This is a genomic window from Streptomyces sp. NPDC049837 (assembly GCF_040674455.1).
Lineage (GTDB): Bacteria > Actinomycetota > Actinomycetes > Streptomycetales > Streptomycetaceae > Streptomyces.
The window spans coordinates 1-57,671 of sequence record NZ_JBFAMP010000019.1 but is presented as its reverse complement, the minus strand read 5'-3'; the positions used below and the strand labels follow the sequence as shown (position 1 = coordinate 57,671).

General features: G+C 70.9%; 38 protein-coding genes and 8 pseudogenes (1 of these 46 running past the window's edge). 34 read left to right on the top strand and 12 right to left on the bottom strand.

Features of this window, described 5'->3' with window-relative positions; translation table 11 throughout:
• The 3 genes in view from AB0J57_RS33600 to AB0J57_RS33590 are tightly spaced (each overlapping or abutting the next) and all read left to right on the top strand, a layout consistent with a single transcriptional unit that may run on beyond the window.
• Positions 1-736 carry the 3' portion of a beta-ketoacyl synthase N-terminal-like domain-containing protein gene (locus tag AB0J57_RS33600; protein ID WP_366132185.1) on the top strand. 1,607 nt of this gene lie to the left of the window's left edge, so the window shows 736 of its 2,343 coding nt (coding positions 1,608-2,343); its start codon lies beyond the left edge, outside the window; the stop codon is at positions 734-736.
• Entirely contained in the window at positions 729-7,763 is a 7,035-nt protein-coding gene (locus AB0J57_RS33595) for an SDR family NAD(P)-dependent oxidoreductase (protein ID WP_366132184.1), read from the top strand. The genes AB0J57_RS33600 and AB0J57_RS33595 overlap by 8 nt, the downstream gene beginning before the upstream one ends.
• Positions 7,747-9,708: an amino acid adenylation domain-containing protein gene (locus tag AB0J57_RS33590; protein ID WP_366132183.1), complete on the top strand. Its 1,962-nt coding sequence runs from the start codon at positions 7,747-7,749 to the stop codon at positions 9,706-9,708. The genes AB0J57_RS33595 and AB0J57_RS33590 overlap by 17 nt, the downstream gene beginning before the upstream one ends.
• A gap of 222 nt (positions 9,709-9,930) precedes the next feature.
• Here AB0J57_RS33590 and AB0J57_RS33585 read toward each other — a convergent pair.
• Positions 9,931-10,192, bottom strand: a pseudogene (locus tag AB0J57_RS33585) (VOC family protein); the annotation flags it as partial.
• Between the two features lie 795 nt (positions 10,193-10,987).
• On the opposite strand from AB0J57_RS33585, the gene AB0J57_RS33580 reads away from it, so the two are divergent.
• A complete protein-coding gene (locus AB0J57_RS33580; RefSeq protein WP_366132182.1) occupies positions 10,988-12,559 on the top strand; it encodes an AMP-binding protein in 1,572 nt (523 codons plus the stop codon).
• Positions 12,560-12,667: 108 nt separating this feature from the next.
• Here the strand turns inward: AB0J57_RS33580 and AB0J57_RS33575 are convergent, their stop codons facing one another.
• From AB0J57_RS33575 to AB0J57_RS33560, 4 genes are read right to left on the bottom strand one after another with little or no spacing between them, the layout of a single operon-like run.
• Positions 12,668-13,732, bottom strand: a complete 1,065-nt coding sequence (locus tag AB0J57_RS33575; protein WP_366132181.1) for a polyprenyl synthetase family protein — start codon at positions 13,730-13,732, stop codon at positions 12,668-12,670.
• Positions 13,729-14,733 carry a terpene cyclase gene (locus tag AB0J57_RS33570; RefSeq protein WP_366132180.1) on the bottom strand — a complete coding sequence of 335 codons (1,005 nt, stop codon included), beginning with the start codon at positions 14,731-14,733 and terminating at the stop codon, positions 13,729-13,731. The genes AB0J57_RS33575 and AB0J57_RS33570 overlap by 4 nt, the downstream gene beginning before the upstream one ends.
• A gap of 21 nt (positions 14,734-14,754) precedes the next feature.
• Entirely contained in the window at positions 14,755-16,152 is a 1,398-nt protein-coding gene (locus AB0J57_RS33565) for a cytochrome P450 (protein WP_366132179.1), read from the bottom strand.
• A 3-nt stretch (positions 16,153-16,155) separates the two neighbouring features.
• Entirely contained in the window at positions 16,156-17,532 is a 1,377-nt protein-coding gene (locus AB0J57_RS33560; RefSeq protein WP_366132178.1) for a cytochrome P450, read from the bottom strand.
• A gap of 413 nt (positions 17,533-17,945) precedes the next feature.
• On the opposite strand from AB0J57_RS33560, the gene AB0J57_RS33555 reads away from it, so the two are divergent.
• The 20 genes from AB0J57_RS33555 (at position 17,946) to AB0J57_RS33460 (ending at position 43,653) form a co-directional block, all read left to right on the top strand.
• Positions 17,946-19,595 (top strand): phage tail sheath C-terminal domain-containing protein, encoded by a 1,650-nt coding sequence (locus AB0J57_RS33555; protein WP_366132177.1) that lies wholly within the window; start codon positions 17,946-17,948, stop codon positions 19,593-19,595.
• A gap of 14 nt (positions 19,596-19,609) precedes the next feature.
• Positions 19,610-20,134: a phage tail protein gene (locus AB0J57_RS33550; RefSeq protein ID WP_366132176.1), complete on the top strand. Its 525-nt coding sequence runs from the start codon at positions 19,610-19,612 to the stop codon at positions 20,132-20,134.
• 4 nt (positions 20,135-20,138) lie between these two features.
• Entirely contained in the window at positions 20,139-20,870 is a 732-nt protein-coding gene (locus AB0J57_RS33545; protein WP_366132175.1) for a hypothetical protein, read from the top strand.
• A 473-nt stretch (positions 20,871-21,343) separates the two neighbouring features.
• The gene (locus AB0J57_RS33540) at positions 21,344-21,649 is read left to right on the top strand and encodes a hypothetical protein (protein WP_366132174.1); all 306 of its coding nucleotides are present in this window, start codon (positions 21,344-21,346) and stop codon (positions 21,647-21,649) included.
• Positions 21,646-22,842, top strand: a complete 1,197-nt coding sequence (locus tag AB0J57_RS33535) for a DUF4255 domain-containing protein (protein ID WP_366132173.1) — start codon at positions 21,646-21,648, stop codon at positions 22,840-22,842. The genes AB0J57_RS33540 and AB0J57_RS33535 overlap by 4 nt, the downstream gene beginning before the upstream one ends.
• Complete coding sequence (locus tag AB0J57_RS33530) at positions 22,839-24,911, top strand: ATP-binding protein (protein ID WP_366132172.1); 2,073 nt, start codon at positions 22,839-22,841, stop codon at positions 24,909-24,911. Before AB0J57_RS33535 ends, AB0J57_RS33530 begins: the two co-directional genes overlap by 4 nt.
• Positions 24,908-25,165, top strand: coding sequence for a hypothetical protein (locus AB0J57_RS33525; RefSeq protein ID WP_366132171.1), 258 nt, complete (start codon positions 24,908-24,910; stop codon positions 25,163-25,165). Before AB0J57_RS33530 ends, AB0J57_RS33525 begins: the two co-directional genes overlap by 4 nt.
• On the top strand, positions 25,162-27,021 hold the full coding sequence (locus AB0J57_RS33520) for a DUF4157 domain-containing protein (RefSeq protein ID WP_366132170.1): 1,860 nt from the start codon (positions 25,162-25,164) through the stop codon (positions 27,019-27,021). Before AB0J57_RS33525 ends, AB0J57_RS33520 begins: the two co-directional genes overlap by 4 nt.
• A 30-nt stretch (positions 27,022-27,051) precedes the next feature.
• Complete coding sequence (locus AB0J57_RS33515) at positions 27,052-27,702, top strand: hypothetical protein (protein WP_366132169.1); 651 nt, start codon at positions 27,052-27,054, stop codon at positions 27,700-27,702.
• A 31-nt stretch (positions 27,703-27,733) separates the two neighbouring features.
• Complete coding sequence (locus AB0J57_RS33510) at positions 27,734-28,060, top strand: LysM domain-containing protein (RefSeq protein ID WP_366132168.1); 327 nt, start codon at positions 27,734-27,736, stop codon at positions 28,058-28,060.
• Positions 28,057-29,178: a hypothetical protein gene (locus AB0J57_RS33505; protein ID WP_366132167.1), complete on the top strand. Its 1,122-nt coding sequence runs from the start codon at positions 28,057-28,059 to the stop codon at positions 29,176-29,178. Before AB0J57_RS33510 ends, AB0J57_RS33505 begins: the two co-directional genes overlap by 4 nt.
• Positions 29,175-29,711: a phage baseplate assembly protein V gene (locus AB0J57_RS33500; protein WP_366132166.1), complete on the top strand. Its 537-nt coding sequence runs from the start codon at positions 29,175-29,177 to the stop codon at positions 29,709-29,711. Before AB0J57_RS33505 ends, AB0J57_RS33500 begins: the two co-directional genes overlap by 4 nt.
• A 10-nt stretch (positions 29,712-29,721) precedes the next feature.
• Positions 29,722-30,066, top strand: a complete 345-nt coding sequence (locus AB0J57_RS33495; RefSeq protein WP_366132165.1) for a hypothetical protein — start codon at positions 29,722-29,724, stop codon at positions 30,064-30,066.
• 5 nt (positions 30,067-30,071) lie between these two features.
• Positions 30,072-30,443, top strand: a complete 372-nt coding sequence (locus tag AB0J57_RS33490; RefSeq protein ID WP_366132192.1) for a GPW/gp25 family protein — start codon at positions 30,072-30,074, stop codon at positions 30,441-30,443.
• Positions 30,440-33,307, top strand: coding sequence for a putative baseplate assembly protein (locus AB0J57_RS33485; RefSeq protein ID WP_366132164.1), 2,868 nt, complete (start codon positions 30,440-30,442; stop codon positions 33,305-33,307). Before AB0J57_RS33490 ends, AB0J57_RS33485 begins: the two co-directional genes overlap by 4 nt.
• Positions 33,304-36,555, top strand: a complete 3,252-nt coding sequence (locus AB0J57_RS33480; RefSeq protein ID WP_366132163.1) for a putative baseplate assembly protein — start codon at positions 33,304-33,306, stop codon at positions 36,553-36,555. Before AB0J57_RS33485 ends, AB0J57_RS33480 begins: the two co-directional genes overlap by 4 nt.
• Positions 36,552-38,687 (top strand): hypothetical protein, encoded by a 2,136-nt coding sequence (locus tag AB0J57_RS33475; protein WP_366132162.1) that lies wholly within the window; start codon positions 36,552-36,554, stop codon positions 38,685-38,687. Before AB0J57_RS33480 ends, AB0J57_RS33475 begins: the two co-directional genes overlap by 4 nt.
• A 79-nt stretch (positions 38,688-38,766) precedes the next feature.
• Positions 38,767-40,221, top strand: coding sequence for a DUF6519 domain-containing protein (locus tag AB0J57_RS33470; RefSeq protein WP_366132161.1), 1,455 nt, complete (start codon positions 38,767-38,769; stop codon positions 40,219-40,221).
• Between the two features lie 1,248 nt (positions 40,222-41,469).
• Positions 41,470-43,287: a DUF4157 domain-containing protein gene (locus AB0J57_RS33465; RefSeq protein ID WP_366132160.1), complete on the top strand. Its 1,818-nt coding sequence runs from the start codon at positions 41,470-41,472 to the stop codon at positions 43,285-43,287.
• A gap of 24 nt (positions 43,288-43,311) precedes the next feature.
• Positions 43,312-43,653: a transposase gene (locus tag AB0J57_RS33460; RefSeq protein WP_366132191.1), complete on the top strand. Its 342-nt coding sequence runs from the start codon at positions 43,312-43,314 to the stop codon at positions 43,651-43,653.
• Here AB0J57_RS33460 and AB0J57_RS33455 read toward each other — a convergent pair.
• Positions 43,650-43,787, bottom strand: a pseudogene (locus AB0J57_RS33455) (GIY-YIG nuclease family protein); the annotation flags it as partial. The gene AB0J57_RS33460 and the pseudogene AB0J57_RS33455 overlap by 4 nt on opposite strands.
• A gap of 961 nt (positions 43,788-44,748) precedes the next feature.
• Between AB0J57_RS33455 and AB0J57_RS33450 the strand changes: the two are divergent.
• The 5 genes and pseudogenes from AB0J57_RS33450 to AB0J57_RS33430 all read left to right on the top strand — a co-directional run bounded on the left by AB0J57_RS33450 (position 44,749) and on the right by AB0J57_RS33430 (position 47,090).
• On the top strand, positions 44,749-45,174 hold the full coding sequence (locus AB0J57_RS33450; RefSeq protein WP_366132159.1) for a DUF6234 family protein: 426 nt from the start codon (positions 44,749-44,751) through the stop codon (positions 45,172-45,174).
• Positions 45,175-45,368: 194 nt separating this feature from the next.
• Complete coding sequence (locus AB0J57_RS33445; protein WP_366132158.1) at positions 45,369-45,617, top strand: hypothetical protein; 249 nt, start codon at positions 45,369-45,371, stop codon at positions 45,615-45,617.
• A 49-nt stretch (positions 45,618-45,666) separates the two neighbouring features.
• Positions 45,667-46,065: pseudogene (locus tag AB0J57_RS33440) on the top strand (transposase); the annotation flags it as partial.
• Positions 46,066-46,346: 281 nt separating this feature from the next.
• Positions 46,347-46,543, top strand: a pseudogene (locus tag AB0J57_RS33435) (hypothetical protein).
• A 199-nt stretch (positions 46,544-46,742) separates the two neighbouring features.
• Positions 46,743-47,090 (top strand): DUF1036 domain-containing protein, encoded by a 348-nt coding sequence (locus AB0J57_RS33430; RefSeq protein ID WP_366132157.1) that lies wholly within the window; start codon positions 46,743-46,745, stop codon positions 47,088-47,090.
• 382 nt (positions 47,091-47,472) lie between these two features.
• Here AB0J57_RS33430 and AB0J57_RS33425 read toward each other — a convergent pair whose 3' ends face one another.
• Both AB0J57_RS33425 and AB0J57_RS33420 read right to left on the bottom strand, forming a co-directional pair.
• Positions 47,473-48,474: a hypothetical protein gene (locus AB0J57_RS33425; protein ID WP_366132156.1), complete on the bottom strand. Its 1,002-nt coding sequence runs from the start codon at positions 48,472-48,474 to the stop codon at positions 47,473-47,475.
• Positions 48,471-48,857 (bottom strand): hypothetical protein, encoded by a 387-nt coding sequence (locus AB0J57_RS33420; RefSeq protein WP_366132155.1) that lies wholly within the window; start codon positions 48,855-48,857, stop codon positions 48,471-48,473. The genes AB0J57_RS33425 and AB0J57_RS33420 overlap by 4 nt, the downstream gene beginning before the upstream one ends.
• Before the next feature lie 24 nt (positions 48,858-48,881).
• Between AB0J57_RS33420 and AB0J57_RS33415 the strand changes: the two genes are divergently transcribed.
• The 3 genes and pseudogenes from AB0J57_RS33415 to AB0J57_RS33405 form a co-directional block, all read left to right on the top strand.
• Positions 48,882-52,637 carry a CHAT domain-containing protein gene (locus AB0J57_RS33415; protein ID WP_366132154.1) on the top strand — a complete coding sequence of 1,252 codons (3,756 nt, stop codon included), beginning with the start codon at positions 48,882-48,884 and terminating at the stop codon, positions 52,635-52,637.
• A gap of 393 nt (positions 52,638-53,030) precedes the next feature.
• Positions 53,031-53,594 carry an Imm21 family immunity protein gene (locus AB0J57_RS33410; RefSeq protein WP_366132153.1) on the top strand — a complete coding sequence of 188 codons (564 nt, stop codon included), beginning with the start codon at positions 53,031-53,033 and terminating at the stop codon, positions 53,592-53,594.
• A 200-nt stretch (positions 53,595-53,794) separates the two neighbouring features.
• Positions 53,795-53,974: pseudogene (locus AB0J57_RS33405) on the top strand (peptidoglycan-binding domain-containing protein); the annotation flags it as partial.
• Positions 53,975-53,989: 15 nt separating this feature from the next.
• On the opposite strand, the gene AB0J57_RS33400 reads toward AB0J57_RS33405, so the two are convergent.
• Entirely contained in the window at positions 53,990-54,286 is a 297-nt protein-coding gene (locus AB0J57_RS33400; RefSeq protein WP_366132152.1) for a hypothetical protein, read from the bottom strand.
• A 163-nt stretch (positions 54,287-54,449) separates the two neighbouring features.
• On the opposite strand from AB0J57_RS33400, the gene AB0J57_RS33395 reads away from it, so the two are divergent.
• The gene (locus tag AB0J57_RS33395) at positions 54,450-55,202 is read left to right on the top strand and encodes a hypothetical protein (protein ID WP_366132151.1); all 753 of its coding nucleotides are present in this window, start codon (positions 54,450-54,452) and stop codon (positions 55,200-55,202) included.
• 260 nt (positions 55,203-55,462) lie between these two features.
• Here the strand turns inward: AB0J57_RS33395 and AB0J57_RS33390 are convergent.
• From AB0J57_RS33390 to AB0J57_RS33380, 3 genes and pseudogenes are all read right to left on the bottom strand, one after another.
• A pseudogene (locus tag AB0J57_RS33390) lies at positions 55,463-55,775 on the bottom strand (serine/threonine protein kinase); the annotation flags it as partial.
• A gap of 282 nt (positions 55,776-56,057) precedes the next feature.
• Positions 56,058-56,795 (bottom strand): VOC family protein, encoded by a 738-nt coding sequence (locus AB0J57_RS33385; protein ID WP_366132150.1) that lies wholly within the window; start codon positions 56,793-56,795, stop codon positions 56,058-56,060.
• A 391-nt stretch (positions 56,796-57,186) separates the two neighbouring features.
• Positions 57,187-57,533: pseudogene (locus tag AB0J57_RS33380) on the bottom strand (DUF1772 domain-containing protein).
• A 52-nt stretch (positions 57,534-57,585) separates the two neighbouring features.
• On the opposite strand from AB0J57_RS33380, the pseudogene AB0J57_RS33375 reads away from it, so the two are divergent.
• Positions 57,586-57,671 (top strand): annotated as a pseudogene (locus AB0J57_RS33375) (TetR family transcriptional regulator); the annotation flags it as partial.

Sequence of the window (57,671 nt, the reverse complement as noted above, 5' to 3'; positions counted from 1 at the left end):
CGCGGGCGGAGCCGACGGCGTGCGGTGTGTGGAGGCCGCGAGCGCCTACGTCCACGGCGGTGACAGCGCCTCGGTCCGCGCCCTGGTGGGCGACGGGCCGCGCAGGGCACTTGGACTGCCGACCTACCGCTTCAGCAGAGAAACGTTTCCTCTTCCGGGCGGGACCGCCCCGGCCGCACCGGAGCCGGACGCACCACCCGCGCCCGTACGGGAGGCACCACCCGCGCCCGTCCGCGACGCATCGAGCGGATCCGAGCCTCCGCCCCCTTCCGACCCTCCGTCCCGTTCCCAGCCCGGGACCGCACCGGCCGGCGAGCCCGGCCCGGAAACCATGGCCGGGCGGAAGACCGCACCCGGACCGGCGACCGAGGCTGAAGCCGGACCGCAGGCTGAAGCCGGACCGCAGGCTGAAGCCGCACCGGAGACCGAAGCCGCACCGGCGGCCCCGTTCCGCGCGACGTGGCTGCGGACCGCGCCCGGTGCCGACCGCGAGTGGCTCGTGCGCTCCGTACTGGAGCGCGAACTCGCCGTCGTGCTCGGCGGATCGGTTCCCCGGCTCGACCCGGACCTGTCCTTCACGGACCAGGGCATCGACTCGATGTCCCTCATCGAGTTCCTCGACCGCATCGTCGACGCGACGGCCCTGGACCTGTCCGAAACGGTCCTCTTCGACCACCCCACCCTCAGTGAACTGGCGCAGCGCGTCGACAAAGAGATGGAGTCCGAGCATGGCTGAGATGGCCGAGTACGACGCGACACGCGACGCCATCGCCGTGATCGGGATGGCTTGCCGCTATCCCGGCGGGGTCACCAGCCCCGAATCCCTCTGGGAACTCGTCCGGGACGGCCACGACGCCGTGGGCGACTTCCCCGCCAACCGCGACTGGCACACCGAGGACCTGTACGACCCCGCCTACGTCCGGCAGGGCGGCTTCCTGCACGACGCGGACACCTTCGACGCCGCGTTCTTCGGCATCCGCCCCGCCGAGGCCAAGGCCATGGACCCGCAGCAGCGCACCCTGCTCCAGGTCACCTGGGAGGCCATCGAACGCGCGGGCATCGTGCCGTCCTCCCTCAAGGGCTCCCGCACAGGGGTCTTCGTCGGCCTGATGCCCAACGAGTACGGCATGCCGCTGTGGAAGTGGCAGGAGGAGACCGCCGGTTTCATGGGCACCGGCACCTCGCCCAGCGTCGCCTCCGGGCGCATCGCCTATCTGCTGGGTCTGGAAGGCCCCGCGCTCACCATCGACACGGCGTGCTCGTCCTCCGGCGTGGCCATCCACACGGCCGTACGCTCGCTGCGCAGCGGGGAGACCGACCTCGCCTTCGCGGGCGGCTGCACCGTGCTGGCCGGGCCCGGGATGTTCGTCGACTACGCCCGCAAGCAGGCGCTGTCGCCGGACGCGCGCTGCCGCACGTTCTCCGACGCGGCCAACGGCACGGTGTGGGCCGAAGGCGCGGGCGTCCTGGTCCTGGAGCCGCTGGCGAAGGCCAAGCGGCTCGGCCGGACCATCCTCGGCGTGATCCGGGGCACCGCGGTGAACCAGGATGGCGCCAGCAACGGTCTGACCGCCCCGAGCGGCCGTGCCCAGGTGAAGGTGATCAACCAGGCGCTGGCCGACGCCGGGCTCGGGCCGGAGGACGTCCAGCTCGTCGAGGCGCACGGCACCGCCACCAAGCTGGGCGACCCCATCGAAGTCAACGCCATCCACGCCACGTACGGGCAGGGCCGGCGCGACGAGCCGGTGTGGCTCGGTTCGTTCAAGTCGAACATCGGCCATTCCATGGCCGCCGCCGGTGTCGGCGGTGTGATCAAGTGCCTCACCGCGATGCGTGCCGGGGAAATGCCCCGCACCATGCACGTCGACGGCCCGCTCAACTCCCACGTCGACTGGTCGGGGACCGTGGAGGTGCTGCGGCACAACCGCGACTGGCCGCTGCGCGCCGGGGTCCGCCGGTGCGCCGTATCCTCCTTCGGCGTCAGCGGCACCAACTCGCACGTCATCCTGGAGAGCTGGGAGGAGGACCGGGACGACGCCGCACCCGAGGACGACGGCGCGGACCGTCCCGCTCTGCTGAAGCTCTCCGCCAAGACACCCACCGCGCTGCGCGCCTACGCCCGGGCCGTGGCGGACCGGATCGCCACGGGCACCGCCTCACTGTCCGCCCTCTCCCACGTACTGCGCACCGAACGCGAGGACCACGACTGCCGTGCCGTCCTCCTCGGCACGGGCCGCCCGCAGTTGGCCACCGCGCTGCGGGAGTTCGCGGACGACGTCGACGGCGACGGCCCCCAGGGCGTCGACCGTACCGGGGGCCTGGAGACCGCCACAGCGGCTGCCGTACACGGCGAGGCACGCCGTATCCGCCGGCCCGTCTTCGTCTTCCCCGGCCAGGGCTCCCAGTGGCCCGGCATGGCCGCACGGCTCCTGGTCGAGTCCCCCATCTTCCGGCAGCGCGTCGAGGAGTGCGCCGCCGCCTTCAAACCGCACCTGGACTACGACCTCATGGCCGTGCTCCACGGCGAGGACACCGGCGTCGACCTGGAGCGCACCGACGTCATCCAGCCGCTCCTCTTCTCCATGATGCTCGGCCTCGCGGCCCTGTGGCAGCATGCCGGGATCGAACCCGCGGCCGTGGTCGGTCACTCGCAGGGCGAGGTGGCCGCGGCCTGCCTGGCCGGCGCCCTTGACCTGGAGCAGGCGGCCGAGGTCGTCGCCTGCCGCAGCCGGGTCCTGGAGCACCACGGCAGGGGCGGGATGGCGGCCGTCGCCGCCTCCGCCGACGAGACCACCGCCCTCCTCGCCGAGGCCGGTGCCGATCTGGTGATCGCCGCCACCAACGGGCCGTCCTTCGTGATCCTCTCCGGAGACGACGAGCCCGGCCTGGCGCGGCTGTTGGACCTGTGCGACAGCCGTGGCGTCTACGCCCGCCGCGTCCCGGCCAAGTGCGCCTCCCACTCCCCGGTTGTGGAGGAACTCGAAGACCTCGTCACTGAGGGGCTCGTTGGGATCACGGCCCGCGCCTCCACCGTCCCCGTGTTCTCCACCGTGGAGGGCCGCCGCATGCGCGGCGATGAACTCGACGGTGCGTACTGGTACCGCAACCTGCGCGGGCGCGTGCGGTTCGCCGAGACCATCGAGGAGATGGCCTCGCACGGCTACGACGCCTTCATCGAGATCAGCCCCCACCCCGTGCTGACCGGCTCCCTGGAGGCCATCCTGGGCGGTACGGCCGGCCGTGCGCCGGTGTGCGGCACGCTCAAGCGCGACCAGGGCACCTGGGAACGCTTCCTGATGTCCGCCGCGACGGCGTACGTGCAAGGTCACCCGGTGGACTGGAAGCGGCTGCTGCCCGTCCCCGACTCCGTCACGGCCACGAGCCTGGCCACGGCGCGTGCCGAGCTTCCCACCTACCCCTTCGAGGGCAGGCGGTTCTGGCTGCCCTCCGAGCCCGTCCCGGTCTCCGCGCGAGCCGCGCGGCCGGCCTCGGCGCAGGCCACCGCCGAACCCGCCGCGCCACAAGCGAGGGGAACGGTCCGCGACGGCGCCCACCCCTTCCTCTCCTCCGTCGTCGACACCCCCGACGGCACGGTGGTGATGAGCGGCCGCCTGTCGATCCGCAGCCACCCCTGGCTCATGGACCACCGCGTGGAGGACACGGCCCTCCTGCCCGGCACCGCCTTCATGGAGCTGCTGCTGACCGCGGGGCGTGAACTGGGCTGCGGGGGCATCGACGAAATGCTGCTCAGCGACCCCCTGATCCTGCCGATGGACGGCTCGCCCGTCGACGTCCAGGTGACCGTGGAGCCCGCCGACGCGCGGGGCGCCAGAGCGGTGACCGTGCACTCCCGCAAGGCCGGCAGCGACTCCTGGCAGCGCCACGCCGACGGGGTCCTGGCAGTACCCGGGCAGCAGCCCGCTCCCGCAGCCGCCGACCCGGCCCTTCCGCACGGCGCCGCCATCGTGGACAAGGACGCCATGTACGCGCGGCTCCGCGAGCGCGGGTACGGCTACGGCGAGGCGTTCCGGGGTGTCCGCTCCGGCGCGCACCGGGGCGACGACGTCCATGCGGCCGTGGCCCTGCCCGCCGCCGCGCTCGTCAACCACAGCGGCTTCGCCGCGCATCCGGCACTGACCGATGCCGCACTGCACGCCGCCGTCGCCTGCGGGATGCTGGGCGAGCCCGCCGCGGGCCGCATCGCCGTGCCCTTCGTCTTCCACGGCGTACGCCTCGGCCCCGCGACGCCTGGTGAGACCTGCCAGGCGTTCGCCCGCCGGGTCGGCGACGACGCGATCTCCCTCACCCTGACCGCCGACGACGGTACGGTCGTGCTGGCGGTCGAGCGGATGGTCGTACGCGACCTGGACCTCGCCCGCGCCACCCATCCGAGCCCGGACCGGGACCTTGCGGCGGACCTCGACCTGGACCGTGCGGGGCTGTACACCGTCGCCTGGGAAGAGGCGACCCGTGCCGGTGCCGGGTCCTCCGATGCCGGCACGCCGCGCCTGTGCGTGGTCGGCGGGGGAGAGGGCCGGCTGCCGGGCCTGCTCCGTGACGCCAACCGCGGTGGCATCTCGGTCGCCACACTCGACGAGGCGATCATGATCGTTTCCAGTATCCCGGGCGACTGGCAGGTCGTCGTCCCGTCACCGGAGGGCGAGGACGACCCGGCGACCCAGCTCCACGCCTCCGCGCAGCGCACGCTCGACACCCTCCAGACCTGGCTGCGCGCCGAGGACCTGGAAGGCCGCGCGGTGCTGACCTTCGTGACGCGCGACTCGGTCGCCGTACCGGGCGACGAGACGTTCGCCCTGGGCGACAGCGCGGTCTGGGGCATGGTGCGCTCCGCGCAGACCGAGTGCCCCGGCCAGTTCCGGATCGTCGACGTCGACGACAGCGCCCTAAAGTCGGCAGACCCGCTCGTACGGGCGCTGTCCCGGACCGAACCGCAGCTCGCCGTACGGGCCGACCGTGTGCTGGTGCCGCAGCTCACCCCGCACACCGCACCCGCCGCCGGCGGTACGGCCGGCGCGCCCGACTTGAGCGGTGGCACCGTCGTCATCACCGGCGGCACCGGCACCCTCGGCCGCGCCATCGCCCGTCACCTGGTGTCCCGGTGGGGCACCACCTCGCTCGCCCTGATCAGCCGCAGCGGCGAACGGGCCCCCGGCATCGGTGAGTTCTGCGCCGAGATGGCCGGCCTCGGTGCGACCGTACGGGTCCTGGCGGCCGACGTCGCGGACGCGAACGACGTACGGCGAGCCCTCGACGAGGTCCGCGCGAACGGGCCGGTCACCGGCGTCGTCCACGCGGCGGGTGTGCTCGACGACTCCACCGTGGCCAACATGACGCCGGACCAGCTCCATGCTGTCCTCCGCAGCAAGGCCGACTCCGCCCTCCACCTCGATGCGGCGACCCGGGACGACCGGTTGAGCTGCTTCGTCCTCTTCTCCTCCCTCTACGGCGTCCTCGGCGGGCCGGGCCAGGCCAATTACGCGGGAGCCAACACCTTCCTGGACCAGTTCGCAGCCCTCCGCCGTGCCGAGGGGCACCCGGTGCACGCCGTCGCGTGGGGGCTGTGGGCCGAGGCGACCGGTATGACCGGCCACCTCGACGAGGGGGACCTGCTGCGGCTGCGTCGCAACGGCGTCGCGCCGTTCGCCACCCAGGACGGACTCGCGCTCTTCGACAGCGCACTCACCAGCGGCACCGCGGCACTGGTGGGGGCCCGGCTGGCCTTCCCCGACGAGGACACGCCAGGCCCGGTCGACGGACCCTTCCTGCTGTCCGCCCTCACGCAGCGGCGCCTTGGTGGGCCGGCCCGGGGCGGCCGGAGCCGGACCGCACCCCAGCAGGCCCACCGTTCACCGGTCGCCACGGCAGCCGCGCCATCCGCCGTCCCCGCTTCCGCCCGGGTCGTGGACGGCGCTGACCAGGCCCCGGCCCCTGCCCCGGCGGCCGGCTCGAAGGGCGCCGGTTCCGGTACCGAGGCGGTTCGCGCCCTGCTGGAGTCCCCCGACACGTCGGCGGACCAGCGGATCGCGGCCCTCCTCGGCGTCATCAAGGACCATGTCGCCGCCCTGCTCGGCACCAAGCCCGACCGCGTGGACGCCCAGCGGTCGTTCTACGAGATGGGCTTCGACTCGCTGACGTCGATGGAGCTGCGCAACCGGATCGGCCGCGGCCTGGGCGTACGGCTCGGCGCCACCGCCGTCTTCGACCACCCGAGCCCCGAGGAGCTGGCCCAGCACGTGGCCGAGCTCTTCGCACCCCAGCCCTCCGCCCCCGCCCCGGAACGGGCTGAAGCGGCCTCCGCCTCCGACTCCGCCACGGACGCCGTAGCGGATCGGGCGTCCCAACCGGCCGCCGAAGCCGCGCCCGAGCGGGCCGTGGCGCCCGAGCGGGCCACCGCGCCCGAGCGGGCCGGGAGGCCGTCGCGCCCCGACTCGCCCCCGTTTCCCCTGACCAAGCTCCAGGAGGCCTACCTGGCGGGCAGGGCCGGTGACTTCGAGCTGGGCAACGTCCCCACGGTGTTGTGCATCGAGGTCGACCTGACCGGCTTCGACGTCCGGGCGGCGGAGGACGCCTTCCGGCGCCTGGTGGAGCGGCATGAGATGCTGCGCGCCGTGTTCGACCCGGCCGGGCACCAGCGGGTGCTGGGCGAGGTGCCAGGGTGGTCCATCCCCGTCGAGGACATCCGGCGGCTGACCGCCCAGGAGCGTACGGCCCGGCTGGCGCAGATCCATGATGAGGTGACATCCCACACCTTCGACACCACCCGCTGGCCGCTGTTCCTGATCAGGGCCACGCGCGTGGACGACACGGTCACGCGGCTGCACGTCGCCATCGACGTACTGATTTCGGACGGGGCGAGCAGCACCCTGCTGTTCAACGAGTGGGCCCGGCTCTACCGTGACCCGGACGCCGAACTCCCCGCCCCGGTCGGCTCGTTCCGCGACCACGTGGAGGCGCTGCGGGAGTACCAGGCCTCGGACACCATCGAACCGAGCCGGACCTACTGGCGTGAGCGTGCCGCGTCGTTGCCGCCCGCCCCGGAACTCCCGCTGGCCGTAAAGCTGGCAGAGATCACCCGGCCCGTCTTCGGCAACCGCTTCATCCGGGTAGAACCGGACGACTGGGACCGTTTCAAGAAGAACGCGGCCGCCGCCGGAGTGACCCCTTCCAGTGCCGTCCTCGCCGCCTACTGCCAGGTGCTGGCCACCTGGTCGAGGACGCCGGACTTCACGCTCACCGTGCTCGTCTCGCACCGGGGCGCGGTTGGTGCCACGGCCATGTCCGACGTGGTGGGGAACTTCTCCTCCACGAACCTGCTGGAGGTACGGGTCGACCAGGCCGCGCCGTTCCGGGAGACGGCGGTTGCCGTGCAGCGGCAGCTCATGCTCGACATGGAACACACCGCATACACCGGTCTCGACGTCCTGCGCGACCTGAGCCGGCTGGACGGCGAGGCGGGACGGGCCCGTATGCCGGTCGTCTTCAACAGCACGCTGGGGGGCCAGACGCACTCCGCCACGGGGCCCGAGGCGGGCCCGGTGGGTGCTCTGTGCCTGATGGGCGACTCGGGGACGCCGGTATGGAGCGGGGTGCGGACGCCGCAGGTCATTCTGGACCACCAGGCGTTCGAGGAAGCCGGTGCACTGATTCTCAACTGGGACGTCGTCGAGGAGGCCTTCCCCGAGGGCGTCGTGGACGGCATGCTCGCCGCGTACGAAGGGCTGATCCGTGAACTCTGTCGTTAAGTCCGCCTGGGCGGAGCCCGTCCGCCTTCCCTGCACGGGGCACGGCGCGCTCACCGCGGCCGGCACCCCGGACAGCCCCGAGCCGGCCGCCGGCGAACCGCTCGTACCGTTCCCGGCGGACGCGCTACTGCACCACGCCGTCGTGGCCCGGGCCACGGAGACCCCGGACGCGGTCGGGGTCATCGCCCCCGGGCGCACCCTCACCTACCGGGAACTGGCCACCGAATCGGCCCTGCTGGCGCACCGGCTCGCCGACGCGGGCACAGCCCCCGGGTCGCTGGTCGCCGTGGTGATGGAGAAGGGCTGGGAGCAGGTCGTGGGCTGCCTCGGCGTCCTGCGCGCCGGTGCCGCGTATGTGCCCGTCGACCCGCACTGGCCGGCCGCGAGGATCGCCGCTGTGCTCGCCGCGGCAGGGATCGGCCAGGTCCTCACCCAGCCCGGTGTGCGTTCCACCGTGGCCTGGCCCGAGGGGACCGAGGTCTTCGAGGTCACCGCGGTGACAGGGCCCGACGTGCCCGCCGACCTCCCCGACGGCCCCGATGTCACGGTGTCGCCGGACGACCTGGCGTACGTCATCTACACCTCCGGATCCACCGGCGTGCCCAAGGGCGTGATGATCGAGCACGGCCCGGCCGTCAACACCGTCCGCGACGTGAACGACGAACTGTCCCTCACCGCCGAGGACCGGGTACTGGCGCTGTCCGCGCTCCACTTCGACCTGTCCGTGTACGACATCTTCGGCCCCCTGTCGGCCGGCGGCGCCGTTGTCATCCCGGCGCCGGGCGACGAGCGGGAACCGGGCAACTGGCTGCGCCTGATGACCGACAGCGCGGTGACGGTATGGAACAGCGTCCCGGCCCTCATGGCCATGCTGTGCGCCCATGTCAACGGTGAGCAGCGGCCTCCGTCGAGCCTGCCGCCGCTGCGTGCCGTCCTGATGAGCGGCGACTGGATCCCCGTCTCACTGCCCGACGAGGTGCGGGCGTTGTTCCCGAGCGCTGTCCAGTGGAGCCTCGGCGGCGCCACCGAGGCGTCGATCTGGTCGATCTGGCACCGCATCACCCCCGAGGACCGCCACCTCACCTCCATCCCCTACGGCACATCGATGCGCGACCAGCGCGTCTTCGTCGCCGACCCGCTGCTGCGTCCCCGCCCGTACTGGGTCACCGGCGAGATCTGCATCGCGGGCGCCGGTGTCGCCCGCGGCTACCTCGGCGACGAGGAACGGACCCGGCGCAGCTTCGTCACCGATCCCGCCGGCGGTGGCCGCCTGTACCGCACCGGCGACTGGGGGCGGCTCCTGCCGAACGGGGAGATCGAGTTCCTGGGACGCCGTGACGACCAGGTCAAGATAGGCGGCCACCGGATCGAACTGGGCGACGTGGAGGCGGCCCTGCTGAGCTGCCCAGGGGTCCGTGCCGCCGTCGCCACCGTCCACGGCGAGCGCGGCCGAACCCGCCTGACCGCCCACGTCCTCCTCCAGCCCGGCGTCACCCGCTCCGGAGCCGCCCTCCGCGGTGACCTGGAGCAGCGCCTGCCCACCTACATGCTCCCGTCGGCGGTGTCGGTCCGCGACACCTTCCCACTCACCCCCAACGGCAAGGTGGACCGCGCCGCGCTGGCCCAACTGCCCGACGAGGCGGCCACGGACGCCCTCGACACCGCCGTCCCCGAAGGCCCGGCGGATGCCGAGGAGCAACTGCTCCTCGACATCTGGAGCGACTTCTTCGACGTACCGGACCTCTCGGTAACCGACAACTTCTTCCAACTCGGCGGCGACTCCCTGCGCGCGGTACGCCTCGTCTCGGCCATCCGCCGCGAAACCGCAACGCCCATGCCCGTCGCCACCCTCTTCGCCCGCCCGACAATCCGCGCCCTGGCCCAGTGGCTCCGCGGCGCCCACGAGCCGGAGGCCACAACCCGGAAGGACGCAACACCCGCCTGACCCTCTCCGAGCGGCGGTTCGTGCCGGCCGGGCCCACGGCCTTGGCCGGCACAAACCGCCCGTCCGTATCCGCCGATGCCGCGCAAGAAAGCAAAACCCACCCCGGAGACCGCCTCTCGCTTCAGCAAACCGGTATCGACCCGGCGTCGCCCACACGGTGCACCCGCGTCCTTGGCGAGTTCGTTGGCGTGGGTGTGGTGGAGCAGGCGGGGAGGTTCCGTGTCAGGCCGGGCCGAGGACGCAGAACTCGTTGCCTTCCGGGTCGGCCAGAACCTTCCACGGGAAATCGCCCAGGCCTGCGTCGGCGGGGCTCGCGCCGAGCGCCTTGAGCGTGATCGTCGGTCACCTCGCGCGGGGTCCAGTCGATCGCCTCGGCCCAGAACCGGGCCATGGCCCGCGGGTCCGAGCAGTCGACGACCACCGCGGCGATCGGCCCGGTGTCCCGGTGGGTCTCCCGGGGCTGTAGGACGCAGAACACGTGCCCCACGACGCGCGCTCCAGCGGAGACCGGGGCTGTTTCCCGCGTCGGAGCCGAGGCAGTGGCGTTCTTCAGGGCATGGGTTCGAAGTCAAGGAAGCCGCCGTCACGATCAAGACGCTCTCGTTGAACGCCAAGACGCCCCAGTCCGGTTCGCCTCAGTCGTCGTCCTGGACGAAGGCGGCTACGGAAGCATCCCGCGCGTAGGCACACGATGTCTTACCTGCACCGCCGGCACACGACTCCAAGCGCGACCCCGGGCCTCAGCGCCCTTGTTCCGCAGGTCGCTCCTCCACTCGGACAGCGCGCTCCTGCCGCATCCGCGCCACACCGAACAGGAGAGCCGCACACGCTGCGCCCCATTGGTCATCAGCGTGTTCACCGGCGCCAAAGGGTCACCGGCCGTCGTCTTGGCCAGCAGCACGGCGGCGGTCAGCGGCAGCAATACTGCCGCGAGGGCCGCGCCGGTGCCGGCGACGGACTGCATGGTCACACGTCGAGGGGCTTCAGAGGTCATGCTCCGCATTTCAGCAGGCGGCGGCACGGGGCCACATCGGGCAACGTACTCAGCACTCGGGCTCGGGTACTCACGTCTGCCGGAACACAGTCGACCACCTGTAGCCCGCCCGTGCCCTGCTGCCCGCGTACGGGGTCTGGCCTGCCATGCCCGGGTTCTCCGGCTCGGCCTTGCCGGCTTGGCCGTTGTGTTCGTAGGCGGCTTGATCCTGCCCTGTGTCGTGGTGGCGGTGGGTCGTGGTGAATAGCCTCGCGGTGGACGAGGGATCAAGACCGGACACAGGAGATGAGCGTGGTGAGCGTGCCCGTAACCGGCCACGGTTTTCGTACGTACGTGGAGGACATCCTTGACGCCCTGGACAAGGAGCCGGATCGCGAGGCCCTGGTGCGGGGGCAGCGGAGCCTGAGCGGTGGGGAGGTCAGAGATCTCGTACACCGCTTGGCATGGGCCCTGCATGATGCGGGTCTGCGGCGTGGTCAGGGTGTGACGCTGTTGTGCGGCAACCTGCCCGAGGCACTGTGCGCGCGTTACGCTGCCCATCTGCTGGGGTGCCGGGTCAGCCATCTTTACAACGGGCTGTCGGCGGAGGCGCAAGCGGCCATCGTGCGTGATGTGGACAGCGCCGCTCTGGTGGTCGATCCCGGGTCGGCCTTACGCGCCGGTGAGATCACGGAACTGACCTCCGTCCCCCGCGTGCTGAGCCTGGGGCCCGCACCGCTTGGGGATGATCTCCTGGCCATGGCCGAGGGAGGACCGGCCACCCGGTTTCTGAGCCGGGCGGAGCCGGATGACATCTGCATCATCCGCCACACCGGCGGCACCACGGGGCACCCCAAGGGCATCTGCGTTCCGTTCAGCGGGATGCCGGCCATCACGAGGCCTGGCGCATCTGGCGCCGGGGCCCGGATGCTGGCGGACCCTGCTCCTCGGTTGTTGGTCGCCACCACCCTCGCCCATGGCGCGGGGGCACTGGCTGACGTGGCGCTGCGCCATCAAGGCAGTGTGGTCCTTCTCGACGGCTTCGATCCGGCTGCCGTGTGGAGGGCGATCGAGGCCGAGCGCATCACCGATCTGTTCTTGCTGCCGCCGTTGTTGTACCAGTTGTTGGACCATCCGGACGCGGCCACGGCCGACGCGTCCAGCCTGCGGTGCGTCGTCTACGGCGGATGTACGGCCTCCCCGAACCGGATCGGGGACGCGCTGAAGCGTTTCGGCCCCATCTTGATGCAGTTCTACGGGCAGAGCGAGTCGGGCAGCATCAGTGTCCTGGCGCCGGAGGACCACGATCCGGCACGGCCGGAGCGGCTGCGGTCGACAGGCCGTGTGGTGCCGGGCGTACAGGTCGCGATCCGGGACCCGTCCGGGAATGACCTGCCGTCCGGCCGTACCGGAGAGATCTGTGTGCGGTCCGCGTCGCTGATGCAGGGGTACTGGAAGCAGCCGGACCTGACCGGCCAGGTACTGCGCGACGGCTGGCTGCACACCGGTGACGTGGGGTTCCTCGACGGGGACGGCTATCTCACCGTCGTCGACCGGCTCAAGGACATGGTCGTCGTGGTCGGTGGCCACGTATACACCGCTGAGCTGGAGGATCTGCTCAATGCCCATCCGCAGGTGCGGCAGAGTGCTGTTTTCGGTGTACGGGACGCGGACGGCGTGGAACGGGTGCATGCCGTCGTCGTGCCGTCCCCCGGCAGCCCGGTGACGGCGGATGAGCTGCGGGGGCTGATACGGGCACGGCGCGGCCCCATGTACGAGCCCACCCGCATCGACTTCACCCCAGCCCTTCCGCTCACCGACGCCGGCAAACCGGACAAGGGACAACTCCGCCTGCGAGCCGCCGGACCCGGCAACTAGGCCGCTGTGTGGCCGGCCCGGCCGACGGTGTCATGGGGGCCGCGTATCCCGTGCTGGACTGTGGCCGGCCCGGTGGACCGGGCGGGGCCGGGTGGTGTGGCCGACAGGTCAGTGCGTGCGGTGGACGATGAGTTCGGCCAGCGACGCCAGGGCCCGGGCACCCTCCGGTTCCGGGCGGGCCGCGGCCAGCGCGTCGTGAGCCTTCGTACGGCGGCGCTCCGCCTCCTCCTCGGCCCAGGTGCGCCCGCCCGCCTCCTCGACGAGCCGGGTGGCCTCACGTACCTGGGAATCGTCCAGCGGGCCGGTGCCCCCGTGGTACAGCTCGGCCAGGCGGCGGGCGGCGGGATGGGACGCGCCGAGCGCCGCCACCAGGGGCAGCGACTTCTTGCGCAGCCGTATGTCGGCGCCGACGGCCTTGCCGGAGACCTCGCTGTCGCCCCAGATGCCGAGGACGTCGTCGACCAACTGGAAGGCGACGCCGAGGTGGTGACCGAACCGGCGCAGCGCGCTCACCCGTTCCGGCGCGACACCGGCCGTGTGCGCCCCGAGCGCGCACGCCCCGGCGAGCAGTGCGGCGGTCTTGCCGGCGGCCATCTCCAGGGACTCGTACAGTGTCACGTCGTCCCGCGTCTCGAAGGCGAGGTCCGCCGCCTGGCCGCCGACGAGGGCGAGCAGCGCGTCGCACAGCTCCTGGACCGCGCGAGGGCTGCCGGAGAGCACCTCCATCGCGACGACCAGCAACGCGTCACCCGTCAGCACGGCCTGCGCGTCACCGTAGAGCGCCCACACGGTGGGGCGGCCGCGCCGGATCCTGTCCCGGTCCATCAGGTCGTCGTGCACGAGGGAGAAGTTGTGGACCAGCTCCACACCGGCCGCCGCGCCCACGGCGTGCCCGGCCGGCGCTCCCATGGCCTGGGCGCTCGCCAGCACCAGGGCGCCGCGCACCCCCTTGCCCGGGTCGCCCTTGGCGGGGTTCCCCGCCGCGTCGAGCCACCCGAAGTGGTAGCCGGCCATCGAGCGCACCGGCTCGGGCAGCCGGGCCACCGCCTTGCGCAGCACGGGATCGGTCAGCTCCCGGGCCCGCCCGAGCACCTCCCGTACCGGGGCGGTCGCCAGGTCCCCGGTGTCCCACGCCCGGGTGGGCGAGCCGTGGCCCGTGGCACCTGCCGTCACTGGCCCGTTCCCATCAGCGTCGACTCCAGGTAGGTCTCCGGTCTCTCGGCCGAGGCATCGGGGCCGTACCGCTCGGTCCTTCGCGACCAGTCCAGGTTGCCGCGCATCCAGGTCCGCATGCCCGCCAGGCAGGGCAGGAGCACCTCGGCCTGCCGGGGGTGTTCGCGCACCACCCGGGCCTCGGCGGCCAGGTACCGGTCGGTCTCGCGGCCGATGGCGGCGCACACTTCCCGCAGCGCCTGCTCGTCGTCGAGTCCGCGGTGGTGCCGCACCAGGTGGACCAGGTTGTGGATTTCGCCGAGCGAGCGCTCCTTGGCGAGCGAGTAGACGTCGTTGACCCAGCAGACGACGTTGCAGGCGGCGTCCAGGGCGGCCCGGAAGGACTGGCTGTCGTAGAGCGCGGGCGGTACGTCGATGTCCTCCACGATCTCGATCAGGTCCATGCAGACGTAGATCGCACCGGTGTGCCGGCGGTTGGTGATGTACGAGTCCTCCGACGGCACCCGCCCATGGACGCGGTTGTCCGCCTCCCAGGTGGCCGCGGTGGTCAGGCACTGGTCGAGGTGGACGGCGAACCGGTGCCGCCACTGCGGCGACGCGCCGGCCGCCGTGCGCCGCCACAGGTCGGCCAGCGACGCGACGGCCGGCGGGAGGTGGTGGAGCTCCCGGCGCCCCACCGGACCCGGACCGGCCAGGACGGCGCGCATCAGGCCGACCGCCTCTGCCACCCGCTCCGGGGAGCGGCCGAAGGCCCCGTCGTCGAGCTGGTCGTCGACGAGGAAGAGCCAGGCGAACCAGTCCGCCATCAGGTCGAGCCGCTGCGGGCTCGCGGTGGGGTACACCAGCCCGGCGAACCAGCCGAAGTCGGCGCGCTCGAAGCGTTCGCGGGCGGCGGGGCGGCTGATCAGCTCGGTGCTGCGGGTCCAGTCGGCCAGATGCGCACGGGCCCGCTCGACATGGGGGTTGACGGAGAACGGGAACGGACAGGGTATGTCGGGCACGTGACGGTCTCCTTCCGCCGGTCAGCGGCGTTCGAGGCGCAGGTGGATGCCGCCCTTCGGGTGCAGCGTGATCAGGGCTTCCGGCCGCACCTCGGGGGCGCCTTCGGGCATCACCAGGCGGTGTCCCCGGGCCACCGCGGCGAGGACGAGGGTGAGTTCGGTCAGCGCGAAGTGCTTGCCGATGCAGATGCGGTGACCGCTGCCGAAGGGGATGTAGGCGTGCTTGGGGCGCTGGGCGATCCGCTCTGGGGTGAAGTTCTCCGGGTCGAACCGCTCGGGGTCCTTCCAGAACTCCGGGTGCCGGTGCAGGAAGTAGCTGTTGATCAGCATGTTGCTGCCGGCCGGAATGCGGTAACCGGCGATCTCGTCGTCCTGCCGCGCGCGCCGCATGAACTGGTAGGCGGGCGAGTAGATGCGCAGTGCCTCGTCGATGACCATGCGGGTGTACGTCAGCCTGGGCAGGTCCGTGAACTCGGGTACGCGTCCGGCGAGTACCCGGTCGACCTCCTCGTGCAGCCGCTCCTCGGCCTCGGGGTGGCGGGCGAGCAGGTAGAAGGCCCACGAGAGCGTATTGGTGGTCGTCTCGTACGCCCCGATGCAGATGTTGAGGACCTCGTGGTGGAGCTGCTCCAGGTCCATCCCCTTGCCGTCCTCCTCGTCCACGGTGTGGAGCAGGAGGGTCAGCAGGTCCGTCTCCTCGCCCGTGGGGACGTCCTCGGCGACCCTCTTCCTGATGAAGGCGGAGACGAAGTCGTCCATGTCGGCGATGGCCCGGTGCAGCCGGCGGTGGCTGGGCGTCGGCACGCCCAGCGGTGGGAAGGGGAAGCGGAAGAAGGCACCGAGGACGCTGTTGGCGACGCCGAAGGCGCGCTCGAAGGCCTGGGCCGACGCTCCCACGTCGGCGCTGAACAGCGAGCGGTTGACGATCCTCAGCGCCAGTTGGCCGATCTCGTCGGTGACGTCGAGCAGCTCGCCCCCGGTCGGGCGCTCGCCCCCCGTCGCGTGCCCGCGCCGCTCCCAGCGCTCGAGCATGGCCACGGCCTCGTCGGTCATGTTGCGTGCGAAGGCGGCGACGGTGCGGGGGGTGAAGTGGGGGGCCATCATCCGCCGCTGGCGGCGCCACAGGTCCATGTCGGCGTTGGCGATGAGGCCCTTGCGCAGTACGGGCCTGACGACCTTGAAGATCGCCGCGTCCTTGTCGTACTGCTCGCCCTTGTCGACCAGGATGTGCCGGATGTGGTCGGGGTGGTTGACCATCACCATGGGGATGCCGAACGGGCGGAACCGGAACAGGTCGCCATGCCGTTCGATGCCACCGGCGAGGAAGCCGAGCTGGTCCCGTTTGAAGGCGAACGCTCCTCCGATCCCGTCCCGGGCGGTGATCCTGGGGAGATCTTTCGCGGGTGTGGAGGCGGGCATGGGTCAGCGGCTCCGTAAATGTAGGTGGACGCCACCCTTGGGCTGGAGGGTGAGCAGTGCGGCGAAGCCCGCGTGAGGAGCACCGGCCGGCTGTTCGAGGTGGAAGGACTGGCTGATCATCGCGGTGATCAGCAGGAGCTCGGTGAGGGCGAGCTGCTTGCCGATGCAGTGGCGGGGACCGCTGCCGAAGGGCTGGTAGGCCCCGCGGTGCCGTTCCGCGTTGCGCTCGGCCGTGAACCGCCCCGGGTCGAAGCGGTCGGGATCGGGCCAGAACGCCGGGTGGCGGTGCAGGGTGAAGAAGTTGATGTAGACGGAGTCCCCGGCGCGGATGCGGTGGCCGCCGATCTTGTCCTCCTCGGCGGCACGGCGCATGGTGTGCCAGGCCGGGGTGAACAGGCGCAGCGTCTCGTCGATCACCATGCGGGTGTACGTCAGCTCCGCCAGGTCGTCGAAGCCGGGCACCCGGCCGCCCAGGACCTGGTCCACCTCCTCCTGTACGCGCCGCTGAACGTCGGGGTGGCGGGCGAGCTGGTGGCAGATCCAGGAGATGGAGTTGCTGGAGGTCTCGTAGCCGGCGATGACCATTCCGAGCACCTCGTTGGCCAGTTCACCGCGCGTCAGACCGGAGCCGCTCTCCTCGTCGAGGGCGTGCAGGAGGAGAGTGAAGAAATCCTGCCGCCCAAGAGCCTCGCTGGCCGCCCCCTCCTCATCGTTCAGCCGCTGCTGGATCAGCTCGTCGACGAAACCGTTCATGGAACGGACCAGGGCACGCAACCGGTTGTTGAACGGCGTCGGCCAGGTCAGCGGCGGGAACGGGAAACGGAAGAAGTCACCGGTCATGCCGTTGACCTCGTGGAAGTCACGCTCGAAACGCACGATGCGGTCGCCGGTGTCGGTGCCGAAGAGCGTGCGGACGACGATCTTCAGCGCGAGATCGGTGACATCGGAGGTGATGTCGACCGGCTCGTCGGAGTGGCGCCGCTCCCAGCGCGTGAGCATCTGCCCGGTCAGCTCCGCCATGCTCCCCGTGAACGTGGCGACGCTCGACCGGTGGAAGGAGGGCTGCAACAGCTTGCGGCGCAGCTTCCACGGCTCACGGCCGGGGTGACTGAGCAGCGCGTCACCGAGGATCGCCCGGATCGCCGTATAGAGGAACGTTTCCTTGGTGTAGTTGGCGTGGTTGTCGACCAGTACCCGCTGGACGTAATCCGGGTGATTGAGCACCGTCATCGGAAACCCGCCCAACCGGAGGCGGAAAATGTCCCCATGCTCCCGGACGGCACTTCGCAGGAAGCCCACCTGATCCCGGCGCATGGCCACCAGCCCGGCGAGGTTCTGCCGCACGGTAAGCCGGGGTGGTACGGAGGTGACGGTCGTCATGCGCGTTCCCCTTCCGTCCCCGCAGTGACGCGCACGATGCTGGCGGACGCGGCTGACGACGGCCTGACAGACCACTGACGGCCGCGCCGGGCACAGCCGCCGCGGTCGGCCCGCGCTTACGGCGCCCGCATTCGGCGCCGGGTCGACCCCGGAGGGGCCGGCCGGAAGGAGATGCCAGTGTGGCGTAGGTGGTACGGCCGGGGAGCGTGCTGCCCCCTGAGCTGATCGGCGCTAACCCGTTTCACCTGATCGAAGGAGACACTCCGGCTCCGGAGAGCCGTCGACGACACCACGTGCCTAAGGTGCTGGCAAGATCACCGAGTCGCCGTGTTGGCCACGCCCGACGCTGCGACGGCCGGCTCGGTCCATCCGGTCCTCGGGGCCCGCGTCGCCAGGTGGAGAAAGGGCAGCCCATGCCAGTGCGCGCCACGTATCCCGGTGTCTACATCAACGAAGTGAAGAGCCGGGTGCGCACCATCACGGGTGTACCGACCTCGATCGCCGCGTTCGTGGGGGCGGCCCCACGCGGCCCGGCCGACCGCCCTGTGCACATCACCAGCTGGGGCGATTACGAGACGCAGTTCGGCGGGCTGAATGTGGACAGCCCGATGAGCTACGCCGTCCACCAGTTCTACCTGAATGGTGGGGCCGAGGCCGAGATCGTGAGGCTGGTCCCGCAGCAAGCCAAGACGGTGGAGTTCCGGGTCGGCAAGAAGTCCCAAGGCGACGACAAGCGGCCGCTCCTCAGGGCCGCGAGTGCCGGCAAGTGGGCGCTCAGCCTCCGTGCGCGTGTCGACCACGACAACATCCCCGACGGGGAAGACCAGTTGTACAACCTCACCCTCCGCGACTGCGGCACCGGGGCGGAGGAGAGCTACCGCAACATCAGCGCCGACTCGACGAGCCCGCGAAGCCTGAAGAAGGTGCTGAGCGGGTCCCGGCTGGTCGTCGTCGCGGACGAGGGCCAAGGACGCCCCCAGGCCCACGACGCCCCGAAGCGGTCTTCCGACGATCCGCTGGCATGCCCGCCGGAAGGGGGAGAGCCGGGAGCCGCTCAAGCCGAGGGAAGCAACGGGGACGGGGAAGGGGAAGGCGAGGCGCAACTCGACCTCTTCAGCGCGCCGGACGTACCCACGGGGGAGCAGCCGGACGAGAGCACCCTCGTGGCGGGGGACTACCTCGGCAGCGCCGCGGCGAAGACCGGCATCCACCAACTACTCAAGACGGATATTTTCAACCTTCTGTGCCTGCCCGAGTGTCCGCCAGAGGCCCTGACCGACGCGCTGGAGCTGTGCATCGAACGGCGTGCCATCCTGCTCGTGGATCCTCCCACGGCCTGGTCCGACGGAAGTCTGGACCTCAACGGCATCGCGCGGAATGCCCTCAACAACATGCCCGTCAGGGGCGACTCCGCCAAGAACGCCGCCCTCTACTTCCCCCGGGTGATGGTCCCCGACCGTCGACGTGACGGCGAGATCAGGGCCTTCCCGCCCTGTGGCGTCATGGCAGGCGTACTGGCGCGCACCGACGCCCAGCGCGGGGTGTGGAAGGCCCCGGCAGGGACCGACGCCTCGCTCAACGGAGTCATCGGTCTCGAGATGCCGCTGACCGACCGCGAGAACGGCATGCTCAACCCGCTCGGTGTCAATTGCCTCCGCCAGCTCCCGGTCCTGGGGCCCGTGGCATGGGGCGCGCGGACCGCCCGCGGGGCCGACCGCCTCGCCGACGAGTGGAAATACCTCCCCGTACGCCGCCTCGCGCTCTTCGTGGAGGAGAGTCTCTTCCGCGGCACCCAATGGGTGGTGTTCGAGCCCAACGACGAACCCCTCTGGTCGTCGATCCGGCTGAACGTCGGTGCCTTCATGAACTCCCTCTTCCGCGAAGGCGCCTTCCAGGGACGCACGCCCGACGAGGCGTACCTCGTCAAGTGCGACCGGGAGAACAATCCGCAGAACGACGTCGACCGCGGAATCGTCAACATCCAGGTCGGCTTCGCGCCCCTGAAGCCCGCTGAGTTCGTGATCATCCACATCGAACAGCTCGCCGGCCAGATCCAGACCTAGCAGGAGGACGTCCGATGCCGGACATCACGCGCAGGGACCCCTTCAAGAATTTCCGGTTCCGGGTGAAGTTCAGCGGGTCCACCGAATACATCGCCGGGGTCAGTAAAGTTAGCGGCCTCAAGCGGACCACAGAGGTGATCAAACACCGCGACGGCGGCAGTCCCGGCACCAGCCGAAGGCTTCCGGGCCGGACCGAGTACGAACCCGTCACCCTGGAACGCGGCTGTACGACCGACACCGTCTTCGAGGAATGGGCGAACCGGGTCTGGAGCTTCCGCAACGCCACCGGCTCGCTCGAGACCTCGCTCAAGGACTTCCGCCGGGACCTCATCATCGACGTCTTCGACGAGGGCGGCCAGAAGGTGCTGTCGTACGCCGTCCACGACTGCTGGGTCTCCGAGTACCAGGCGCTCCCGGACCTCGACGCCAATGCCAACGCGGTCGCTTTCGAGCACATCAAACTCGAACACCACGGCTGGGTGCGCGAGCGCACCGAGCCACCGCAACTGACGCAGTTCAGTGACACCGCGTCAGGGTGACCGAGTGACGACCGAGCTGACCGAGGCGAGGCTCCTGGAGGTCTGGGAGACCGGCAGCGGGCAGGAGCCGCCGGCCCGGGCCCTGCTGCTCGGCGCGCTGGCGGACGGACCGGAGCCGGCGGTCCCCGTGGCGGACCGCACCTTGGGCGACCTCAACGCGCTGCTGCTCGATCTGCGGGAAAGCTGCTTCGGAACGGCGCTGCTATGCGCCACCGACTGCCCGCGGTGCGAGGAGCGGCTCGACGTCACCGTCACGACCCACGAACTGCGTGCGCTCCGGCCCACCGACACGGCCCGCGACCGGCAGCCCACGGGCACCTTGCACGCCGACGGACGCCAGGTGGCGTACCGCGCCCTGACCGGAGGAGACCTCCTGGCCGTCGACCCCGCCGCTCCCGACGCCCGGCGCACGCTGCTGGCCCGGTGCGTGGTCGACACGGAGCCGGCCGCCGCCGATGGGCCCGGCGACGAGGTTCTCGAAGCCGTGGCGGAACGACTGGCCGCCCTCGACCCGGGTGCCGACACGGCCGTACCCCTGACCTGCCCCTACTGCCACCACACCTGGTCCGCCGCGTTCGACCTGGCCGGATACCTCTGGACCGAAGTCGAGGCGTACGCACGCCGTCTGCTCCACGAAGTGCACCTGCTCGCCCGGGTCTACGGGTGGACGGAGGCCGACGTCCTCGGGGTGAGCCCCGCCCGGCGGCAGTACTACTTGGAGGTGGCGGTCGGATGAGCGACTTCCTGGGCCGGCTGCTCGGTGAACCGGGACCGAGGCTGCGCCCGCAGCTCCCGACGATGTTCGACCCGGGGGCGCCGCAGTTGCGTGCGTACGCCGACGACGATGTCCCCGCGCCGGAGGACCGACGCCCCGCCTCCCCGCACGCCGGCCCGAACCGGATCGATCGGCCGACGACTCCGACGACGGGTCCGGTGGCCGTGGGCCACCCCGCGCCCCGCCCCGGTGGGTACGCCCCTGAGGCGACGCCGCGCGCCCACCGCCACCCCGTGCCCGGCCCTGACCCCCTGCCTGGCCCGGACGCCGTACCCGCCCACCCTGCGCTGCCTGCCCCGCAGCCCTCGGCCGTGGAATCCCCCGGAGGCCCGACCGCCGCCCGCCACGAAGACCCGGCGGCCCCGCCAATCCCGTCGCCCCCGACCGTGCCTCCCGCACCTGCCCTCACCGCGCGACACCTGCAGTCGCGCCTGGTGGCGCCGTCCCCGTCCGCCCCACTGGCCGCCGCCGCGCAGCACCCGCCCGAGCCGGGTCAGGCCGCCGCCGCACAGTCTGCGGCCCGTACCCCGGCACACCCCGTGCGCCCGGTGCGCGCCTCCCTCGGGGGCGCTCCGAGCAGCCCGGCGGATCGTACGTACGAGGCGGGTGAGCCGGTCGTCCACATCACCATCGACCGGCTCGAAGTCCGCGCCGCCGCCCCGCAGGCCGAGGCCCCGGCGCGCACCACGCGCCGCCGCCCGCAGCTCGGGCTCGACGAGTACCTCCGGGGGCGCTCATGAGCGACGCCTTCGCCGTTGCAGCCGTCACGGACACGCTGCGCTCGGTCCTTCAGGGCGCACTGGGCCGCCGGGTGCCCGGCGCCGTGGTCATGGCACGCCCGCCGGACGAGGCCGCTGCCGAACGGCCCACCGCCGCCCTCAACATCTACCTGTGCCGGACCGCCGTCGACGGATCCTGGCGCAACCTCGACCCCGTCGGGACTCGCCCCGGCGAGACGGCGCCTCCCGCGCTTCCGCTCGTCCTGCACTACCTCCTCACCCCGTACGTCAGCGGCGACGCCCAGGACTCCACCGCCCACCGGATCCTCGGGACAGCCATGGCCGCACTCCACCAGCACGCCGAACTGCGGCCGGAGGAGATCAGACGGGCCGCTCCCTTCAGCGATCTGCACCAGCAGGCGGAAGCCGTGCGGATCACTCCGGCGGCCTTCTCCACCGACGACATCTCCAAGCTCTGGACCGCCTTCCAGAGCCCGTACCGCACGTCGGTGGCGTACGAGGCCCGCATCGTGCTCATCGACAGCTCGGTGCCCGGCCGTGCACCCCTTCCCGTCCTGGGGCGTGGCGCCCAGGACCGTGGACCCGAGGCGTCGGCGAGCACCTCCGGCCCGCTGCCGACGCTGGCAGCCATCACACCGCCGGTGGCGCTGCCGGGCACGACACTGGTCCTCAACGGAACCCGGTTCGACGGCGGTGTCCCCACCCTCCGCCTGACCCACCCTGTGTTCGATGGTCCGGAGGACATCCCCGCGCAGCAGATCAGCGCCACAGAGGTACGGGCCCCACTCCCCGACGATCTCGCTGCCGGCAACTGGGCGGCCGCGGTGGTGCTCACCTCCGCCGACGGCACCCAACGGACGACCCCGGCGCGGCCGTTCGGCATCGCCCCGCGGATCACCGGCACGCTGCCGGTGCAGGCCGCCCGCGACGCCAACGGAACGGTGCTGCTGGAAGTGGAGTGCGAGCCGCCGGTGCGCCCGGGACAGCGTGTGCGGCTGATCGTGGGGGACCTGCCGCTGCCGGTCGCCGACGCGTTCGCGAACACGACGAACACCCTGCGGTTCCGCTGGCCGGACGCCCGTCCCGGGCGGCACGCCCTGCGCCTGCGAGTGGACGACGTCGAGAGCCCGCTGGTCGGCACCGCGCCAGGCCGGCCGCAGTTCGAGACGGACATGGCGGTGGTGGTGACATGACGGTCGCACCGGAACCACAGACCGAGGACGAGCCGCGGGCTCCCGGAACGGAGGCCGCGCCGGGGCCGGACGACTGGGAGGCACACAACAACGAATACCTGGCATCCGCCCTCGCCCGACTGCGGCTGCTGCTACGCCGGCACAACAACGCGGCCGGTCCCGGCCACGAGCCCCCAGCCGGCCAGGCCGAGCCGCCGACCACAACCGACCCCGTGGATCGGTCCGCAGGCGAAAACGGCGATCGGCCGCCCGCTCTCCTCGGCCTCAGCCGGCTCCTCGGACTCACCCCGTTCGAACGCGACACCCTTCTCCTTTGCGCCGCGCCCGAGTTCGACCCCCGTATGGCCGAGTTGTACGCCGACGTCCAGGGCAGTCCCGGCGCGGGGCACCCCACGTTCGCGCTCGCGCTCTCCCTGTTCCCCGATCCCTCCTGGGACGCACTCTCCCCGTACGGGGCGCTGCGCTACTGGCGGCTCGTCGAGGTGGACCGGTCGGCTGGTCAACCACTGGTGACCAGCCCCCTGCGGGCCGACGAGCGGATCGTCAACCACATCAAGGGTCTGGACCATCTCGACGAGCGCCTCCACGCGCGGCTGACACCGCTTCAGCCGGTGGCCTCGCCGGCGGGGCCGGTCCCGTCCACCCGGCACTCGGCCGTGGAGGAGATCCTCGGGCACTGGCTCGACCCCCGGCCCGCCGACGACGGCCGCCCACCGGTGATTCATCTGGTCGGCACGGACGGGGAAGGCAAACGCTCGGTCGCCGGACAGGCCGCGACGGCCTCCGGGCTGCTGCTGTACGAAATGCCGGCCGGTCTGCTCCCCGCCTCCGCCGAGGAACTGGACGCCGTCGCACGCCTGTGGCGGCGCGAGGCACAGTTGTCGCCCCTCGCGCTCTACCTCGACGCGGACGGCGAGTGGGGAACGGGTGAGGCCGAGGAGCGGGCAGGACGGGTTGCCCGGTTCGTCGAACGGAGCGGTGGACCCTGCTTCGTGGCCACGCACGAGATGTCTGCCGACATCCCCGTCCCGACGGCGGTGGTGGAGGTGGCACCTCCCCCTGCCGCCGAACGGGCCGCGGCGTGGGCCGAGTTCTTCCCGCCCGCGGAGGCGGACCGGCTGGCCGGACAGTTCACGCTGGACCTCTCCGCGATCCACGAAGTGGCCGTCGCGGCCGGCACCGATCCGCGCCTGGCGTGGCACGGCTGCCTGGTCCGCACCCGGCCGTCCCTCGGCGCCCTGGCGCAGCGGCTCGATTCCCGTGTCGGCTGGGACGACATCGTCCTCCCCGAGGGCGAGATGGCACTCCTGAGGCAGATCGCCGACCAGGTCGCGCAGCGGGCCACCGTCCATGACCGCTGGGGATTCGCGGAGCGGGTCAGCCGGGGCCTGGGCATCACCGCTCTCTTCACCGGCCCGAGCGGCACCGGGAAGACGATGGCCGCCGAAGTGCTCGCGGGCCACCTGGAGCTGGACCTGTACCGTGTCGACCTGTCGGCCGCCGTCAGCAAGTACATCGGCGAGACGGAGAAGAACCTGCGACGGCTGTTCGATGCCGTCGAACCGGGTGGGGCGGTCCTGTTCTTCGACGAGGCGGACGCGCTGTTCGGCAAGCGCAGCGAGGTCAAGGACTCCCACGACCGGTACGCCAACATCGAAGTGAGCTATCTGCTCCAGCGGATGGAGGCCTACCGGGGGCTGGCCGTCCTGGCCACCAACCTGCGCCGGGCGCTGGACACGGCGTTCCTGCGGCGGCTGCGGTTCATCGTCCCGTTCCCCTTCCCCGGCGCCGCGGAGCGCCGCGAGATGTGGGCTCGGGCCTTCCCGGCGAGCGCGCCCCTGGCCGCCCTGGACCTGGACCGGCTCGCGGCCCTGCCCCTGAGCGGCGGAATGATCCGCAACATCACGCTCAACGCCGCCTTCACGGCCGCCGCCGCGGGCACCTCCATCGACATGCCGACCGTCCTGGAGGCCGCGAGGGCGGAACTGCGCAAGACGGAGACTCCGGTACCCGAGCACGACCTCACCTGGCCCGCCCCGACCACGGTGGCGAAGGGAGCGGCGGGATGAGGATCGAGCTGCGCATCGGCAGGATCGTGCTGGAGGGAATCGAGCCACGCGACGCGAAGACCGTCCGCACTGCCCTGACCACGGAACTCGCCGCCCTCCTGACCCGCTCCCCGATCACCCCACCCGCCTCCCACCACATCCGCCGCACCACGGCCCCTCCATTCCCCGCAGCGCCCGATGCCACCGCCCTGGGTCGCGGGATTGCACGGGCCGTGCACGGGAGCCTCGGCATGCCGATGGGAGGCGACAGGTGAGCGCGAAGGCTTCCCGTACCGCCTCCGCGACTCCGGCCGCCCCGGAGTCCGCCCCGGTGGGCACGGCCCGGCGGCGGGAGCCGCACGAGGTGCACCAACCGCACGCCGCCACCGCGTGGCCCCGGGACTTCGCCCGACTGCGCAACCGCCACGCCGATCAGCCCGTGCCCGAGCACGGACTGCCGCAGACCGCTCGGGACGTCGTCCGCCGACCGGGGACGCCACTGCCCGCGTCGGTGCGCGCGAACGCGGAGCAGCGCTTCGGCCACGACTTCAGCCACGTCCGGGTCCATACCGACCCTCAGGCGGCCCGCGCGGCCGCCGCGATGAGGGCTCGCGCCTTCACCGTCGGCCATCACATCGCCTTCGCCGCGGCCCGCTTCGCACCCACCACGCCTGCTGGCGACCGGCTCCTCACGCACGAACTGGCGCACGTGGTCCAGCAGGACTACGGCCGCACCCAAGCCGCCGGTACCGCCTCCGCGGAGGCCGAGGCCGCCGCTCTCGCCAGTGACGGCTCCGGGGCGAAGAAGGTGCGGGTCGGCACGGGTATCGGCGTCCACCGCTCCGGTGATCACCAGGTCCTCGAAGCTGACACCCACGCCTTTTACTACCCACCCGCCTATAGGCCGCAGAAGTTTCAGCCGGGGGTCGACCTCGTCCTTGGGGGCAGCCAGCCGGAGTACGCCCAGACCACGGATCGGAAGACGGGAAGAGTCGAGGTCACCGAAAGGGTGAGAGGCGGCACATGGATCCAGATCAAGAGGCTCACCGAGAGGGGGCTGAGCGTCGACAAGATCAAGGAGCGGGTGATCAAGAACGTGAATGAAGGGATCAGCGGATTCCGCAACGCGCTCGCCCACCCGGAAAAGGCCGTTCACCAGGCCATGGACGACGCTCAATGGGAGAACAAGAAGCCGAAGAGCGGGACCTGGAACAGGACGATCCTCACCAACCCGAAGAGGCTCCTCGTCCACGTGGAGGTGCCTGGGTTCGCCAACTTGTCGGCCGCCCAGCAGTTGGAGATCCAGAAGACGGCGAACCTGGCCGCCAAGGGAACCCGCTTCGGCCGGATCTCCTTCGACGTTGTCGTGGTCGACACGCCACCGCCCTCGCGAGGCCTGTCGCTCGGCCGGGTGAGGTTCACCGGGTCGATGGCCGGACGGCTCGCCGGCGTCCTCACCGTGCTCACGACGTTCACGAAACTGGTCAAAGCGCTCGACTACATGACCGGGCCGTACCAGGTCTACCGAGCGTCCGTGGACGCGCTCTGGGTGGCTGAACAGGCGGGGAAGCAGCGGCCGTTCATTCTCGTCGACGAAACGCAGAACGTGAAGGACGCGGCCTCCCTCCTCCATGAAGCCAGGGCCGAACAAGAGGCGTACGGCGCCACACTCCGCGACCTGCCTGCCATGATCCCGGCCGTCGTGGCATCGGGAGATCTCGACAACGTCGGGAGGGCAGCTCTGTCGCTGCTCTCCGCGGCCACGATCTTGGACTCGCGGCTTCAGCAGACGAAGCGTGAGATCACCAGGATGGAGGCCTACCGGTCACGGGCGGAGCAGCGACGGGACGTCGCGGATCTGCTTCTCAAGATCTCGCTGGCCAGCAGGGTCATCCATCCGAGCACGGCAGCCGAGGTCGACGTGTGGAAGACACGCGAGGACCTCCAGCATCTGATCAACCACACGGACAACGGCCTCCAGGACGCGCGAGTGCTGAGGGACCGGCTGACCGTCGACCACGAGGTCGTCATGGCACAGGTCCTGCTGCTCAAGGAGTGGTACGCCCAGTTGGAAGCCCAACAGACGCCCGACCAGGCCCAGCCCGCCACGTCCACGCCGCCGCCGCAGTAGCCCCCTCCAACACGAGCGGAGCCCGCCCCCATGCCCCCCACCACCCCCGCCCTCCGCGGCGGAATCGTGTTCCTCGACCCCGAGCAGGGGCGGGTGCTGCGTGTCGTGCCGTTTCAGTACAACCCCGACACGCTCACCCGGACGCTGACTCCCCGGGGCGTCGGGGAGGAGGCGGGCGACCGGCTGGAGGCGTTGCGGCTCAAAGGGCCGCCGCGGGAGACGTTCAAGTTCGATGCCGAGTTCGACGCGACCGATCAGCTCGATCCCTCGGGAGGCCGTTCCGCCGAGCCGGGCAGGACCGGGCTCTTCGGGGCGCTGTCGGCGCTGGAGAGCGCGGTCTATCCGGACAGCGGGCAGTTGCTGCGCGAGGAGAGCATGGCCTCGGCCGGAATGATCGAGATCGCACCCGTGGAGGCTCCACTGACCGTCCTGGTGCTGGGCACCCGCCGGGTGGTCCCGGTGCGGATCACCGAGTTCACCGTCACCGAGGAGGCGTACGACGGGGAACTCAACCCGGTCCGGGCCAAGGTGGGGCTGGCCGTACGGACGCTCACCGTCGACGACGTCGGTTTCGGGCACAAGGCGGGGGCGCTGTACCTGCGTTATCACCAGGGCAAGGAGCGGTTCGCGGCGCTCGTCGGCGGCCAGGTCCTGGGCGCCGTAGGACTTCATGCGATCTGAGAGCCGACACAGGACCTGAGGAAGGCGGACGATGTTCGAGCCCACCAGCCGGTACCACGGCATCGCGACCGGCACCTGGACGGCGCCGGACGGGCGGACCGTCCCGTACGTCCAGCGGCGCTTCCTGCCGCAGCCCGAGGAACTCGCACCGCTGGGCGAGCACGTCGTGGTGGCCGGCGAGCGGCTCGACCTGATCGCCGCCCGGCACTACGGCGACCCGGAGCAGTCCTGGCGGATCGCCGACGCCCACCGGGTGCTGCGGCCGGACGACCTGACCACCACCCCGGGCCGGCGCCTGCGCATCACTCTGCCCGCGGGAGTGCCCGGAGTACCGCCCACCGGGGCCGCCCCGTCATGACGCGAAGTCTGCAACTGATGCTGCTCATCGGGAACGTCCTGCCCATCCCGGCGCCCGCCGTGCTGGTGGACGCCCTGGAGTCGGTACAGGTCACCAGTTCCAGCGGCGCGGCGAGCGGCTTCCAGATGACCTTCGCCGTCGGGAAGCGGTCGCCGGTGGCCCGGGTGATGCTGCCCCTGGGGGAACTCGACCCGAAGCGCAGAGTGGTCATCGTCGCAGTCGTCGCGGGTATGCCGCACGTGCTCATGGACGGTGTCATCACCCGGCAGGAACTGACCCCCGGAACATCACCCGGGACCTCGCAGCTCACGGTGACGGGCGAGGACCTGTCGCTCCTGATGGACCTGCGCCACGCACGGCGCTGCTACCCCGGCCTGCCACACCATCTGCGGGCGATGATGGTGTGTGCCCGCTACGCCGAGTACGGCATCGTCCCGGCGGCGGTGCCACCGGTCATCAGTGATCTGCCGAACCCCGCGGTCGAGGTCCCGGTCCAGTCCTCGACCGACCTGGCCTACCTCAAGTCGATGGCAGCCGAAGTCGGCTACGTCTTCTTCATCGAACCGGGCCCCGCCCCTGGGGTCAGCATCGCGTACTGGGGCCCCGAGGTCCGGGCCGGGATCCTCCAGCCCGCACTCACGGTCGACTCGGGTGCCGCCACCAACGTGGAGTCCCTGACCTTCGGCTACGACGGACTGCGCCGGACCCAGTACACGATCCCGCTCACCGAACCGAACACCAAGGTCACCTTCCAGGTGCCGGTACCGGACATCAGCCTGCTGCGCCCCCCTCTCGCGGCCCGCCCGGCCCCCGCCCTGCGCGAGGAGCCGGTGCCCGACCTGACCGACCGATCCGTCCCCGAGGCGCTGCTGCTCGGACTCAGCCGAACCTCCGTGTCCACCGACGCCGTGACCGGCAGCGGCAAGCTCGACGTCCTGCGCTACGGCCATGTGCTCAGCGCCCGCCACCTCGTCGGCGTCCGCGGTGCCGGACTCGCCTACGACGGCGTGTACTACGTCCGCAGCGTCACGCACGACATCCGGCGCGGCGAGTACAAGCAGAGCTTCACGCTCAGCCGGGACGGACTCGTCTCCAACACACCGGTGGTGATCCCATGACAGCGCCCGCGCCCGCCACGAAGAAGTGGGAGGGCCTCTACCAGGGGGTCGTGGTGTCCAACGTGGACACGACCCAGATGGGCAGGCTGCTGGTACGGGTTCCCGAAGTGCTCGGCGACGACCCGTGCATCTGGGCCTCCCCGCTCTCCCCCGTCGCGGGTACCGCCAGCGGCATGTACGTGGTGCCGCTGGTCAACTCCGGCGTGTGGGTGCAGTTCCTGGGCGGCGATCCCAACCGCGCCGTATGGGTCGGCTTCTGGCGCGGTGGCGCCGGGGAGGTGCCGCCGGCCGCGAAGTCCACCGCCCCCGGCGTCCCGCAGATCGTCCTCGCGACCCCCGGCCAGAACGCGCTGGTCATCAGCGACCAGAGCGCGCCGCTGGGCGGTATCACCCTGCAACTGCGGGGCCCGGCGGGACCGTTCATCAAGATCGACGAGAAGGGCATCGAGCTGTCCTGCGGACCGGGACTGGCCAGCATCAAGCTGATGGGCACGCAGGTCATCGTCAATGGCGGCGCCCTGATGGTGCAGTGAGGAGTACGAGATGACAGGGCTGCTGCTCCACTTCGGCGCCACCATGACCTGCGCGCATCCGCCCGGCCTGGCGAACCTTCCCGCGCCGAGTCAGCAGCGGGTTCTGGTGAGCGCCCAACCGGTCGCCACCACTGCGGACACCTTCCTCGTCACCGGCTGCGCCCTGTCCGGTACGGGGACCCCGCCGTGCGCGAGCATCCGATGGACGAAGGCCGCTGCCCGGGTGTTCGTCCACGGCGTGCCGGTTCTGCTGCAGCCGACGCCACCGCCGTCCCCCGGGGCCGGGCTCGGCATGCCGTCCCCACCCGCGCCCCCCATCGTGCAAGCCGCCCAGATCCGGGTGTGGGGGATGTGACCGCGATGGAGGCGATGAACATCGACTTCCCGTACGGCATCGACGGGCGCGGCCGTACCGCCACGGCCGACCACGCCGAGCACGTACGGAACATGGTCGAGCAGGTGCTGTTCACCACCCCCGGCGAGCGGGTGAACCGCCCGGACTTCGGCTGCGGGCTGCTGGACCTGGTCTTCGAGCCGGCCGGGCCGGAGATGGTCGCCACCGTCGAGATGACCGCCCAGGCGGCCCTGCAACGCTGGCTCGGCGACCTGCTGACCGTCGAAGGCCTCGAAGTCACGGTCGAGGAGTGCACGCTCAGCGTGTCCCTCGCCTACCGGCTCACCGCTACCGGCGAACAGCACAGCGTCCGCATCGACGGAGGGACCGCTCAATGACCGCGGCAGAGTCCGGACCCGGCTGGGCACCACGGGTGCCGATCTGTGACAGCGAGCGGCGGCGGGCCGCGGTGCGCGAGCACGGGCTGGCGGGCATCGAGGCCGTCACCGTCGGCGCCGACCGGCGCACGCTGACCGTGGCGTACTTCGGCACGCTCCCGCCGGGGCTCGACCGGCACGCCTTCCGCGTCGAGGGAGGCCGCCGTATCACCGACATCCAGGTCACCGCCGTAACCCTCCACGGGGCCGAGGAGGACGGGGACGAGCAGCCCTGTCTCCGGCTGACGCTCGACCGGTGCGGGGACGCGTCCGTCTACCGACTGGAGGCGCTGGCCGACGGCTTCGATCCCCGGTACGCCTCCAGGGAGTTCACCTTCCGTCCCGCCCCCGAGGGGCTGGACTGTGTCACCACAGCCTGCGACTGCCCGCCCCGGCCGGTCGGCGCGGGCCCTGCCATCGACTACCTGGCCAGGGACTACACGAGCTTCCGCCGGCTGCTGCTCGACCGTTTCTCCCTGACGATGCCGGAGTGGACCGAGCGGCACGCGCCCGATCTCGGCCTCACCTTGGTGGAGCTTCTCGCGCACGTCGGGGACCGGCTGAGCTACCAGCAGGACGCCGTGGCCACCGAGGCGTACCTGGACACCGCCCGGCTGCGTACCTCGGTCCGCCGCCACGCCCGGCTGGTCGACTACCCGATGCACGACGGCTGCGCGGCCCGCGCCTTCGTCTGCCTGGAGACGGACCAGGACACCCTCAGGCTGCCGGGCGCGGACCTGGCCTTCACCGTGTTGCCGCCGGGCCGACGCCCGCAGCCAGTGGGGCCGGTCGTCGCCGCCGGGGAGCTACGGGCGGGCGGACGGCCCGTCTTCCAGCCGGTGCGGCGCCAGGAGGTCGTCCTGTACGGCGCCCACAACCGGATCACCTTGTGGACATGGGAGGACCGCGAGTGCTGCCTGCCCACCGGGACGACCACGGCCACGCTGCTCGACAAGTGGACCGACGAGGGCCCGCCGCACCGGATGTTGCGGCTCGCCCCCGGTGACGTCATCGTCTTCGAGGAAGTGCTCGGCGCGCGGACCTGCTCCGCCGCGGACGCCGATCCCTCGCACCGGCAGGCCGTCCGGCTGACCGAGGTCACCCCGGACGTCGACGTGCTGTCGGGCAATCCGGTCGTCGACATCGCCTGGGCCATTGAGGACGCCCTGACCTTCCCCTTCTGCATCACCACCCGTGATCCGGCGGGCAGGGACCGGGAGGTCGGCATCGCCCGTGGCAACACGCTTCTCGTGGAACACGGCCTGGTCAACACCTGGGACGGAGGGCCCCCGGAGTCCCTGACCCCGCCCGCCGGCAGCCCCCGGCGCCGGGCGCCCGCCCTTCTGGGCACCCCCGTCACCCGGTCCGCGCCCTACCCCCGGCCCGCCGACATCGCAGCGGCCCAGGCCCGGCGGCTGACCCGACTGCCGCAGACCGCACGCGACCGGCTCCGGGAACTCAGGAGCACCGGCAGACCCCTTGCGGAATCCGACCGCGCCTTCCTGCGCACACTGTTCGGGCCCCGCGTCCTGGCCCGGTTCCGGCTCGATCAGTACCCCGAGCAGGCGCTGACCACCCTGCTGTCCCGGTTCGACGAACTCCTCGCAGGGAAGATCCGGCGCATCGAGGCCCTGGCGCGCCAGGCCCGCTCGGGGTATGTGCTCCAACAGGAGGACACCGGCTGGGAATTGGACCAGACGTGGGGTGAAGACGCCTGGCCGCAGATCGCACCCGACAACCGCGCCCTGCACGGCCCGGCACGTGACGCCGTGCGCCCCGATCCACGTGAGGCCCTGCCCGCCGTCCGCGTCTGGGCCGGGCAGCCGGAGAACCCCAAGGACCGGCGCCAGAGCCGCCCACGTCCGGCGGGCGAGGCCTGGACCCCCCGCCGGGACCTGCTCTCCAGCGGTCCGCGCGACCGCCACCTCGTCGGAGAGAGCGACGACGACGGCGTCCTCACGCTCCGGTTCGGCTCCGGCGGTGAAGGCGCCGAACCGCCCCCCGGCAGTCGCCTCCTGGCCGAATACCGGACCGGGAACGGCCGGGCGGGCAACGTCGGGCACGAGGCGATCTGCCTCGTCTCCTCCGGCTCGGCCGAGCTGTCGGCCGTAACCCGCGTCCGCAATCCGCTGCCCGCCGCCGGCGGTACCGACCCCGAACCGGTCGCCGACGTACGGATCGCGGCACCGAGGGAGCCGTTCCGCCGACTGCGGCGCGCGGTCACCGCCGAGGACTACGCCGCGCTCGCCGCCCTCCTCCCACGGGTTCAGCGCGCCGCCGCGACCCTGCGCTGGACGGGAAGCTGGTACGAGGCGGACATCGCGCTCGACGCCCTGGGCACGTCCGACGTTCCCCGTGCGCTGCTGGAGGAGGTACGGCAGGAACTGCACCGCTTCCGGCGCATCGGGCACGACGTGGTCACCGGACCCGCCGTCCATGTCCCTCTCGACCTCGAACTGGATGTCACGGTCGAACCGGGCCATGTCGCCGGGCATGTACGCCGCGATGTGCTGCGCGAGTTGCGCCCGGGCCGTCTTCCCGGCGGCCGGCTGGGCTTCTTCGACCCCGACGCACTCACCTTCGGCACTCCCGTGCGGGTGAGCCGGCTGATCGCCGCCGTCGCGGCGGTGCCCGGTGTGCGGCACGTCGAGGTCACGCGGCTGCGCCGGCTCCACGCCATGTCGGGGACCGGGCCGACGACCGCCGAGCGGGTCCCCGCCTCCGGCGTCCTGCGCCTGCGGCCCCTGGAGATCGCACGGCTCGACGACGACCCGGCCCGGCCCGACAACGGCCGGCTGACCCTGAACCTGCGAGGAGGGCGATGAGCGGCTCCGCCCGCCGCTGCGGCTGCTGCACCGGGATCGGGGCCCCTGCCCCGGACGGGGTCTGGAACCGCCCCGGCCTGCCCGCGCTGAAGCACCGTATCGGCACACACCGAGAGTTCCTGGACGCGATGCTGGCCCGGCTGTCGGCGGCCGACCACGCCGCGCTGGCCCCGCTGACCACCCGCGAGCCGGACGACCCGACGATCGCCCTGCTCGACGGATGGGCGGTGATCGCCGACGTCCTGACCTTCTATCAGGAGCGCATCGCCAACGAGGGCTACCTGCGCACCGCCACCGAGCAGGACTCGCTGACCCGGCTCGGCCGCCTCGTCGGATACCGGCCCCGGCCCGCGCTCGCGGCCGCCACCCATCTCGCCTACACGCTCGACCCTGGCACACGCACCACGATCCCGGCGGGCTCCCAGGCCAAGAGCGCCCCGCCGCCCGGCGGCCTCCCGCAGACGTTCGAGACGTCCGAGGACCTCACGGCCCGCGCCGAGTGGAACGAGCTCCGGGTCCGCAGGACCGGACCACCCGGCATCACCCCGAACCGTGCGGCAGCGCTGCGCGACCTCGAACTGACCGGCATGCAACCCTCGATCCGCCCGGGCGACCGCCTGCTGTTCCTCTTCGCGGACCCCCGGGACAACGTCGTGCGGACCGTCTGGGAGGTCCGGGCCGACGCGTCCCGCAACCGCACCACCGTGTTCTTCGAATCCCCTGGCGGGGAGCGGCGGTACGTCGAAGCCCTGAAGAGACTGCGCACCACCGTGGGGATCGCGCTGGAGCAGGTTCCCCCAGGAGATGTGGCCAAGGACATCAGCACCCGTCTGCTGCGGCTGCTCAGAAGGCCCGAACAGGAGCTGCCCGACGAGCCGGAGGAGACCGCGGACCTGCACCTGTACCTGGACACGCTCGCGGATCCGCTGCGCCGGCTCACCGAACATCTGGCCGTGGCCCGCGCCGAGGGGGACGCACCCCTCGTGGACTGGCTGGCACCGGTGGTGAAGCGGGGCAGGGCGCTAACGGCCGCCGTCGCCGCCATGACTGGCGCACCCCAGGACGCCGGCTCCAAGGTGCCGACCGGCGACGACGCCTCCGACGACCGCGACAAGGGCGCACCGGCGCTGATGGGCCTCGGCCCCGCGCTGGCCGCACTGGACCGCGCGCCGTCCCTCCCGCCCACCACCAACGGCGCCGCGGCCACCCGCGTCAGCGACCTCTACGCCGCCACCTCCGACGCCCTTCCCCGCATCCTCTCCGCCGCCCGCCCCCGGTTGGCCGGAGAGCTGTACCAGGCCATGACCGCAGTCTCCGTGTCCCCGCCCGCCGAACTTCTCGAGGTCCAGTGGCTCCGAGTCCGGGCCGCCCCCGCAGGCGCCACGCTCCGCGAGCGGGGCGGCAGGGGGAGACCCCTGATCGAGGTGGACAGCAAAACACGCAACACCGGGCCCGCGGAGTTCGGCCGTCAGCTCACCCTCGACGCCGTCTATGACTCCATCGTCCCCCACAGCTGGATCGTCGTGCAGCGGCGCGACTGGGCGCCGCTGGTCCGACAGATCACCGAGGTGCAGCAGCCCGCCGCGATGGGCCTCAAGGTGGCTGTCAAAGCAACCCAGGTGCGGCTTTCCCGTGGCCTGCCACCGAGGTACTTCTCCGACGACGGACGCCGCGAGACCACTGTCTGGGCCGCCGGTGAGACCCTGCCAGTCGCTGAATCCTCCATCCGCGACGATGTCTTCGGCAAGGAAGTCCCGCTTGACGGTGTCTACGAAGGGCTGCGCCCGGGGCAGTGGCTGATCGTCTCCGGCGAGCGCACCGACGTCCCCTTCGTCACGGGCGTCCGCGGCACAGAGCTGGTCATGATCGGCGGTGTACGGCAGACCCACGGCCGGGCACGCGCCGGAGAACGGGTGCACACCACGCTCGTGCTGACCGCCAAACTCGCCTACCGCTACCGGCGGGAGACCGTCGTCATCCACGGCAACGTCACCCCCGCCACCGTGGGCGAGACACGCACGGAGGTCCTTGGCAGCGGCGACGCCGGCCGGTCCGGGCAGACATTCCGGCTGCGCCAGGGACCGCTCGCGTGTCTGCCCGCCGCCACTCCCGACGGCGCGGCCGACACCCTGACCGTGCGGATCGGGGACGTGGCCTGGCAGCGCGCGGAGGACCTGACCGATCTGGGTCCGACGGATACCGGCTACCGGTTGCGCACCGGCGCCGACGGCTCCGCCGCCGTGGAGTTCGGCGACGGCCGGCACGGTGCCCGGCTTCCCACCGGCACGGAGAACGTCACGGCCCGCTATCGCATCGGCTCGGGCAGAGCGGGCAACGTGCCCGCCGGGCAGGTCAACCACGTGATCAGCAGACCGCTCGGGGTGAACGCCGTCACCAACCCGCTGCCCGCGACCGGCGGAACGGACGCGGACGGCGTCGAGAGCACCCGCTCCCGGGTCCCCTTGCGGCTGCGAGCGCTGGACCGGCTGGTCTCCCTGCGCGACTACGAGGACTTCGCCAGGGCCTTCGCGGGTATCGGCAAGGCGGTCGCGCAGCACATCACCGACGGCCGCCGCCGGTTCGTCCTCGTCACGGTCGCCGCCGCGGACGACGCCCCCATCACCCCGGCCTCGCCCCTCCTGGCAACCCTACAGACTGCTCTGACCCGGTACGGGGATCCGCAATTGCCGGTCCGGGTGGCCGTGCGGGACCGAGTACTGCTCGTCATGTCGGCCGGGATCCGTGTCCTGCCCGACCGGACCTGGGAGGCGGTCGCGCCCGCGGTTCGCACCGCTCTCCACGACGCCCTGGGATTCGCCCGCGCCGAACTCGCCAGACCCGTCCACCTGAGCACGGCCGTTCACGCTGCGCAGTCCGTGGACGGCGTCGACCACGTCGACGTCGACCTCTTCACGGGCATCCCCGACGACATCGACACGGTGGGCCTGGCCGGGCTCGCCAGGGAACTCACCACGGTCCACACCTGCGTCCCCGCGCGCGCAGCCGGTATCCGGGCCACCCGCCACCGCACCATCGCCGGCGACACCCTCACGACGGTCGCCACACGCAACGGCCTCTCGCTCGACCAGCTCCTGCGGCTCAACCCCGGCATCGGACACGACACGCTCCAGGACGACCTCACCCGTTCGCTCCCCGAACCGGTCGTACGGCGCGGGCTGCGGCCCGCGCGGCTGGCCGTGCTCGACCCCTCGGCCCCCGAGACCCTCGTCCTGCGGAGGATCCCATGACCCCCGACGAGCTGTACCAGATGCTGCCCGCCGTCCACCGGCGACGGGACGAGGAGACAGGCGGCCGGCTCGCGGCGCTCCTGGCGGTCGTCGCCGAACAGGCCGATCTCGTGGAGGCCGACATCGAGCGGCTCTACGCCAACTGGTTCATCGAGACCTGCGCGGACTGGGCCGTCCCTTACGTGGGCGACCTCGTGGGCCACCGTATGCCGCCCGGCGCGGCGACCGCGCCGGGCGACGGTACGCCCGAAGCCCGGCGGTGGCTCGCCGCCGCCGCTCCCCGCCGTGAAGTGGCCGACACCATCGCCAACCGACGCCGCAAGGGCACGCTCGCGCTGCTGGAAGACCTCGCGGCCGACGTCGCCGACTGGCCCGCCCGCGCTGTCGAGTACCGCCGGCTGCTCTCGGTCACCCAGCCCGTGCGCCGCTACCCGGCCGACGACCGCGGAGCCCGCAGACGCCTGCGCCACGGCCGGCTGCCCGACCTGCGCCGCGTCGACGCCCTGGACCGGATCGCCGGGCCGTTCGACGAACTGTCCCGTACGGCGGAGGTGCCGCGGACCGCGAGCCGGCGCCGTTCCGGCGCGTACGGCATCACCGGGGCGGGCCTGCACGTGTGGCGGCTCGCGGCCCATCCGGTGACCCGCGCCCCGGCGTACTGCGACGACCGGGCGCCGTACCGCTACACCTTCAGCATCCTGGGCAATGACACCCAGTTGTTCACCAAGCCCGTGGCGGAGCCGTCGCCTTGCCACACCGCCGACGAGATGAACGTCCCCGCGCCGATCAGGAGACGCGCGCTGAGCGAGCGGCCGGCCGACTACTACGGTCCTGGCAAGAGCCTGTGCGTGTGGACCGGTCCCGACGGGGACCCGGTGCCGCTCGACCGGATCGTGTGCGCGGACCTTGCCGGGTGGACCTACCGGGCGCGGCCGGGGCAGGTCGCGATCGACCCGGTCCTGGGCCGCATCGCCTTCCCGTCCCGGGAGGCGCCCGAGACGGGGGTCGTGGTCACCTACCACCACGGCTGCGCGGGCGAGCTCGGCGGTGGTGAGTACGCCCGCCCGCACGCCGCCGTCACCGAATCCGGGGCCACCCTGTACCGCGTCGGCCCCGGCGAGCAGCACACCCGGATCACCGACGCGCTGGAGCACTGGCGCGCCGACAAGCGGTCCGGGTCGGCGCCATCCGAGGGTGCCGTCGTGGAGATCGCCGGGAACGACGCCTACCAGGAGATCATCGCCATCGACCTGGATCCGGGGGACCGCCTCACGCTCCGGGCCGCCGACGGTGTCCGCCCCGTGCTGCGCCTGCTCGACTGGTCCGGCCACCGCCCCGACGCCTTGCGGATCACCGGCACCGGCGAGGACACGGACCCCCTGCCTCGGATCGCCCTGGACGGCCTGATGGTGACCGGGCGCAGCGTGCAGGTACGCGGCCGGGTGGGCGAAGTGACCCTCCGCCACTGCACCTTGGTGCCCGGCTGGGATCTCGACCAGGACTGCGGACCGCACTACCCCGAGGAGCCGGGCCTGGAGCTGATCGACACCCCCGCCGCGGTCCGGATCGCGCACTCGGTCCTCGGAACCGTCGTCGTCAGGCGGGGCGAGCCGGCCGGCGAACCGAACCGCATCGACCTCACCGACTCCGTGCTGGACGCCACCGACCGGTCGTTGGCGGCACTGACCGGACCGGAGGGCCGCCACGCCCACGCGGTGCTCTCGGCACGTCGCACGACCGTGATCGGTGCGCTCCGCAGCCGCGCCGTGGACCTGCTGGAGAACTGCCTGCTCTACGGGGACGTGCAGGTGTCCCGGCGCGCCGAGGGGTGCGTACGGTTCTGCTGGCTGCCGCCCGGCTCCCGTACGCCTGCCCGCTTCCACTGCGAACCGGAGCACTCCAATGACCCCCGGCGCGTTGTGCCGCGCTTCACCAGCACCCGGTACGGAACTCCCGGATACGTCCAACTCGCCGACGGCTGCCCCGAGGAAATCCGCCGGGGCGCCGACGACGGCTCGGAGCCGGGCGCGCTGCACGACCTCTTCCAGCCACAGCGGGAGGACAACCTGCGCGCCCGTCTCGACGAGTACACGCCCGCCGGCTGCGACAGCGGCCTCTTCTTCGTCACCTGAGCCCGCGCTCGCGGCCCGTCCGCGGCCGATTCACCTCTCCAGCCGATGATCCACTCCTCCAGCCAGGGAGCGCACCAGCATGCAAGGCGACTTCTCTCGGGTCACGTTCGACCCGGACCAGCGGTTCTCCGCCGTCCTGTCCCAGCAGGGGCGGGTACAGCTGGACTCCGAGATCAACGAACAGACCGCGATCGTGCTGCACTACCTGCGCGAACTCGTCACCGATGTGCTCGGCCCCGCGGCCTGCCCGGCCGGTCCCGACGAGGAGGACCTCGGAGGGTTCCGGGTCGACTTCACCGACGGGGTGCTGACCGTGTCGCCCGGGCGTATCTACGTCAAGGGCATCCCGTGCGATTGTGACGGTGCGGAATTCTGGAGCCAGCCGGACGGACACCTCGACCAGGTCCGCGACGAGGACAGGAAGCTCCCCGACGGTCCATTCCTGGTGTACCTGCGCGTGTGGGAGCGCCTGGTGACGGCCCATGAGGAACCAGCAATCCGTGAACTCGCGCTCGGCCTGCACGGACCCGACACGACGGTGCGGACCCGTGTCGTGTGGCAGGTCGACTGGATGCCCCTCGGGCCGGAGCCTTTCATCCCCGACGCCAACACCGCCGCCGAATTCCTGAAGGAACGGATCGACAGGCAGTTCACCCCCAGGGGAATGCTCGCCGCCCGCGCACAGCTTCCCGAGGACGAGACCGAACCCTGCGACCTGTCGCCCGACGCCGGGTACCGCGGACCGGAGAACCAGCTCTACCGCGTGGAGGTGCACCGCGGCGGCACGGCCGGCCAGGCGACCTTCAAATGGTCGCGGGAGAACGCCTCGGTGGTGTTCCCCGTGAGGTCGGTCTCCGGCTCCACCGTCGAACTGGACTCCCTTGGCAGGGACGACAAGCTCGGCGTCGACCTCGGTGACGTCGTCGAGGTCGTGGACGACGCCTCGGTCTCCCGGGCGGCCTGGGACGTCACCCCGCGGAGCGCCACCAGGCTGTACCGGATCGTGGAGATCGACCACGCCGCCCGGCGGGTGGTCCTCGACGCCGACCCGGCGGGCGACCCCCACCACCCCGGACTCGGCACGGTGCCCGCCCTCCACCCGCTGCTGCGCCGCTGGGACCACCGTCCGCCGGAGCCCACTGAGCACAGCGGCACCACCGCGGCGACCTCCGGCGACGGTGGGCTGCTCATCGAGGAGGACACGTGGATGCCGCTGGAGGACGGCATCCACGTGCGGTTCGAGCCGGCTCCCGCGAGCGCCGACACCCCCGACGAGGACGAGGACGAGGACACCGAGCCCGCCCGCAGGCAGTATCGCGCGGGCGACTACTGGCTGATCCCGGCCCGGGTCGTCACCGGTGACGTGCTGTGGCCCGAGGACGCCCAAGGAAAGCGGGTGCCCGTCGAGCCGCACGGCATCCAGTACCACTACGCGCCCCTGGCGAACGTAGAGCCAGCCGGTGACGCCGAACGAGAAGTCCAGGACCTGCGCCGGCTGTTCGGCCCGCTGGCGAAACCACAACAGGAGGTCTGACAAGCCACCCATGCTGCGGTCACGCGTGAAGGCGCTGTGGCGCGCCTGGTGGCCCTTGATTCCAGGGGTGAGTTGACCACTGAGCATGCGCGTGTGGTCGCTGAGGCTCTTGGGGTGTCCCTGCGAATGGTGGGGAACCGGGTGGCGGTGGCCCTGCGCGATGGCTGCCTGTCCGCTCGGACCATGCGCGGGTCGGCGTGTCGCCGGTATGACCGGTCATTGATGTGGTACGGGTGTCCTGCTCGCCGGGCGGTGGTGCGAGCCAGTTGAGGCGGAGGATGTTGGCGGTCCAGTCGAGGAGGTGGGGGACGGCCTGCTGGCGGGGTGTCCGGGCGGGGTGTCGGACGAGGGTGACGGTCTCGGGGGAGGGGATGGCGTCGCGTGCGGTCAGGGTCCAGGACTTGCTGTTGTCGGGTGGGGCGGTTGGTACTGGCGAGGTGCCTGAGGCGGGTTCGCCAGCGTCGCAACTCGGCCAGCCCCGCCTCGACGGCCCGTACATAGCGCGGGCGACCTCGCCCGGGCCTCCACCGACCTGGTCCGCAACCGCCGAGGTCAGATGCCGGCCTCGTCTCCGTCGCAGAGTTCGCCGCGTACCTTCGTCCGTCCGGTCCTCGACGTGGTCACCGCCGGGCTGACGCTCGAGTGGAGCTTCGGCATCGTCCACCGAGTGGACCGCACCTTCCGGCTTGGCACCCGGCGCCGACCCGGACATGTCCGCGTCGTTGCTGGTCGGCGCGTGCTTCCAGGAGGCGTTCCTGCGTTCCTACGCCCAAGGACCGGACGCTGCCGCCGCCCCCGCGAAGATGTGCAAGCCCTCGCCCGGGCCATTCTCAGCCCTCTGCTGTGACCGCCCCGTCGAACTGTCTCCCGCCCTCGCCGAATAGCTCCGCCCCCCTCCCGGCCAACACCCAGCCGTGGTGCCCTAGGCGGCCGCATTCAGGTTGCCGCCGTGCGGGTGGATGGTTTGGATTGGTGTGATCTGGTCTGACAAATCGGGCGCCACCATCGAAGGGCTGATGCTGGACGCCGAGCGCAGCGCTCACACTCTTGGGATGCACCGTGTCCAGAACCCACGCCACCACGCGCGCGGCTCCACAACCGGAGAATCGGCACGACGCACGTTCGGTGAGCCGCGCTAAGGCTGCATCGTCCAGGTCGGCCGAACTGGTGGCCCGCCCCACCAATGGAGCCCCCGGGACGTACGACGCTCCGGACCCGGCCCGCGTTCAGGACTTCACCCGTACCCCGGTGCGCGCGTCCACGGCGGCGCGACTGCAGCCCCGACTCGTTGCTGGATCGTCGGGTGACGCCTTCGAGCAGGAAGCCGACCGGATGGCGGATCGTGTGCTCGGCATGGCCTCATCCGCGTCGCCGCCGCAACCTCAAGGGCGCGAGGCCGGGGTGCAGCGGACGACGGCGGTCCCCACGGGGGCGTCCGCCCTGCCCGCAGAGGTGGACGACGTCATGCGCTCGCCGGGGCATCCGCTGGACCCCGATACGCGAGCGTTCATGGAACATCGCTTCGGACGCGACTTTTCGGAGGTGCGCGTTCACACCGATGCCGCGGCAGCTCGGTCGGCCCGAAGCGTTCAAGCCCTCGCGTACACAGTCGGGAAGCACATCGCGTTCAGCACGGGCGCGTTCTCGCCGGCCACGCACGAAGGCCGGCGCCTTCTGGCTCACGAGCTGACCCACGTCACTCAGCAGACGGACGCCCACCGTGGGGCCGGGAATCAGACCACGGCGCTGTGGCTGCAGCGTCAGCAGCTTCCCGTGAAGACGATCGAGCAGATGGATTCCGAACTCAACGCCGCGAAGAGTGAGGGCCGGTGGCGGGACGTCGCCGCCATCCTCAACGACATGAGCGATTCGGACCTGACCGCGCGGGTGGCCGCAGACCGCCTGCCGAAGCCCGACCGGGACCGGCTGCGTGCCGCGATCCCCGAGTGGGCGCACCGCGTACGCGGAGCGGTGCTGTCCGTGGATTACAAGGAGGCGCTGGCTGCACGCGACTACAAGGCGGCCGCCGTCACGGTCAACGGCTTCGACGACGCCGGCATCCGCAGTCGGTTGGCCCTCCTGGACGCGTCAGCCGTCGTCGACTTCTACAATGCTGCCGTCGAGGCGATGTCCGGGGTCAGCCTGCGGCGGGTGCTCGACGCGCTGCGAGACCGCTACCAGCACGTATCGACCGACCCGCTCGGCACGAAGACCATGACCATCGTCGCGATGATGCAGGCCGCCGGCGTCGATGCCGCGGCCGCCCTGGCCTTCGTACGCCTGCAACTTGGCCTGGTTCCCGACAGCACCGGCGAGAAGAAGGCCCAGACGACGGAGGACGTGGCCGTGGACGTCGGCCACTTGCTCGCGGGCACAGGGGTAATCCCGCCACAGCTCGAGGCCGGCAACCTCGCGCACAGCCTGATCGGTGGCGTCTACGTCACGCTGAATCCGCTGTCCTTCTACGACTTGCCCATCGCGGCCTACGCGGCCCGCCTGGCGAACCTGTTCAAAGCGCCTGGAAGCACGAAGGACCTGCTGATGAACCTCAACATGCGCCCCGATATCGTCGACCTGAAACGGCTGCAGATCTACGAGATCAAACCCTTCACGTCGCAGGCACTCGCCGTCGCCGAGATGCGCGACTACATCACCCTGCTGGACGGCATCCTCAAGCAGTCCGTCTTCAGGCCGGGCAGCCCGCACAACCGGGGAACGACCATGGCGCTGCCGTTCACCGACCAGGGCAAGAGCGGGGTACTCATCTGGGGGTGCCCTGTTCCAGGAGCCATCCTCTACCGGTTCCTGCCCAAGAGTGAAGAACCGAAGGCTGAGCAGGAGCGCGCGAAGCTGCACGAACCCGGCTCCCAGTACGAGGCCAGCGTCACCGCCGCTGCCGCGGTGGCTGTCCCGCTGGTCATCGTGGGTGCGGAGGCCATGGCCGCCCTCGGGGCATACGAGGGGCTTATGGGCATGCTGGGCGCCGCGGTGCGCTTCGCCGGGCAGGCCCTGCCCCGCATCACCGCGGCGGGCGGCGCAGGCGCGGCCGCCGCGAAGGCCCGATGAGCCCGATACGGCTGCCTGACCAATTTGGCGGCCAGGGCGGCCCCAGCTTGCCGCAGTTATGGCCGGCGCTGCAGGCAGGGCCGTACACTCCGCGACGGGATCGGGGGGAAGTTCCGTACCGGGGTGGCCTGGCGGCACGTGCTCAAGCGGTATGGACCGTGGGCCACGCTGCACACCCGTCTCCGCCGGTGGGCCAAGGACCGCACCGGTGGCACAGGCACGCCAGGGCGGGCCCGGGGCGTTTGGCTTTGCCCCTGGCGGCCGGGCCGGATATCCAGTCCCAGCTTTGCCAGCGCTTCCAGGAAGACCGTGGCGGGGTTCCCGAGAGGCGTCAGGTCTCGAACCATTCCCCCCCGCACCCAGTAGTCCGCGAACCGCTCGTGCAGCCCCGCTTCGTAGTCGACCTCCACGTCCAGGAGCGGCATAAGACGGGCGGGCTGGCCGGTCTGGAGCTGTGCCACCCGGGACTTGAGCGTGCTGGCGGTCCGCCCGATCTTCATCAGCGGGGAGTTCTCCATGGCGAGGAGGTACGTCCGCACGGTCCGGACCGTGCGCCGGGCTGCCGGCACCGGCGGAGTGAAGGGCGACAGGCACGCCTCCTCGTCCTCCACGCGCTCCGGGTTCTGGTGCAGCATGATGGCTGTGCTCCCGCCCTGGATGGTCAGGGTCTCGCCCATGGGCGTGCCGTCAGCCCTGAACCTGGTTCGGACGATCTGCATGACGATGACGCGGCCCTTGCATCCCAGCGCCTCCAGTTCGGCCTCCGTGGCGTAGCGGGAGGTGACCTCCGTCTTCTCCCAGGCGGCTTCGCTCTGTTGGGGTTGCCAGTCCCGGCACGTGCGGCCGGTCGGATTCTTCATGGCCTCGACCTACGGGCACAGGCAGCCCGATACGCCTCCCCGTCCGACGGTGTCGGGACTGCACCACCATCTCCTCGAACCGGTCCAGCGTGGGGCGCCCTTGTGCGGATCGGCCTCCTCCCTTGGCCCGGACGCGATCCTGGCGGCGCCGAGGCGGGCTAACGCGGGCACGGGCTCCTCGGACGCTGGGAGCGTCGCCATTGCGCCGAACGGCCGTCTTCGACCACCAGCGAAGCCGAACCACAGCACAATCAATTCGTGATGGCCATTTTTCAACGGGTGAAGGCCATGCTGCGACGGGGCCACCGAGATCCGGTCCGAAGCGGGCGGCACGCGCCGCGCCTGTGGCCGGTCCTGATCGTGGGCCCCCTGGCCGTGCTGGCCGCCCTTGGCGCAGGTCTTCTGCTCTACGCCTTTCTCCTCGGTCGCCGAGGGAGGACGCTCCACAGCCGGTCCCTGCCAACGAGGTGATCCGCACCACCCCTCCCTGTGCACTTCGAGCAGGACGAGCTGCCATCTGCGCCCACGGCGGCGCTCAGCTCCGTCCCCTGTAAGTACGCCTACTCATGACAACCTGCGGGACACCCGGAACCCTGGGGTGATGATGGCCTGGTTACTGGACGTACTGGTCGGCCTGGTGGTCACGGGGATGGAGTTGGGCGCGCTTGCCTTGTACTGGTTCTTACGGGGCTTGAAGGTCTGGGCAGCGAAGGGCCGGCCGGTTCCCGAGCGCAAGAACAGGGACATCGCGCTCTACACCTCGGTTGCTGCACTGTCAGCCGCTGTGGCGTACGGATCGTTCCGCGCCAGCCTGCCCGTGACCGCCGTCCTGCAGGCCCTTCCCTTCTCGTTCATGGTGCTCGGCATGCTCGCGGTCATCCGTAAGGTGGTGCAGCACAGGCGCGAAATGAGCAGGCTGCGCAAGCGATACAAAGCCTGGAAGAACACCCCCCTACTCCCTGATCACAGGGCCTTGCCGCGCCCGTATGCTTCAGCCCCGCCGCCAAGACCCGGTCGGCCGAGTTGAGTGAGACCGGTGCGAGCGGCAGGAGACCGAGAGATACGAAGCGATGCCGGCCAGGCGCGCCGGCTCGCGACGCTGAACACCCTGGCGCGTCCGATCGAACGGGGAGGTTCATCCGATCGAGAAGTCGGCGAACTCGACGTCGCTGAAAGCGATGTGCAGGTCGTGGGCGCGGCGGCCCAGCCGCGGAAGTGAGCATGCCCCAGCGCGTGGGCGAGGACCACCATCTGCTGCTGTTCGCCCGCGCCGCCATCCCGGGCGGCGAACAGCTCCCGGGCAACCTCTCCCGGCAGCCGCTCAGGCGTCACCACCGGGCTCGAACGTCCACCACCGGAATCTGGTACCGGGCCAGCAAGCTCAGGCTGATGGCACCCGCTAGGGCGTTTCTTTCGGATCACCTCGCGGACCAGATGAAGATGCCTGCGATGTCGAGGGCGGCGAGGTAGACAATGGCGGTCTCGTCGTAGCGGGTGGCGCAGCCTTGTCACCCGCTAGCTGAGCGCCCAGCGCGATGAGTTGTTCGAACTCGCCGATGCCCTCTGTGCGCGGATGGAGCGGTGAAGTCCGGAGATGGACCTGACGCTGCTGCCGGAACATCGCCGCGGGCACGGTGCGATGTATGACGGGCTCAATCACGGCTGGATTGACGTCGACCGGCTGCGTTGGCAAGCCTGCCGCTGCCGCCGTTCCCTGACGGCCGCCCGGTCCTGGCCGTGGATGTCTCGCGTGGCTGCGGTCGGACGCGCCGTGCTCCCCGGCGCGGCTGTTCTGCCACGTATCCGGCCGCGCGAGGACACCTTCGCAGTTCGTCCGGGCTGGCCGGACTTGTTCGTCGCCGTACTGGAGACGGGCGCGACGTCCTGGACTGCGATCCTGGATGCGATCCGTTTCGGCTTGTTGACGACGCGACCGCTCCGGCAGTCCAGCCCAGGGCGCTCCACAGGTGGGCCCGCCCCATGCCTTGCACGATCACCTGATCGCATCGGCCATCACCGCCCGCCACGTCGAGAAGGGCGTACTGGCATCAGGGATCTCAGACGCTTACCGAGCGCACATAACGTGCGACCCATGCCCCTCTCGACGTGCGTTCCGGCCATCCGGCGCGCACGGTGGAGGTGTGGCCCGAGCGCCCGCCTGTGGTCGTGTATCCACCGTCGCCGACCGGCGGCCGGCGGATGGCGGTTGACGCTGAAACCCTCGGCATGGCGTATGGGCCGGCCGACCCACACTCGAATTCCTCCGGCGCGCAGGGATGGATCCCGTCGAGGCGCAACTCGACGACCGAGCCTTGATCGAGTGGAAGCTTGGTGACCTAAAGGGCACCGGCATAAAGGAGCATGAAAGATGGCGAGTAGTGATGAGTTCACCGTGAGTGTGAGCCCCACGTCCGAATTCCGAGCTCAGCCGTCCCCGGTCCGGAAGTCGTTGCATGTAGTGCACCGTCCGGGACGGGTTGAGCAGAGTGACCTTGCCTGGGTGGAGCTACCGACAGGGGCGCCCCGACGTGGGCCGGCTGTGCGCCCAGTCAGCGACCGCACTGATGGCGACAGCGTCGCGGGAGAGGAAACCTGATGCTGCAATTCGTCAACAAGTACACGGCGACTGTGCAAGTGACCATTATGTGGTACACGCCAGGTTGCGATGACGGTAACTGGACGAAAAAGGGTTGGTGGGTTCTCAACCCTGGACAGAGCGCGGTTGTCCACGGGGAAGACCTAGCGGACATCAATCGATACTGGTGCTACTTCGCGAGTGGATGGGATGGGACTTCTTTTTGGTCTGGCCCAATCAGCCGCCACGTCCCTTTCCCTCCATTCACGTGGTGTGAATTTAGGGCTGATACAACTTCCGTCCCAATCGGCTATAGAGTTGTAGACGCGGACGATGTCGACGACTTGATCATTGAGTTGGTCCCCTGACACCTGACCCAGCACTGGACGGCTGGCAGCCTGCCGCTTGGACGCATAGCGGGCTCATTCGTTCAGTGGCCTGGTCAGTTGCCGGATGGCGTCGGTGACGGTGCACGCAGGCGCTACCCGCGTGACGAGCTCCGCCGGTCCGGGGGCGCACCGCCGTGTGTCGTTTCCCGGAGCCTGTTTCTGAACTGGCTGGTGGTGACGGTTGACACGAGCGCCTGACGGGCGCCGTTGGCGCGGTCGTCCGCGCCTTGTGGCTGACAGCGAGCGGGCGTCCCCATGAGGCTCCGTCACAGCACGACCGACGGATCCGTGACCTCGGCGCTCCTGGAAAGCGCCTGCCTCTCGCGGCCGGAGCCTTCCTGCGTGCCGTGGCCGCCCGCTCTCATGAGGTGCCCGTGCCTCCAGGTGTCCGTGCCTCAGGTGCGGCCGTCCCCGTCCCGCGCACGTCACCCTCCAGCCGGATCGCTTCGAGCCGTACGGGGTGCTCGTACGCCGTCTCGGGCATGGGGACGCCCTGGCGCCAGAGCTCGCTGAGCCGGGTGTTCATCAGCCGCTCTGCGGCGAGGTCGGCAGGAGGGGGCAGGCGAAGAGCGTCCAGCAGGGCGAACCGATGCAGGTCCACGGCCGCCCGGACACTCTCGCCGTAGGCGACGGCGGCATGAACCGCGCCGATGTAGGAGACGCGGGCGACCGCCAACGGGATCAACGCCAGCAGGAGCCACCAGCCGGAGGCGACCAGAAGGACCGCGGTCACCAGGGCCGTGGCGGCCATGGTCACCGCGAGGCGGGCGGCGGCGTCCATGATGTCGCGCCGGTCGTCGACGATTCGCCTGGTGTCCGCGGGGAACAGCGGGTACAGGCGCGGCCAGGCGACGACCGCGTCGAGGCCGTAAGGCTCGCCCGCGCTGATCTCCGTGGCCGCCAGCACATTGCCGAGTGCGGTGGGCCGCAGCACGGCCGCGGGCGGGAACAGGCGCCGCAGCCGGGTACCGGCCTGCCCCGCCGCCTGGATGCGGGCCTCGGTGAGCTCACCGGCCGGCAGCTCCTCACCGGCGGCCAGCCGGGCACGGCGGGCTGCCTGCCGGCGCCGCGACAGTTCCGCCGCGTGCCGCGAAGGCCAGCCGCCCTCCAGTACGCGTACCAGCGCGAGCTGCAGAGGATGCCCGAGGGACGCCAGCAGGGTCATGGCCAGCGCGAGCAGCAGGAGCTCGCCCATGCCCAGATGTCCCGCGGTGTGCCAGGCCTGGTCGAAGTCGAGCCGGCCGGGGGCGCCCGCCCACACGAGGACGAGGACCGCCAGCCCGGCCGCGTACGTGGGGATGTAGTCCACCAGCAGGAATCTCGCGCCGCCGAAGCCGGGTCTGGCCAGCGCGTTCAGCTTCATCGCGGCAGCTCCAGGATGCCGTGGCCGTTCGGGCAGGCCGGCGGGTCCCGGGGATCCACATGGACCCGCCTGATCTCGGCCCTGCACGTGCCGCACGTGTACCGCAGCAGCCGGTAGCGCAAGGACTCGCCGGGAAGGGTCGCGCCCGCGCCATCTCCCAGTGAGCGCATGCCGGTTGCGCCGATCCGGACGAGCCAGCTCCGGCTCGTGGCCCCGACGGGCCGTCCGTCCACGACGACCAGCACGTACTCGACCGCTTCGGCGGCCAGTAGGGCCTCCAGTGCGCCGGCCGCGTCTTCAAGCGTCAGGCCCCCGGGGAGGTCGAGCCGCACGGCGCCGTCGGCCGGAGCCGACGGATCGAAGAGCAACTTCAGGTTCTCCACGCTGAACGAGGGTATCGTCCGAACGTGGTCGAGTCCCGGGCATGGGAATACTGGAACCGCTATGAGACCGGTGGTGACATCGGCGACCTCAGCCAGGCGATCGCCGCCATGGCCGGGGAAGAAGGGCCGGAGGTGCTCGCGTTCGCGCTCGAGTTCCTCGACAGGCGCGTCGCGGGGGAGGGCTTGACCCTCGACCTCGAAGAGGAAGAGGACCGGCGCGACTGGGCCGCGCTATTCTACAACATGGCCGGCGCGATGGCGAAGGACCCGGCGGACCTGGACCCGGCGGGGCTGGACCGGGCGATCGCGGCGATGGAGGCCTCCCAGGAACTCCACGAGACCACCGCGGGAACCATCCTGCTGGGCCGCTACCTGACCATGCGGAGGTCACCGGAGGATCTGCGCGCCGGTCTGGAGCTGATGCGTTCGGGGCTGGACCGGACGGAAGCCGGCCACCCCCTCCGGGCGGATGTCCACGTCATGCTCTGCTCGGCCGTCGCCGACCTCCACCTCAGCGACGACTCGCCGGCGGTCGGCGTGGAACTGGCGGAGACGTTCATGGCCGCGCTGGCCGAACTCCCCGCCGGCGGGCCGGACTGGACGGCCACGGCCGAACTCGGGATGGCGATGGCAGGACACCACCTGTTCGACAGCCGTGACCCGGCGGAGGAGTACGCCCTGAGCGCGCTGGCGCTCGCGGCCAACCCGCCCGGCTCCGCCGACCGGCCCCTCGCCCTCTACCGCCGGGCCACCGTGCTGGCGGTCAGGAGCTTCACCGACGCGTCGCTTCCGGAGGTGCAGGAAGCCGTCGCGCTCCTGCGCGAAGCACTCGCACTGCCCGCCGGCCCGTTCCCGAGGGCGCTCATCCAGACCTTCCTGAGTCTGGCCCTGGGCCAGCTGTACACCATGACCGGTGACGCGGACCTCGTGGACGAGGCCGTCGACCTGGCCCGGGATGCCCTCGCCAGCGCCCCGGCCGAGTTGCTTACGTACTGTCTGGAGAACCTCGGCTCGGCACTGACGGCCCGCAACCAGCACCGGCCCGGCATCGCCGATCTGAACGAGCTGATCGAACTGCTCGGCGGCGACGGCTCCGCGCTCACCGCGCGCGGCCACGGCCTGGCCTGCGCCGCCTTCTACAACCGCTACTTGCTCTCCGGAGTACGCGCGGACCTGGAGGAGTCGATTGTCCGGGGGCGCCGCGCCCTGGACGTCCTCGACGACGAAGCCGGATTCGCCGACACCCTCGGCAACGTCGCGAACGCTCTGCGCCTGCGTTACGAACTCCTCGGCGAAGCCGCCGACTTGGACGAGGCCGTCGAGCTGTGCCGGCGCGCCGTCGAGATCACTCCGCCAAAAGGCGCCGACCGGGTCCTCGTCTGCGCCAACCTCAGCAGTGCCCTGCGCGAGCGCGTCCAGCGGACCAGTTCGGAAGAGGACCGGCAGGAGTCCCTATGGGCCGCCCGGGAAGCAATGGCCGCGGCCGTCCCCGGCACCCCCGGCCTCCCCATGGCCCAGTCCGCGCTTGGCGGGTTCCTCTCGGACGAGTTCAAACGCACCGGCGACCGGGCCACCCTCGACGAGTCCGTGCGCCTCCTGCGCGAGGCCGTCGCGCAGACCCATGACGCCCCCGAAACGAACACGCTGGGCACCGTCCTGCAGGCGCGGTTCGAACTGACCGGATCGACCACCGACCTGAACGAAGCCATCGACCTCTACCGCGCCGTGCTCGACACCACCGAGCCCAGCAGCACCCTGCATGCCACGACCAGCGGAAACCTGGGCAGTGTGCTCGCTTCCCGGTTCCGCCTGACCCGGAACCGGGACGACATCGGCGAGGCCGTCACCGTCCTGCGCCACGCGGAGGCGCACGCCGACGCGATGGCCCGGTCGATGGTCCAGCTCAATCTGGCCCAGGCCCTCTCCACCCGCTACCAGGCCTACGACGACCCCGCCGACCTCGACGCCTCCGTCGAGGCCTCCAGGCAGGCCTACGAGACACTGCCGCCGGGCTCCTGGCGGCGGCCCGGCTACCTCGCCGGCTGGGGAACGGGGCTCTTCATCCGTGCCGTGCGCCAGGAGAGCCCCGACGACCTGGCGCAGGCGATCGCCGTCCTCACGGAGGCGGTCACCACGATGTCCCCGACCGAGCCGAACCGCTCCCGCCACCTCTTCAACCTCGCAGAGGCCCTGCTCGCCCGGGGAACGGCGGACTCCCGGCGGAAGGCCGCCGACGTGCTCCGCGAGGCGGCGTATCTGGAGAGCAGCTCCGCCGAGGCACGCGTGCGAGCAGCCCGGCGATGGGCCCAGACCGCCTACGCGGACGACGACACCGCGGCGGCGCTCGAAGCGCTGCGGCTGGCCGTGGAACTCCTCCCGCTGCTCGCCTGGCGCGGAGTCTCCCGCACCGACCAGGAGCGCGGGCTGGCCGAGCTCTCCGGCCTGGCCTGCGACGCCGCCGCGCTGGCGATCACCGCGGAACAGCCGCGCCTCGCCGTCGAACTGCTGGAACACGGGCGGGGTGTGCTCTGGGCGCAACTCCTGGAGACGAGAACCGACCTGACTTCGCTCCAGGAAGCCGAACCGGCCCTCGCCGACCGGCTCACCGAGGTCCGCGCCGCGCTCGACGAGGTCGTCGACCCGGGCACGGCCGCCTCCCCGACGGCGGCCGACCGCGCCGCCCTGGCCGGCGAATGGGACTCCCTCATCCGCCGGGCCCGCGAGCTGCCGGGGTTCGCCGACTTCCTGAAGCCGCCGGTCTTCGCGACCCTCTCCGAAGCCGCGTCGCACGGCCCCGTCGTCCTGCTCAACGTGAGCGCCCTGCGCTGCGACGCCCTGATCGTGCGCACCGGCACGGTCACCGTGCATCCCCTGCCCGAGCTGACCGCCGCCGACGTGGTGGAGACCGCCAACACCTATCTGGACCTGTTCGACCGGTCACCAACGAGCCTGGCCGCGGCCCTCAACCTCCACCAGCGGACAGAAGACCTGCTGCGCTGGCTCGGGCGCCACCTCACCGGCCCGGTCCTCGCCGCCCTCGGCGACACCGAGCGCCTGTGGTGGTGCCCGACCGGGCCCCTGGCCGTCCTGCCGATCCACGCCGGCATCGACCCGGCCGGAGCATGCGCCCTCGACCAGGTCGTCTCCTCGTACACCCCGACCCTGCGCGCCCTGGCCGAGGCACGGTCCCGCCCGGCCGCCGAACCCGCCGACCGCCGCGTCCTGGTCGTCGCCATGGAGCAGACCCCCGGCGCAGCCGATCTGACCGTCCAGCCCGAGGTGGACCTCCTCACCGGCACCTTCGGCGACCGCGCGACCCTCCTCAACGCCCCCTCGATCGCCGACGTCTGCCGGGAACTGCCGGGCCACGCCTGGATCCACCTCGCCTGCCACGGCCTTCAGGACCCCGACCACCCCTCCCGGAGCGGAGTGGCTCTCACCGACGGCATCCTCACCGTCCTCGACATCGCCGCACTCTCCGTGCCCCACTCGGAACTGGCCTTCCTCTCCGCCTGCCAGACCGCCGCCGTCGGCTCCACCCTGACCGACGAGGCCATCCACCTGGCCGCGGCCCTCCACACCATCGGCTACCGGCACGTCGTGGCCACCTTGTGGCCCGTCCACGACGCCATCGCCCCCGTGATGGCCGGCCTCGTCTACGCGGACCCCGCCCACGGCGACGTGGCGACCCGGCTCAACGCCGCCGCCCGCAGACTCCGCGCCACCCCCGACACCGCGCTCCCCATGTTCTGGGCGCCGTACGTACACATCGGCCCGTGACAACTGGGCGTCGGGCCGACCGGCTGGACCGTGACCGGATCGCGTGTGCACCCGGAGCCGGTCGGGAACACATCCGGCCATGACGACGATCGGACTGCCGGTCTGATGCCGCTTCCGGATCGGGAACGCCTGCCGGCTGTGCTGGCGCATCACCTTGTTGTGCCGCTCGACGGCTTCCACGATGGCGGGGTCGACCCGCTGTGCGGTGTGGCGGACCTTGTGGGCTTCGAGCGCCCTGCGGGCGCCACGGAAGCAGGGGTCATCTGGCGGCCGAAGTCGCGCTCAAAGGACCGCCGGCATCATTGACTCCTTGTTCTCGGCCTGGTTGCCGCGCGATGCGGTGCCCGCTGTCCCGCCGTCCCGATGTCACTGTCCCCGCTGTAGCTTGCCTTCATGAGCACAGATCGGGACGGTACGGTGGGGTGGATCGAGTCCGGGGGCGGGCCGTTGATCGTGGTGCCCGAAAGGGTCTTGACGTCCTGGCAGGGATGTGATTTCGAGTCGGCGACGAACGACGACGACTACGGCAGGGCCTGCGATGTCGAGGGCTACCTTGGTGTGATCCCCGTAGGAGGTGCACAGGCCCTGGTTCTCGGGGAGCCGTGGGCGACGACCTACCTGCCGGGCCTCAGCTGTTTCGTGTGCTGGATCGGCGCCGATTCGGAGGAAGCCATGCTGGGCAGTGTCGAACAAGCGCTCGTGGCGGCGGCGTGGGAGGCGGAAGTGCACTGGGAGGTGCCGGGTCCGGTGATCCTGCTGGACTCCGGGTGGCCCGGCGTTCCCCGCCCCGATGCGGAGTTCGAGGAGCTCGACCGGCTGCGCATCGACCTGGAGGCGGGGCACTATCTGGTTCGTGCCGCCTATGCCAAGCCGGCACCCGGGACGACGATGGTTCTCGTTGGGCTCACCCGGCTTCCGCTCGACGGCTCGGCAGGCGGGGCTCCGTACCTCCCGTAGCCGATCCCGGCGCTCAGCCCCCTGCGGTCTGTATTCCAGGACGTCCCTGAGGTCCGGTCCCCGCTCGGGCTCCGGCGAGCGTAGCCTCCCACCGTCATCGACGTGCCGGGGCCCGATCACCGGCCGAGCGCCGCAGCGTACGCCATCTGGGGTACGCCGTGCACGCCCCGCAGAGAATTGACCGCTAGGACGAGGCCCTCGCACAAGCTGTCGTTCTTTATCAGGAGTTCTTTGGCCTCGACGTGGACGGCGAGTTGGGCGAGAAGACCCTGGATCGCATGTGCCGGCGGCGCTGCGGGGTGCCCGGCCTGCTGCCGGGGCCAGATCGCTTCCTCGCCGCCATCACCCTCGCCAGCACCCTCATCTGGCTCGAAGAGTGATCGACAAAATATCCCTTAGGGACGGTTCGGGTCCGATCCGTCGGACAGTCCCCAGCGGGCTGCCTCGAGAACCCCCGGTATGTCGCCGACCCACCTGAACTGGTCCTCGTTCTCGTCATGCTCCAGGACGCCGGCGGCCACGAGTTGGAGCAGGGTCTCGTGCAGGGCCCGGCCAACCGCGTTGTCACTCCAGAAGACCCACTTCATAGAGGTGAAGCCTTCTTGCTCGGTGAAGATCCCGAGCGCTCTTCCCACGCAGTACGCCGCGCCATCGGAGTCTGTCCAGCCTGCCAGTTCCTTCGAAAGGTTCATCGGCCGATGGTGCCAGACGCTGCCGCGTGGTGCTTTGCTTGCTGGCCCCGTCCACTTGCGCAAACAGGACGTCACCACCCTTGCCCGTGCTCTGATGCTTGATCGACAGGAAGTTCCCTGGGCTGTTTCGTTCGGCTCTTGCGAGGCTTGTCATACTTCCCGAATGGAGATGCAAGCCGTGGAGGCAGCACGGCGGTGGTTGGCTGATCAGGGCGTCCGCCAGGTGCGTGACGGGTGGGTGAGCGACCAGAAGCCGGAGGTGTTGCTCACCGCCAACCAAGTGGCACATTCCTGGGCTGGCGATGTGTTCGCCGAAGATCTGGGTGCAGCCGAACAGGTGCTGTTGGCCTTCGGGCTGCTGGACCTCCTCGACGAGTACTGGGTTACGTGCGAGATCCGGTTCGCGAACGATGGTGCGGAGGGTCCCCTTCCGACCGACGCGCTGTGGGAGGGCTACCGTCGGCGGCTGGAGGCGGACCGGGACGTCGAGACTGTCACCTACTCATTGTGGGTCGACTGGTTCGAGGACCACACCACTTCCGCGACGGCTTTCGCTGAGGTCCTCGGTAACGACATCGACCAAGTGGTGACCGATCGCTCGGACGTCCTGCTCCGCCGAGCCCGTCGTGTTCTGGAGTGTTCAGGCCCGGTGCGCTGGACGGTGAAGGAGCCGACGTACCGCACCGCCATGCAGCTTCCCGCCCTGCACGCAGCCGTCTTCCGCGCCATTCGGGCGAGCTTCCACGATGTCTACGGCGACCTGGAACCGGCTGCCGCACTGGCCCTCCTCGACCGGCTGGATCTCCCCACGGACACCCAGCACCTTGCCGAACTGCGCCACGTACTTGCCGCGGGACACAAGAACCACTACCACAGTCCCCGCGCCTGGGACGATGCGGTTCGCTCCTGCTCCTGAGCCGTGAGCCTGGCAGACCAAAGAAAGATGCCAGCGACGTAGAGTCTGGCCAGGTAGATGGTTGCCGTCTTTTCATGTCGACGGTCACGCAATTCACCACCCATGGCCGGACCACGGTCCCGTGGTTATGCCATGAGAACGGGTTCTGGCTGAGCTTCTGTGAAAGACGTAGAGCAGTGGCGTCGGAGATCGCAGTAACACTCGTGCTTCAACCTCCCCAGGGGCCGCGCCGGCCATTGCTGCCCTATGCCATCGACCCCGGACGGCCCCGGCACGTACAGCGTCGCGAGCCAGGGAGGTACGCCGTGGGTGTCGGCGTCGACAAGTTCCGCGGTGTACGCGCCCCTGACCTGGCGGGCGGCCTTCACCTCCCGGCGGAACCGCCGCCGGAAGGCCGGGTCGTCGGCCAGTTCCGGCCGCACCACCTTGATCGCCACCGGGCGGCCGCCCTGGGTGCGCGACATACACCCGGCCCATCCCCCCCGCGCCGAGCCGGGCCGCGAGGCGGTAACCGGCCACAACGGGAGGGTCGTCCGCCTGGAGCGGCTGGAACACCTCGGTGGCGCTGCTCATCGGAGTGTCGTCCCCCTGATCCCCGACCGGCGCCGACGGGCCGGTCCGGGACGCAAGCCTAAACGGGCCGAGTGGACCCCGCTGACCTGGGATGCCTCCATGGCCTCCCTGCCCGTAGCCGATGCTCGGCCTCGGCGCCCCCGGGGACCGGTGTGCAGGACTCCGACGGGTTCACGGCCGCCGACCCCGAACGCCACACGTCCTTCCGGTCAGTAGCCACGGACAGTCCTCCCGCCGCCGTTCCGCCCCGGACAAGCCGGGCGGGCCTCATGGTGCTCAAGGTCAGCGAGGCGTGAGGAGGCAGAACTCGTTGCCTTCCGGGTCGGCCAGAACCGTCCAGGAGATTGCGGACTGATCGAACTTGGGGTTGGTGGCGCCCAGGGCGCGCAGTCGGGCTGCCTCTGCGGCCAGGTCGTCACCGGGGTAGGGGCAGACGTCGAGGTGGACGCGGTTCCACACGCTCTTGGTGTCGGGGGTGCGGACGAACTCCAGGTAGGGACCGACGCCTTGGGCGGAGCGCATGGTCGCGTGGTCGTCGGTGACCTCGTGCAGCGTCCAGTCCATCGCCTCGCCCCAGAACCGGGCCATCCCCCGTGGGTCGGTGCAGTCGACCACCACCGCGGCGATCGGCCCGGTGTCCTGGTAGATCGGACGGGGCTCCAGGACGCAGAACTCGTTGCCTTCCGGGTCGGCCATGACCGTCCAGGGGACGTCGCCCTGACCCACGTCGGCGAGCGTGGCGCCGAGATCCTTCAAGCGCGCCACCAACTCCGCTTGATGGGCGGTCGAGGTGGTGGTCAGATCTAGGTGCACACGGTTCTTGACCGTTTTGGGTTCCGGGCGGGCGACGATGTCGACGCAAACGGCCACGGGGTCGGGGTAGGCGAATCCCAGGGGTTCGAGGTTGGTCACGCCGGGCCCCTCGCTGTCGACACCCCAACCGAGTGCCTCCGCCCAGAACTGGCCGAGCGCGGAGTCGTCCTGGGCCTTCATGTTGATCTGCACGAGTCGTGTTGCCATGCCGCAGAGCCTAAAAGCTCCGCCCAGCCCAGGCCGCTGCGATCAGATATGTGCTCGACCAGGACTTTGGGACGGGTCGGGACGCCGGGACCGGCCTGGAGTCGACCGGCGGTGAAGTGTTACTTCGTCGAAGGTGCGGGCTTAACGTGCTTGCTGGTCGACGGACTGATTTGGTCGCGTACCGTCAGAGCTCCCGCAGGACATGGATGCGTACGCAAGCGAGCACGACACCGGGTTCCGATGCGGACCCAGGGGAGACCTGTCCGTCGACGGCTTCGAAATTTTGTCTGCGGCTGCCGTATTCCCGGCTGTCGGGAGCTCGGTGGCGCCGCTGCCACCTGGGGGGGGGTGGGGACTTGCGACGCCACCAGCGCGGTGTCGGCCCGCAGTCTCAGGTGAGGGTGACGACCAGCAGGGTGAAGGCGGCGATGATGACGGCGACGCGGACGTAGTGGAAGCGGTCCCGGCGGTTCATCTGGTCCTTCCAGTCCTCGGGCCGGTTCTCGGGGGTCCATGTCTTGCCCCGGTTGTTGACCGGGACGAGCAGCAGGAGGAGCGAGGTGATGTACCAGACCGGCATCACAGCGCCGAATATCCGGCCCCGTGGGCGCGACCGAGTTGGCCACTGTCGTCGGGTAGTGCCTTGAGGATCGGGTTGATGACGAAGGCGACGGAGAACTCCACCCCCACCATCACGCCGAGGATCACGGTGATGAAGACCTGGAGTGCGTTGAGCATGATGACCCTCCCGAGATCTAGCATTGCTAGCAGATGGGGCAACGATCGATTCATGTCGGTAAAGGAACGCAAGGAGCGCGAACGGGCGGAGCGCGAACGCCTCATCGTGGCGACAGCCCGCGAACTCGCCGAGCAGCA

Coding starts and splice junctions, on each gene's coding strand:
- AB0J57_RS33595 (WP_366132184.1), top strand. CDS start 729: ATGGCTGAGATGGCCGAGTACGACGCGACACGCGACGCCATCGCCGTG.
- AB0J57_RS33580 (WP_366132182.1), top strand. CDS start 10,988: ATGAGCGTGGTGAGCGTGCCCGTAACCGGCCACGGTTTTCGTACGTAC.
- AB0J57_RS33565 (WP_366132179.1), bottom strand. CDS start 16,152: ATGCCCGCCTCCACACCCGCGAAAGATCTCCCCAGGATCACCGCCCGG.
- AB0J57_RS33560 (WP_366132178.1), bottom strand. CDS start 17,532: ATGACGACCGTCACCTCCGTACCACCCCGGCTTACCGTGCGGCAGAAC.
- AB0J57_RS33555 (WP_366132177.1), top strand. CDS start 17,946: ATGCCAGTGCGCGCCACGTATCCCGGTGTCTACATCAACGAAGTGAAG.
- AB0J57_RS33550 (WP_366132176.1), top strand. CDS start 19,610: ATGCCGGACATCACGCGCAGGGACCCCTTCAAGAATTTCCGGTTCCGG.
- AB0J57_RS33535 (WP_366132173.1), top strand. CDS start 21,646: ATGAGCGACGCCTTCGCCGTTGCAGCCGTCACGGACACGCTGCGCTCG.
- AB0J57_RS33530 (WP_366132172.1), top strand. CDS start 22,839: ATGACGGTCGCACCGGAACCACAGACCGAGGACGAGCCGCGGGCTCCC.
- AB0J57_RS33525 (WP_366132171.1), top strand. CDS start 24,908: ATGAGGATCGAGCTGCGCATCGGCAGGATCGTGCTGGAGGGAATCGAG.
- AB0J57_RS33515 (WP_366132169.1), top strand. CDS start 27,052: ATGCCCCCCACCACCCCCGCCCTCCGCGGCGGAATCGTGTTCCTCGAC.
- AB0J57_RS33510 (WP_366132168.1), top strand. CDS start 27,734: ATGTTCGAGCCCACCAGCCGGTACCACGGCATCGCGACCGGCACCTGG.
- AB0J57_RS33505 (WP_366132167.1), top strand. CDS start 28,057: ATGACGCGAAGTCTGCAACTGATGCTGCTCATCGGGAACGTCCTGCCC.
- AB0J57_RS33500 (WP_366132166.1), top strand. CDS start 29,175: ATGACAGCGCCCGCGCCCGCCACGAAGAAGTGGGAGGGCCTCTACCAG.
- AB0J57_RS33495 (WP_366132165.1), top strand. CDS start 29,722: ATGACAGGGCTGCTGCTCCACTTCGGCGCCACCATGACCTGCGCGCAT.
- AB0J57_RS33490 (WP_366132192.1), top strand. CDS start 30,072: ATGGAGGCGATGAACATCGACTTCCCGTACGGCATCGACGGGCGCGGC.
- AB0J57_RS33485 (WP_366132164.1), top strand. CDS start 30,440: ATGACCGCGGCAGAGTCCGGACCCGGCTGGGCACCACGGGTGCCGATC.
- AB0J57_RS33480 (WP_366132163.1), top strand. CDS start 33,304: ATGAGCGGCTCCGCCCGCCGCTGCGGCTGCTGCACCGGGATCGGGGCC.
- AB0J57_RS33475 (WP_366132162.1), top strand. CDS start 36,552: ATGACCCCCGACGAGCTGTACCAGATGCTGCCCGCCGTCCACCGGCGA.
- AB0J57_RS33470 (WP_366132161.1), top strand. CDS start 38,767: ATGCAAGGCGACTTCTCTCGGGTCACGTTCGACCCGGACCAGCGGTTC.
- AB0J57_RS33450 (WP_366132159.1), top strand. CDS start 44,749: ATGATGGCCTGGTTACTGGACGTACTGGTCGGCCTGGTGGTCACGGGG.
- AB0J57_RS33445 (WP_366132158.1), top strand. CDS start 45,369: ATGCCCCAGCGCGTGGGCGAGGACCACCATCTGCTGCTGTTCGCCCGC.
- AB0J57_RS33430 (WP_366132157.1), top strand. CDS start 46,743: ATGCTGCAATTCGTCAACAAGTACACGGCGACTGTGCAAGTGACCATT.
- AB0J57_RS33425 (WP_366132156.1), bottom strand. CDS start 48,474: ATGAAGCTGAACGCGCTGGCCAGACCCGGCTTCGGCGGCGCGAGATTC.
- AB0J57_RS33410 (WP_366132153.1), top strand. CDS start 53,031: ATGAGCACAGATCGGGACGGTACGGTGGGGTGGATCGAGTCCGGGGGC.
- AB0J57_RS33400 (WP_366132152.1), bottom strand. CDS start 54,286: ATGAACCTTTCGAAGGAACTGGCAGGCTGGACAGACTCCGATGGCGCG.
- AB0J57_RS33395 (WP_366132151.1), top strand. CDS start 54,450: ATGGAGATGCAAGCCGTGGAGGCAGCACGGCGGTGGTTGGCTGATCAG.
- AB0J57_RS33385 (WP_366132150.1), bottom strand. CDS start 56,795: ATGGCAACACGACTCGTGCAGATCAACATGAAGGCCCAGGACGACTCC.